Raw genomic sequence first — 55,116 nt, forward strand, 5'->3', positions numbered from 1 at the left:
GCCTATGATCTCTGTGTGCGTGCCCGGGTCCTTGGCCTGCAAACGGCGCTCACCGCGAAAGAGGCCATTTTGCTGCTAGACCGGGCAATCGCGCTCGACCCGGAATACGCGGAGGCGCACCGTTGGCTGGCACTCAACCTCTGGCTGGGCTGGGAGTTCTGGGACGAACCGATGGACCCCAACCGCGCAAGAGCGCTCGCCGAAGCACAGCTGGCGGTCGAACTCGACCCGAACGACGCCGGGAACAGATGGGTATTGGGCGTCATACTTGGACATGAGAGTCGCTGGGTGGAATCGGATGCCGAATTCGATGCTGCCCACGAGTTGGACCCCAACCACGCCGACGCTTGGGCAATGCAGGCCGAGTTGACGACGGAAAAGGGCCAACCTGCCGAAGCCATAGAGCAGGTCCGCAGGGCACTGCGACTCAACCCTCACCCGCCCGGTTGGTATTACTGGATGTTGGGCCAGGCCCAATATGCCCTGGGCGACTACGAATCCGCGATCCAAACGCTGCGCAGGCCCGAAACCTATCGCACGACTTCACGACGCCTGCTTGCAGCAAGCCTTGCGCAACTTGGCCGTTTGGAGGAAGCGCGCTGGGAGGCGAAAATGTTCATGATAAGCAATCCGCACTTCACTATCCGGCACTGGTCGGATTCGCAGCCATTCCCAGCCGAAGACGTGCGCCGGCATATCGTGGAAGGTTATCTCATGGCGGGGCTGCCAGAATGACTGTCATTGGTTATACCTTCGGCCTGCTGTCGACAGGCGTCCCAAGGCTGCCGCAGCAACGAATATTTTGGTCTTCTGACGGAACGAAATTCGCCATATCGTGCGTTTGTTTCGCCTCATGGTGTGCTTGAACATGGCCAGTGAAGACTTTCGGCACCGGATAGCGCGACGCGAGGACCTCGCCTCCATGATTGCGCTCATGGATGCAGCGATCTCCGAACTCCAGAAACCGTTTCTCGACGATGACCAGATCCGATCCAGCCGCGCAATCATGGGGCTGGACACGCAGCTTGTCGATGATGGCACCTATTTCGTCGTGGAGCACGACGGCGTCCTGGCAGGCTGCGGTGGCTGGAGCCGGCGCACGACCATGTATGGTGGTGATCAGTCACCGGGACGCAACGCGGCACTGCTTGATCCAGCCACGGACGCGGCGCGTATCAGAGCCATGTATACGCATCCGGACTTTGTCCGGCGAGGCGTCGGCCGCCTTATCCTTTCGCTGTGTGAACGTGCCGCTAAGGCTGAGGGCTTCCGCCGTGCCGATCTGGCAGCCACGATGGCAGGAGAGCCGCTCTATCGAGCCTGCGGCTACCAACCCGCCGAGGAATTCGTCGATGACCGTGGCGGCGCTCCGGTTCCGATCCTGATGATGAGCAAGACGCTCTGAGCTACGCTCAAAGGCCACTCGCTCGCGGCCGGCACTCGCTCCGGCCAGTATGGCAGGAGGAGGATGCTGGAGATTGAACCAGGCCATCTCGAACGAAACAGTACTTCGCCTGTACTTCCGCTCCATGGTCGAGTCGCGACCGACGTGGAGGTTTTCGCGAACGTCTCGAGATGGCGCACGTGGTCGGGTGGCGCGTTGAGTTTAACCGGATCAAACGACCATCCGCTTCGGGTCCGCATCAGGTCGTAGCGAGAACGACCGCAATGGTGAAGCGCCATGATTGTCAGCAAATGGCGCTCTGTGCTCATTCCCGCCGACTAATTCAAACGGCAAGTTCCGCCCATCTGGGCAATTGGCGGCAGCCAGTCTGATTGAGTTTTGACCCTAATCCTCAAACGCCGCCCTCAACGTTTCGAACGTCGCAAACACGCCCAATGCAGCGCCCTCGGGATTCTTGGTCGGTGGCAGAGCTTCAGCTATCCGGCGCACCGAGGTCGTCTCAGAACCGGCTGGAGCGTTCTTTCGGCTGAGGCGACTTCAAGCCGTGACAGGAGCATTCTGGATCAGCGGGAAGTCGCGCGGCGGTCTCCAGCGCGACCCGCGAGGCTGTCATGGAGAGACTGGGCAGCACGTCCTCCTGCAGCAATTTCTGGCGATTGCGATCCATATAGTCGTTGAAGCCCGCCGTCACGAACGCGCAAGGCACGAAACACGCGCCGATCTCGCGCGACAAGGTCGCCTCAGGAGCGATGGAATGGTTGAGTACATCCGCCCCCATGCCCCGATATGCCAAGGCTTCGGCAGGCGTTGTCAGCCGGGGCCCATAACAATGGGCAGCCACCAACTGCTGTTCGATGCCATAAACGCGGCATTCGGCTGGCCAATGACGGCGCGCCGTTTCGACCAGAACCGCCGCACATCTTGGACACACGATTTGCTTGCCCGAACAGTCAAAGCTCTGGCGGTCAGGAAGCAGTGAAAACGGGGTCTGCGTCAGTTCGATGATATCGGCGGTCACCACCATGTCGCCCGGCTGGATCGCCTTGTTGACGGCGCCTACAGTCGAGCAGGCGAGAACTTGCCGTACACCCGCCCGCATCAATACCCAAAACGCGCGGCGATGGCAGGAATGGTCGATACGGTCGCGGGGATTGCCGTGCGAATACATGCACAGAACGCGCTTCGCTCTCCCTTCGGCAGTAATCGACGCGTCGAACTCGAGCAGCTTCCAGTTGTCGGTGCGACCGAAAGGTGTTTCAAAACTCATGTCGCGCCGCAAGGTGCGCACACCATCGAATTCGACATCTTCCGGGAAGGCAAGCCCCCAGTTTGCCGACCCGGTGATGATGGCCAACCCTACCTGGGGGATGTCCGTCGAATGATCCGTCAGATCGTCGGCTGCATGGTAATTGGTGGGCATGTTTCCAGTCTCGGTCAGGATTTTTGGCGAAGGGTCACAATCAGGACCACGGCCACGACGATGACGGTCCACAATGTCGAGATCGCCGCAATGGTCGGATCGATCTGATCGCGCAGCGACAGGAACATAAGCTTCGGCATCGTGCTATTGCGACCACTTGCGATGAAGATCGAAATCACGGACTCGTCGAGCGAAGTCAGGAACGCCATCAATGTCGCTGACAGCAAGCTGATCCGAAGTTGCGGAACGATGATTCCGCCAATGGACCTGGCCCAGTTTGCACCGAGGCTGCGCGCCGCCTGAACCTGGTTCCAGTCAAAGCGGGCGAGAGCGGGTAGCAACACAATGCAGGCGACCGGAACGGCCAGCACCACATGTCCGACCAGCACACCGAATAGCGTTCCGATCAGATGTTGTGCGGCCAACACAAAGAAGAGACCGATTGCAAGCAGGATGCCTGGGGTGATCGAGGGGGTCAGCAGGACGCTCTGGATGGCCGCAGCGGTCTTTCCGCCCAGCCGATTCATTGAAATGCAGGCGAGCAGCGCGAAGGGCACCGCGATCAACGCCGTCAACGTCCCAAGGATCAAACTCGTTCTCAGCGCGGCCATCCACGTTGCCGAGCCGAAGAAGTTCTCGTACCAGCGCAACGAGTAGGCCTGCGGCGGAAACTCGAGGAGATTCGACGCCGAAAAGGAAAGCGGCACCACCACGAGCGTCGGCAGCATCAGAAATGCCATGACAAGAGCGGCAAAGCTCCAGAGCAAAATGCGGGCGAGCCTGTTTTGCGGATAGGCTTCAAGCATGGGAGGCTTCCACGGTGTTCTGGGCCACCAGACGGCGTGCCGCCAGCAACATCACACCGATCAGCGCCATAAGAACGAGGAGCAGAATGCCCAGGACGCTTGCCGACCCCCAGTCCTGAAAGGTCGATAGTGTACGCTCGATCCGGGTAGAGAGCGGATTTACCTTGCCGCCGCCAAGCACCGCCGGCGTGATGAAAAAACCTATGGCGTAGATGAGGACGATGATCGAACCCGAGAAGACGCCGCCCGCCGAAAGCGGCATAATGACTGTGCGGATGACCTGCCTGAGAGTGGCCCCCATGCTCGCAGCCGCGCGAATGAGATTTGGGTCGATATCGCGCATCGCAGCATAAACAGGCAGCAGAAAAAGTGGCAGCATGTAGTGCACCATGCCGATGAGCGTTCCCGTGAAGTTGTAGACCAGCGGCAATGGCTCCGCCGTCAGGCCTGAACCGGTCAAAGCCGCGTTGATCAGGCCGTCGCGCCGCAAGAGCACGAGCCAACCATAGGTACGCACCAGAATAGAGGTCCACAGCGGCAGCATGACGAACGCCATGAGCACGTTGGCCAGCCTTGGTCTGACGCTGGCCAGAGCCAGCGCCAGAGGGGTACCGAGAACAATGCAGGCCGCCAGCGTACCCAAGGACAGTTCGAGGGTCGTGACGAGCGCCGACCACGTCAGTCCGCTCGAAAGGGCCTTCTGGTAGTTGCCGACGGTGTACTCACCCCCGGTGGTCAGGAAGGATTGCCGGATGATCCAAAGGATTGGCAGTATCGCCGCCAGTCCAACGATGAACAGCGCCGGGAGCGAAAGTGAAAGAAAAAACCGCCGCTCGCGCCGCGCATCCGCCGCGAGCGCCGGGTCCCGGACGACGATCACGCCATCGCTCCCGGTATCGCGTGAACCTTCGCTGCCGGTGCATATGCGGTCATCCGCTGACCGGCGGCAAGCTCGGCGCAGCCGCCGGCCAGCGCTGCCGGAATGCAGACAAGAACCTCTTGCCCGCCGTCAAGCGCCAGCGTCAAAAGCCAGTTCTCGCCGCGGAACGCTTTGGCGCGCAGTATTCCTTCGAGAGCCACTCCGTCTCCCCCGACGAGCTTCGCATCAAGATGGAAGCTTTCGGCGCGGATCATCAGAGTTTCGCGTGATGGTTCGGCGCCGTCGATTCTGCGTGCTGAGCCCGGGGCCACAATGTTGGCCTCGCCCATGAACTCCGCGACGAAGCGGGTCGATGGACGATCATAAATCCGCTGCGGCGTATCTATCTGCTGGATGCGGCCAGAATTCATCACCGCAATCCGGTCAGACATAATCAGCGCTTCGCGCTGGTCGTGGGTTACATAGATCGTGGTGATCCGTAGATGATCATGCAGACGCCGGATCTCATACTGCATGGTCTCGCGCAGGTTCTTGTCGAGCGCCGACAGCGGCTCGTCCATCAACATCACGCGCGGTTCGAAGACGATAGCCCGCGCCAATGCCACCCGTTGACGTTGGCCGCCGGATAGTGCGGCAATATTGCGCTCCGCCAGACCATCCAGCTTCACGCGGGCCAAGGTATCAAGCGCCCGCTGACGCGCCTCCGCTCTCGGTACCTTGCGCAGCACCAGCGGATACGCGACGTTCGCCAGGACATTCATGTGGGGAAACAAGGCGTAATTCTGGAATACTATGCCGATGTCTCGTTTGTTGGGCGGCAGGCGGGTGATGTCTCGATCGCCCAAGAAAAGTTTACCGGAATCCGGCCGGACAAAACCGGCCAGAGCCATGAGTAACGTGGTCTTGCCCGATCCCGATGGTCCTAGCAGCGTGAGGAATTCGCCAGCCTGAATGTCGAGCGAAACATCATCCAGTGCGACGTAGGACCCATAAGCCTTGTGCACGCTTTCGATGGTGATCGCGAGCGACTTCATCATGTGCTCCAGCCTTGAAGCGCGTCGCGTTCGACCGGCTTCACGCGACGCGCTTTAGGTTCTTGTTTTCATGCATGTCGTTGTCGCGCTGCACATTTTTGCGCGACATGCGTCAGAGCTGAGAGTCAGCGAGCCATCATTTCATCGAAGGCTCTTTGGGCAGCCTCGCCATTCTTGACCCACCATTCTGAATTGGAAAACACCGAAGTGCCAGCATTTTCAGGCGCGGTCGCAAGGGTCTTCAGACGGTCCTCGGGAATAAGGCCACCCTCATATGCCGCAGGATTGACTGGGCCGTAGGCAATGAAATCGGTCAGCTTGGCAACCCGCGCGGGCTGCGTCATCGCTGCGATGAGCTTCATCGCGGCTTCCTTGTTCGGCGCTCCCTTCGGCACCCCAAGACAGTCCGTGCCGATGACCGAACCCTTGAACGTGTAGTCAGCCGCGCCGCCATCTGCTTTCACGGTTTGGGCGCGTCCGTTCCAGGTAATGACCAAATCCGCCTCACCGTCTTTCAGCAACTGCGCGGACTGGGCGCCCGAGGTCCACCACACGGCGACATCTGGTTTGATCGCTTCAAGCCGCTTGATGGCGCGCTCTAGCCCTTCCGGCGTGCTGAGCACGGAATAGACGTCCGCCGGTGCCACGCCATCAGAGAGGAGCGCGATCTCGATCGAGTCTTGCGCATTGGCGCGCAACGCGCGACGACCAGAAAATTTGGCAACATCCCAGAATCCCGCCCACGTCTTCGGCGGGTTCTCGCCATAGGTCTTGGTGTTCCACGACATGACGGTGCCATAGGAGTCAAACGGATAGCAGTAGTCGGACTTCGCACCCTCCGGCACGGATTTCGGATCGATGATCTTGTAGTCGAGTGGCTCCAGCAGCGATTGTGCGGCCGCCTGGGCACCTTCCGGTGAGCCCAGGTGAATGACGTCGGTCGTGACCGCACCCGAGGTGACCTGCATCTTCAAGGCGGCCAGGCCGTCGCTTAGGGTCTCCTCGCGGACATCATAGCCAAGCTCTTTTGCAGCAGGCCCCCACATGGCTTCCTTCATGGCATTACCATAATCCCCACCTGCGGTCGTGATGGTGACTGTTTGCGCATGAACGGGCAGGGCAGCCGAGATTGCGAATGCTGTTAAGGAAATGCGTAGCCAGGACATAGGTTCTCCTCCCCAACTTTATCAAACATCGCTCAAAAGAGCCATTATTTTGTAATCGTAACGTTACGATTGCATCCCAATGCGCTGGAGTCAAGCTGCTTCCTACGGGAGTTTCGATTGACCGGGATGTCGAATTCGGTAACGTTATGGCGGTCAGCAAATCAGCCGGCGCTTTCGCAAATGAAGTCGGGCGAACAATGGCCAATCTAAAGCAGATCGCCGCGGAACTTTCCCTCTCGGTGACCACGGTTTCCCGCGCTCTGAAAGATGGGCCGGAGGTGCAGCCCTCGACCATAGCCCGCGTCAAGGAGGCGGCTAAGCGGGTCGGCTATTTACCAAATCATCATGGTCGCGCGCTCAAAACCGGTCGAACGCAGACGCTGACGGCCGTACTCCCGATGGAAACACGAGACCATCTGTCCGATCTGTTGAAGCTTCCTTTAATCGAAGGCATGACGCTGGCGGCGCGGCAAGCCGGTTATAGTCTGTCCATCTATTCCACCACTCCCGACGACGATCCCGTTGAGAGTGTGCAGCGGCAGCTTCAGGCGCGCAGCGCAGACGGCCTGATCATCACGCGCCTGGTGTCGGCTGATCCGCGCGTCAAGCTGCTGCTGGATAAACGCATGCCGTTCGTTGCGTTTGGAAGAACGGACCTGGATATCGCGTATCCTTATGTCGATGTCGACAATGAACAGATTGCCTACGAGGCGACCCGGCGGCTCATGGATAAGGGCTGTCGACGCATTGCGCTGCAACTTCTCGTTCCGGAGGACCAGGGGAGTGCCATGCGTCTTTCCGGGTATGGAAGGGCAATGGCCGAGGCTGGTATTCCGATCGACCAATCGTTGATCGGTCATGGCATGTTCACCATGGAATCGAGCGCAGGCTGGTTCGATCGCTTGCTGGCGTCATCAGATCCGCCAACGGGCTTGGCGTGCGCCAACGAACTGGGCCTTCTGGGAGCGTTGCACGCTCTCGGCAAGCGGGGTCTTACACCAGGCCGCGACGTCCACATCGTCACCCGTGACAGCACGCGGCTGGCACGCTTCCTGCCGGCAAAGATCGGAGTTCATTCCGTGGATATGGCAGGTGTTGGACGCAAACTTATCGAAGTCCTGGAGAGCCGGATCATCAATCCGCTTGGGCCGGTGGAGACAGTCTTGGTGCAAGGCAGATTCGAGCCGGCCGAATAGTCCGGGCTGCCCTCAGGAGGCCACCTCGTCTTGAACCGGCCGGATCAGCGCCTTTGCGGCAGCTGCTCCCGCCGCTAGGATACGATCCGATAATTCCGTTCCTTCCACGGCGCGCGCGAGTTGAAGCGCGCCGATGAGCGTTGCAAACATGCCCAACGCAGCGCCCTCGGGATCGTTCGTCTGCGGCAGAGCTTCAGCTATCTGGCGCACCAGGGATTGAGCGCGCTCGGCATAGAGGGCTCGCGTTTCAGGCGGCTGCCGCGCGATTTCCGGCAACAACGCGGCCGAAGCGCAACCCTTTCCAGGATTGTCCCGGTGCTCGGCCGATAGATACGTCTCTATGGCCATTTCCGGACCGCCGGCAGCCAATGCTTCCTGCAATTGATGCGACTGCGCGTCCAAGGCCGCCGCCACGCTTTCACGGACGAGCTCCGCCTTCGACTGGAAGTGCGGATAGAAGGCGCCGTTCGTCAGCCCGGCGTCGCTCATGATGGTTGCCAGCCCGGACGCCGCGATGCCGTCAGATCGAAAACGTTCGGCGGCGACCTCCATGATCCGGCTGCGTGACGCGTCTTTTCGGCCCTTTTCGTAGCGCATGGCTGCTATTCCTCTTTGCTATTGCATTATTAGCGTAATGTGATATTATGATCATAATTCAATTTGTGGAAATAAGCTAGACCTCTCGAACCTGGAACATCAAAAATGAATGGGAATTCTGAAAAGACCGCGCTCGTGACTGGAGCCTCCTCGGGCATTGGCCGAGCCAGCGCCGAGGCACTGGCGCGGGCAGGGTTTACGGTCTTCGGGACAAGTCGCCGCAAGACCAGTAATGGTCCGGGCGGAGTGACCATGCTGGCATGCGACGTGACCGATGATGCGGCCGTCAATGCGCTCGTTGCCACCGTGCTCGCGCAGACCGGCCGGATCGACCTCCTGGTCAACAATGCCGGTGTCGGCCTGCTAGGCGGCGCCGAGGAATCCTCGGTCGCACAGGTACAAGCCCTGTTCGACGTCAATCTGTTCGGCGTCATGCGGATGATCAATGCGGTGTTGCCGTCGATGCGGCGGCGCGGCGACGGGCGCATCATCAATATCGGCTCGATTCTGGGACTGGTACCCGCGCCATACTCAGCTCATTACTCGGCGGTCAAGCACGCGCTCGAAGGCTATTCGGAATCGCTCGACCACGAGGTGCGCGCCTTCAACGTCCGCGTTTCCGTCGTCGAGCCGGCATTCGTCCGCACCGTCTTCGACCAGAACGGCATCGAGCCGGATTCGCTGTTGAAGGAATACGATCGGGCTCGAGCCGGGCTCAAGGCGCTGCTGGGCGATGTGATGCCCAAGGCCGATCGGCCGGAAGTGGTGGCGGATGTGGTTGTCAAGGCAGCGACCGATGCCCGTCCGCGGCGGCGCTATACCGCTGGCAAGGCAGCGCGCCAGGTCAGCCTGCTGCGCCGCTTTGCCCCCGCAGGGATTTTCGACAAGAGCCTGCGCAAGCAGTTCCGACTGCCGGTCTGAACAACGGCGAGCCAGAGGATTTCACGCACATGCGACTAGCAACCACAACACGTTTGGCCAGGCCCTACGAAACGGAGGCGCCAAGCATGATACATAGATTCAATCATCTACCCGGTTCACCGGCATTGTTCCAAGACGCGCCAACGCTCTCGGTCGATGTCGGCGGCATAGCTTTTGCGTACAGGGAACTCGGGCCCAGGACGGGCGTGCCGGTGATCCTGCTCAATCATCTGGCTGCTCAGCTGGACAATTTTGATCCGCGCATCGTCGATGGCCTCGCTGCGACCCGGCGGGTGATTGCCTTCGACAATCGCGGAATCGGTGCTTCGGGTGGCAAAACTCCGTCGACCATTTCCGGCACGGCGCGGGATGCGGTCGCCTTTGTCCGGGCGCTGGGGTTCGAAGAAGTCGATCTCTTCGGCTTTTCACTCGGCGGCTTCGTGGCGCAAGAGATTGTGCTGACCGAGCCCAAGCTTGTGCGCAAACTCATCCTGGCTGGCACGGGGCCTGCCGGTGGGCAAGGCATCGACAGGGTGACGCCGCTGACGATCGTGGACATGATCAAGGGCGCGCTGACTTTTCGGGATCCGAAGTACTATCTCTTCTTCACAAGAACGCCGAATGGACGCCGCGCCGCAAACGCATTTCTGCAACGGTTGAAAGAGCGCCGGAATAACCGGGACAAAGCGGTATCGCTGAGTGCGTTCGGCGCGCAACTCAAGGCGATCAAGGCCTACGGACTCCAGGCGCCACAAGACCTGAGCACCATCCGCATTCCCACTTTGGTTGCGAATGGCGACCAGGACAGGATGGTGCCGAGCAGCAATACCTACGATCTCGCCGGGCGTATCCCTGGGGCGCATCTGGTCATCTACCCGGATGCCGGGCATGGCGGGATATTTCAGAACTACGCCGATTTTGTCCCGAAGGCGCTGTCCTTCCTCGAGGCTGAGGCCTTGCCGCAGGGCGGCCATGCAGCTGAAAACGTTCGGCTTGTTTCGTCCCGAACAGCAACAGACATTCTTCGAAAGTAACTGCCATGAAGGCATTCGTTGTCGATAAGTATAATAAAAAGGGCACCCTGCGGCTGGCCGAAATGCCGGAGCCGGAGCTCCAGGACAGCGATGTCTTGGTCGAGGTCCATGCCGCAGGGGTGAACCTGCTCGATTCCAAAGTCAAAACCGGAGAATTCAAGCTCATCCTGCCCTACCGCCGGCCCTTCATCCTGGGCCACGACGTGGCTGGGAAGGTTATCCGCGTGGGATCGAAAGTCAGCAAGTTCAAGGCCGGCGACGAGGTCTATGCGCGACCGCGCGACGGCCGGATTGGGACATTCGCCGAATTCATTGCCGTGAATGAGGCCGACGTAGCCTTGAAGCCCGAGAATCTCAGTATGGAAGAGGCGGCGTCGATTCCCCTGGTCGGTCTCACCGCCTGGCAGACGCTCATCGAACGGGCAAACCTGAAGAAGGGACAGAAGGTCTTCATTCAGGCTGGTTCCGGCGGCGTCGGGACATTTGCTATTCAGTTGGCCAAGCACCTCGGCGCGACCGTTGCGACAACCGCGAGCGCGGCGAGTGCCGATCTGGTCAAAAGTCTCGGCGCCGATGTCGTCGTCGACTACAGGAAAGACGACTTCGAGAAAGTTCTGTCGGGCTACGATGTCGTCTTGAACAGCCAGGACGCCAAGACACTGGAAGAATCCCTGAGCGTGCTGAAACCGGGTGGCAAGCTCATCTCCATCTCCGGTCCACCGGATCCCGAATTTGCCAGGGAAAAGGGACTGAACTTGATGCTGAGGCTGGTGCTGCGCTTCCTGAGTCGTGGAATTCGGGCCAAAGCCAAGCGCCGTGGCGTGCAGTTTTCGTTCCTTTTCATGTGGGCGCAGGGCGATCAGCTGAGCAAAATCACCGCTCTCATCGAAGCCGGCGCGATCCGCCCGGTTGTGGATCGGGTCATTCCATTCGAAGCGACCAATGACGCCCTGGCCTATGTCGAAACAGGACGCGCCAAGGGCAAGGTCGTCATCAAGGTCAGATAGCAGGTGCCTCGAACGCAGCCTTGAGCGTCTCGAACGGCGCCAGGGCGCCGCGCACCTGCACGACGGCGGCGGCGACGCGATGAGCGCGCAGCACGGCTTCTGCCGGGGCATGGCCGGCAAGGCGGGCGGCGAGGTAGGCGCCGTTGAAGGAGTCGCCGGCGCCGGTGGTGTCGACCGGGGTGGCGACATGCACCGCCGGGACCGATTGCAAGGTTCCGTTTTGCGCGATCAGCGCCGGTTCCTCACCGTTCTTGACGACGACTTCGCCGGCCAGCTTTCGCAGCCGTTCGGCTGTTTCCTGCGGTGTCGTATCACCAAACAGCATCTGCTCGTCGGGAAAGGTGGGTAGCGCGATGTCGGCGACGGCGAGTGCCTCGAGGATCGCGGCCTGCGCGTCCTCGCTTTGGCGCCATAGCCGCGGCCGGTAATTGGGATCGAAGGCAATCAGCGAGCCGGCCGCGCGCGCCGTGGCCACGGCCGTCAGCAGTACCTTGCGTGCAGCCTCGTCGAGGATTGCCAAAGTGATTCCGGAAAAATAGACAAGCGCCTGGTTTTCAAGGCTTTTCTGCAAGGCGGCTGGGTCCGAAGCCAACTGCCTTGCGGCCGCATCGGCCCGCCAATAGGTGAAAGAACGTTCGGCCTCGGTCAGCGTGATCGCATAGAGGCCGGGGCGGGCGCCCGCTATCACCGGGCTGGCGCCGACGCCGATGCCGTTCTCGGCCAGGAACTTGATCTGGTCGCGTGAGAACGGGTCGTCGCCGAAGGCCGACACATAGGTCGCCGGCCGCTCGCCGCTCAAGGCATGCAGCGCCCATAAAGTGTTGAACGTGTCGCCGGCAAAGCCCATGCGCCAGTTCGGCCCGGCCTGGCCCGAAAGCTCGAGCATGCACTCGCCGATCGAGGCGATGCCGTTTCCTGCCATGAAGTTCTCCTCCATCCCTGCAATTGCGGTGCTGTAGCTTTTTGCTGCCGGCAGCGCCATGCTTGGCGACGACGGATTCTGCACTGGGCGCGATTTCCCACACGGGCGTGGGACGCGATCTGCCCAGCGAAACGTTATCCGCAGAACAGGAATGGGTTTGGCATCGTTATGGCGTTATCTTCTTGGAGGTCTCGGCCTGGCTGCCTTGCTCGCCGGCGTGCTGGCAATCGTCTATCTGACGGCGCCGCGTGCGCCGCAACCAAGCTCGGATGTAGGCCGTTCCAAGACGACGGCGAACAAGCTGTTCGTGGCGACTTTCGAGCCCGAGAAAGGCGTCATGCGGCAGGGCGAACTGGAATCCTGGCTGCTCACGCTCAAAACCGTCGAGGGTGCGCCGGTGGAAGGTGCTGCGATAACGATTTCCGGCGGCATGCCGCAGCACAAGCACGGTCTGCCGACCAGCCCGCAGGCGACCGATTACCTCGGCGCGGGGCGCTATCGCATCGACGGCGTGAAATTCACGATGAGCGGTTGGTGGCAATTGCATTTTGCCATTTCCGCTGCGGCCGGTTCGGACACTGTCGTCTTCAACGTGGTGCTGTGAGCCACTGATGAGCCGGTTTTCCAGTCTTCTCGCGTTGCTGATGGTGGCCGTACTTGCCGGCTGCGGCAGACCGGAGTTTTCCGATGCCGAAAAGCAGACCATCGCCTCGCTGGCCCTGTCCAAGCTGCCGCCGCTGAAGCCCGATACCACCAATCGCTTCGCCGATGTGCCGGCCGCCGCGGCACTCGGCTCGACGCTGTTTTTCGACACCGGGATGAGCGGCGACGGCACGGTATCGTGCTCGACCTGCCACAAGATCGACCGGCAGTTCCAGGACGACCTGCCGCAAGCGGTCGGCGTCGGCCGCACCAACCGTCGTACCATGCCGTTGGCCGGCGTCGCGCATGATCCCTGGTTCTTCTGGGACGGGCGGCGCGACAGCCTGTGGGCGCAAGCGCTGACACCGCTCGAAAATCCGCTGGAGCAGGCCGGCAACCGCGCCGCCTTCGCGCATTACATCAAGGCCCGCTTCGGCGAGCGCTACGAGCGCATCTTCGGTCCGCTGCCGGACCTTTCGGGCGTGCCGGCCAATGCCGGCCCGCTCGGCACCGATGCCGAGAAGGCGGCCTGGAACGCCATGCCCGCCAGCCAAGCCGAGGAGGTCAACCGCGTCTTTGCCAATATCGGCAAGGCGATCGCCGCCTTCGAGCGCTCGATCGCGCCGCCGCAGACACGCTTCGACCGCTTTGCCCTCGACCTGGCTGCGGGCGCCGAGCCGAAAGGCGACGCCGCCTTTTCGCCGGAGGAAATCCTCGGCCTGAAGCTGTTCATCGGCAAGGCCAATTGCGTGACCTGCCACAATGGCCCGCGTTTTACCGACGGCAGCTTCCACAACACCGGCGTGCCGCCGGTCGCGGGCCTGCCGCCGGATCGCGGCCGCGTCGAGGCGGTGGGGCAGGTCGAGGCCGATCCGTTCAACTGTTTCGGCGCCTTTCGCGACGGCGATGCCAGCGCCTGCCGCGAGTTGCGCTTCATGGTCAAGACCGGGCCGGAACTCGTCCGCGCCTACAAGACGCCGTCGCTGCGCGGTGCCGCCACCCGTCCGCCCTACATGCATGCCGGGCAGTTTTCCTCGCTGGACGAGTTGGTGGCGCATTATTCGAAGGCGCCGGCAAGTGTCGAGGGTGTGTCAGAGGTCCACCCGCTGCAGCTTTCGGACCACGAGCGCGCGGCGCTGGTGGCGTTTTTGAAGACACTGGCGGAGTGAAGGCGGCGGGGTAGCGATCCTTCGCGCCCCCCTCTGTCCTGCCGGACATCTCCCCCTCTAGTGGGGAGATTGGCAGCTTCGGCGCGCCGTTCACTCCTGCGACGTTTAGAGATTGGCGAAAGCGGCAGTGACAACCGATCTCCCCCCTGGAGGGGGAGATGTCCGGCAGGACAGAGGGGGGCGCTGTCCCGCCGGCGTTTCCTACCGATCCTTCACCGTCTCCATCGCGACAAACGTCGAGGTCTGGGCTACGTGCGGCAGGGCGGAGATGCGCTCGCCGAGCACGCGGCGGTAGGCGGCGATGTCGGTGGTGCGGACCTTCAGCAGATAGTCAAAGCTCGACGCCATCATGTGGCACTGCTCGATCTCCGGCACCGCCTGCACGGCGCGGTTGAAGGAGTCGAGCGCGGCCGAGCGGGTGTCAGACAGTTTCACCTGGACGAATGCGACATGGCCTTCGCCCATGCGCTCGCGGTCGATGATCGCCTGGTAGCCCCTGATGAAGCCGTCCTTCTCCAGCCGTTTGACTCGTGCCTGCACCGGCGTCTTCGACAGGCCGACTTTCGCCGCCAGTTCCGACATGGAAAGCCGGCCATTGCTGCCCAGAGCCGACAGGATGTTCCTGTCGATCCGGTCCAATTGGTCTTCTGTCACTGGATTCCTGGTCGAATTGGAGGTGATCAGTCCTAATGATAGATCGATCGATCTGTTCTGTCGACTTCTTTGGACCGACTGCAATCCCTACTTATGTTAGCTTGCGCCGTTCGGTCCGGTGACCGCCGGCCCGCTCCCTTATGCTCGCTCTACAGGACCGCCATGCCAGCGCTCGACACCATCCGCCAGCAAATCCGTGCCAATTATTTGCCCGACGAAGACCAGGCGGTGAAGCGGCTGGCCGAGGCGGCCGGGCTGTCCGCGCAAGACCGCAAAGCGATTTCGGCCCGTGCCGCCGATCTGGTGCGCGCGGTGCGCGGCTCGTCCGATCCGCGGCTGATGGAGGTGTTCCTGTCCGCCTACGGCCTCTCGACCAAGGAGGGCGTGGCGCTGATGTGCCTGGCCGAAGCGCTGTTGCGGGTGCCCGACACCGAGACGATGGACGACCTCATCGCCGACAAGATCGCGCCGCACGACTGGTCGGCGCATTCGGGCGGCTCGAGCTCGATCTTCATCAATGCGTCGACCTGGGCGCTGATGCTGACCGGCCGCGTGCTCGACGAAGGCGAGGGCGGCATCGAAGGCACGCTGCGCGCCATGGTGCGCCGGCTCGGCGAGCCGGTCATCCGCAAGGCGGTTGCGGCGGCGATGCGCGAGATGGGCGAGCAGTTCGTGCTCGGCCGCACCATTGCCGAGGCGGTCAGGCGCGGCCGGCCGATGACGCAGAAGGGCTATCTCTATTCCTTCGACATGCTAGGCGAAGCGGCCCGCACCGAGGCCGATGCGCTGCGCTACCTCAAGGCCTATGCCGACGCCATCTCTTCGCTCGATGCCGGCGCCAATGGCCCCGACATCCGCCAGAACCACGGCATTTCGGTCAAGCTTTCGGCGTTGCATCCGCGCTATGAAGCGACGCAGAAGGAGAAAATGCTGCCGGTCATGGCCGAGCGGCTGTTGTCGCTGGCGCTGGCGGCGCGCCATTCGCGCATGGGGCTCAACATCGACGCCGAGGAAGCCGACCGCCTCGATTTGTCGCTCGACGTGATCGAGCGGGTGCTGGCCGAACCGGAGCTTGCCGGCTGGAACGGTTTTGGCGTCGTCGTGCAGGCCTATGGCCCGCGCGCCGCCTTCGTCATCGACTGGCTCTACGAACTGGCGAGGAAATACGACCGCAACATCATGGTGCGGCTGGTCAAGGGCGCCTATTGGGACACCGAGATCAAGCGGGCGCAGACGCTCGGGCTCGACGGCTACCCAGTCTTTACCCGCAAGGCCAACACCGACGTGTCCTACCTGGCCTGCGCGAAGAAGCTGTTGTCGATGACCGACCGCATCTATCCGCAATTCGCCACCCACAACGCCCATACCGTCGCCGCCATTCTGTCGATGACGACGGAGCGCGATACATTCGAGTTCCAGCGGCTGCATGGCATGGGCGAGGCGCTGCATGAGACGGTGCGGCGGACCGAAGGCACGCGCTGCCGCATCTATGCGCCGGTCGGCGCGCATTCCGACCTGCTCGCCTATCTGGTCCGCCGGCTGCTGGAAAACGGCGCCAATTCCTCCTTCGTCCACCAGCTCACCGACGAGGAGGTCGAGCCCGAGGACATCGCCCGCGACCCGCTCGACACGGTGGAGAAACAAGGCCCCGCCGCCAATCCGGCGATCATGCCGCCGTCGGCGATCTTTGGCCCCGGCCGGCGCAATTCCAAGGGCTTCGATATCACCGACACGTCGACGCTGGCGGCGATCGACAAGGCCAGGGCCGAGTTCGCCGGGCCGGAGCGCTGGCACGCCAAGCCGGTCAGCCGCGCTGCCGGCTATGGCAAGCAGCGTCCGGTGGTCAATCCTGCGAAACCTTCGGAAGTGGTCGGCACGGTCAGCGAGGCCGGCGCCAAGCAGGTCGAGACCGCCGTGCGCATCGCGGTGGAGGCACAACCGGCATGGGCAAGACGCCCGGTCGCCGAGCGTGCCGCCATCCTCAACCGGGCGGCCGATCTCTATGAGGCGAACGCCGTCGAGTTCTTTGCGCTGGCCGCCCGCGAGGCCGGCAAGTCGCTCGCCGACGGCGTTGCCGAGGTGCGCGAGGCGGTCGATTTCCTGCGCTACTATGCGGCCGAGGCCGCCAATGCCGAGGCGGGCACCGAGGCGCGCGGCGCCATCGCCTGCATCTCGCCGTGGAATTTTCCGCTCGCCATCTTCACCGGGCAGATCGCGGCGGCACTCGTCACCGGCAATTCGGTGATCGCCAAGCCGGCCGAACAGACGCCGCTGATCGCCTTCCGCGCTGTCCAGCTGCTGCGCGAGGCCGGCGTGCCGGAAGACATCATCCAGCTTCTGCCCGGCGACGGCCCCTCGGTCGGCGGCCCGCTGACCGCCGATCCGCGCATTGCCGGCGTCTGCTTCACCGGCTCGACCGAGGTCGCCAAGCTGATCGAAAAGCAGCTCGCCGACACCGCCGCGCCTGACGCCATGCTGATTGCCGAGACCGGCGGCCTCAACGCCATGATCGTCGATTCCACCGCACTTCCCGAACAGGCGGTGCGCGACATCCTCGCCTCCGCCTTCCAGAGCGCCGGCCAGCGCTGCTCGGCATTGCGCATTCTCTACGTGCAGAAGGACGTCGAAAAGAAGATGCTTGAGATGCTGAAAGGCGCGATGGAAGCGCTCAGCCTCGGCGACCCGTGGCGGATATCGACCGATGTCGGCCCGGTCATCGATGACGAGGCGCAAGCGTCGATCTGTGACTATTGCACCAAAATGGGCCTGCAGGGCCGGCTGATCGCCAAGCTCGAAGCGCCGAAGGACGGCCGCTTCGTTGCGCCGCACGTCTTTCGGGTCAAGGGCATCGAGGAGTTGGAGCGCGAGGTGTTCGGGCCGGTGCTGCATGTCGCCACCTTCGATGCCGACGAGATCGATGCGGTGATCGCTGCGATCAACCGCAAAGGCTATGGCCTGACCTTTGGCCTGCACACCCGCATCGAAGGCCGCGCCCAGCATTTCGTCGATGGCATCCATGCCGGCAACATCTACGTCAACCGCAACCAGATCGGCGCCGTCGTCGGCGCGCAGCCGTTCGGCGGCGAGGGCTTTTCCGGCACCGGGCCGAAGGCCGGCGGCCCACATTATCTCCGGCGCTTCCGCAAGGGGCCGGAAGCCGGCACCCATCTTGCCGAAGGCCGCAAGGTGACGGCGACCGAGCTCGCCGACAATCTGCCGGACCCGGCCTTTGGCGGCTGGTCGACGCGGCCGGATCGCGTCGCCATCCTGAGGAAACATCTGCGCGGCAAGGGTGCCGCGGCTATCGGCACTGCCGCCGGCATCGATTTCGGCCAGGTCGACCTGCCCGGGCCGACCGGCGAGGCCAACACGCTGTCGCTGTCGCCGCGTGGACGCGTGCTGTGCCTCGGTCCCGACGCCGACACGCTGCTTGCCCAGGCCATCCAGGCGCTGGCCGCGGGCAATGCCGTGCTCGCCGTCGCGCCCGGCGCGCCGGCGGCACTTTCATCATTGACCGGCAAGGGCCTGCCGCTCGCGGCCATCGACGGCCGGCCGGACCCGGTCGAAGCGCGCTCGCTGCGCGTCGACGTGGTCGCCTTTTCCGGCACGCCCGAGGCGGCGCGCGTCGTGCGCAAGGTCATCGCCGACCGCGCCGGGCCGATCGTGCCGCTGGTCAGCGAAGTGTATTATCCCGCCGCCTACGCGCATGAGCGCGCCGTCTGCGTCGACACCACTGCGGCGGGCGGCAATGCCAGCCTGCTGGCCGCTGCGTAGGTTTCGCCAGGGTTCGCGTATCGCGGGGCAGGGGCGGCGCCGACTTTGGTATCCGCATGAGGACGATCGTTACCTGATACCGAGCGGCACTTCGAACTGCCAAGCCGAGCGACCGGCTCCTTCCGGAATGGGAGGAAACGGAGAAGCCCGGCGGACTGCGTCGAGCGCGGCTTTGTCCAGCGCGGCAACACCCGAACTGCCCGTCAGCCTGGCCGACCGGACGCTGCCGTTCGAGCCGACGGTAAAGGCAACGGTTGCTGTGCCGGTGGCGCGCGTGCGTGTCGAATTGAAGGCCCGCACCAGTTTTGACCTGATCTTGCCGGGATAGTTCGTGACGGCTGCATTGCCGATGCCTGATTTGCCGCCCCTGCTGGCGGTCAGGATCTTGCCGTCCTTCTTGCCGTCGGCCATGCCGCGCGCGACATCCGTTTCGTCACGGCCGCCGGAGCCGGTCTTTTTCTTCTTGGAATCGGCTTTCGCAAGTGCCTTGCTCGCCTTCCTGCGCAGGGCCGGCTTTTCAGGCTCGTTTGGTTCGACCTTCCTGGCCGGCTTGTTCTTTGCGGTTGCCTTCTTCGGCTGCCTGGGCTCCGGCCTGTCCGGCTTCGGTTCTTCCGCCGCGCCGACTGTCTCGGCTGTCTGAACCGTTTCGGCCGGCGCCGGGTCGGTTGGTGCCGGCGAACTCGTCTCGGCAGGCTCGGCCGTTTCGACCGCACTGACTGGCGGCGGCACGGCATTATCGTCGGCAGACACCAGTCTGTCGGTCGCAAGAACGTCGGGCGATGGGTCCTGGCGCGCCGGCTGCGCAGGTGCTGGTTCGGTGCGATCGGCAGGCGCAGCAGTTTCCGTGGCGGCCTCGTTGACCGGCTCAACCACTTCTTTGTCCGATGTCTCCGCCGCATCGGTGACCGGCTGGAGCGTCTCCTCTGCCGCGGCCGCCTGCGCCTCGACCGTTTCGACGGGCTTGGCGTCCAGCATGGTCACCATCGTCACGTTGGCCACTTCCGGATCGTCTCCGACATCGCCGGCCGCCTGCTGCGGGTCGGCGCCGAGCAGCATTTCGCCTTGCTGGTCGGCACCTTCGATCCTTGGCCGGTCGTCCGGCAGCGTGAGAAAGGCCAGCGCCACGGCTACGTGGAATGCGCAAGAGCAGGCGATCGCCACCGTCCAGTTGCGGCGCCGCTGCATCTGTCGCGTCTGCCGCAATGGCTCCGCAGGCACCGTCGGCAATTCGCCGTCGGCAGCGGCGATGTAAGTGTCTTCCGGCCTGTCGCGCGGCGAAACAAGCAGCGCCCCGCGCGGGATGGCGAAATCCGGATCGTCCGGTTCCGGCGGCAGGAAACCGGCCAATGGCCACGCGACGGGGTTTCGTGCGAATGCGGGTTCCGGTCCCAAAATTCAGACCCCGAAGGCGATGCCGGTCCTGGTCTGCGTCTTCAGCCCGCGCATGCAGGCATTCGGCTCGGCGCCGGCGCATTCCGTGGCGCTGTTGATCAACACGCGGCTGACCTTGCCGCAATCCGTGCCGGCAAGATCGAAACGCGTCACCTTGGTCTTGCCTGCCGGCAGATCCTTGAAGTCGAGCACGGTCAGCCGGTCGGCGACGCCGGCCTCGTTGAACAGCGCGATCTCGAACGCCGCCTTGGAAAGACCGGCGCCGAGATTGTTGGTGACGACGAAGGTCAGGCGGCAGCCCTTGTCGGAGGGCTGCGCGCCGTTCAGCTCGAGGATCAGCGCCGGTGCTTGCTGTTGTGTCCACGCCGGAGCCGCAACAAGCGACATTGCCAGCGCCGCGGCGAACAGACGAAGGGATGCCGTGATGCCTGTCATTGTCGTCAGCCTCCAAACCTCATCGTCGCCGCCAGCTTCAGGGTGACGCCGGGCTCGTAGACGACGCTCGTCGTCGATGCGTTCAGCGGGTTGGCGTATTTGACGTCGAACAGATTGTCGGCGCGGAAATCGACCTTGAAATTGTCGGTCGCCTGGTAGCTGGCGAAGGCATTGACCAGCGTGTAGTCGCTGGCCACCGGGTTGCCCTGCGGCTTGCCGTTGTATTGCACCTCGCCGCCGATGGTCAGCCTGTCCTCGAGGAAGCGAAAGCCGAGTTGCCCGGTGATCTGTGAGGAGGGGACGGTGACAAGGTCCGCCCGTTCGCCTTCATAGGAAATCGTGTGGCCGTCGGTGACCGACGCCGACAGCCCGGCAAAGCCCCAGGCGGCGTCATAGACGCCCTCCATCTCGAAGCCGTGGATCCTGGCCTTGGCGAAATTTTGATACTGGAAGCAGATCGGGATGCCCGGGCCGAATGGGCAGCCGCTGGTCGGGTCGAACGGCGACAACGTCACGCCGTCGATGTAATCGTCGACGTTGTTGTTGAAATAGGCCGCCTTCAGCCGCAGCGCGTCATCAGCCTCGATGACGCCATTGGTGCTGTAATTGACGCCAAACTCCACGGTCTTGCCGATTTCAGGCTTCAAATTCGGATTGGGGAGAAACGGGAAGCTGACGCCTGACGGATGATTGCCGCTGATCAGCGTCTCCGACAGCGACGGAGAACGGTAGCCCTCCGCATAGGTGCCGTAGAATTGCAGCCCGGAAAGGCCGGTGGTTTCGAAGGGCGAAACGCCCACTGTGATGCGTGGCGACAGCCGGTTGCCAGAGGTTTCGCCGACATCGCTGTCGAGCTTGTAGCTGTCATAACGCAGCCCGGCGATGACCTCGAGCCAGTCCCAGGTGAGCTTCTCCTGGACGTAGGCGCCGGAGACGTTCCTGTTGCCCGATGGCGTGTAGAAACTGTCGCCGCCCGCCGCGCCGCCTGTCTCGACATCGTCGCCGATCCAGTCGCCGCCATAGGTCAGCTCATGCGCGATTCCAACGGTCTCGAATCTCGACGTGTTCCAAATGTCGATGCCGGAGGTGCCGATGTCGAACGTCGATTTCGAACCCGCCGGCAAAACCACGGGCAGACCGGTGACCGGATCAAACCGGTTTTGCGCGACAAGGGTCGTCAGATCGAGCTTGGTCTTGTTGTAAGAGGCATTAATGTGGAGGTCGAGCCAGCTCTTGTCTTCGTCGGTGATGTTGTAGCGGGCCGTGAAGGTATTCGCCTTCAGGTCGGCGTCGTTCACCGGCGCGCTGCCGCTGGTCTCGGTCCATCCGTCGTTCGAGCCGATCCAGCCCAGCTTCAGCTCGCTGTTTTCGCTGGGGCGGATGGTCGTCTTGAGGAGGCCGCTCAAGACGTCGAAGCCGGTGCCCACTACAGTGTCGCCGCCGCCATGCTTGTAGTCGTCATAGTCGCGGTAGACGATATTGCCGAGCACGTCCCAGTTCTCGTTGATCCGATAGGCGCCGGTGGCGCTGGTGGTCCAGCCTTCGCCGTTGGTTTCGTAGCGCCCGGTCGCGGATGCCGCCCAGGTCTCGTCCGGCTTGAGGAAATCCTGCGCATCCTTGGTGTCGAAAAATACGACGCCGCCGATCGCCCCGGAGCCATAGGTGTTGGCGACCGGGCCGCGGATCACATCGACGGATTTGATCAATTCGGGATCGATGTAGAAGGTCGATTGCGTGCCATGATCCGAGCGCTGGAAATTCTGGCGGGCGCCGTCGACAATGACGGAGACGCGGCCGAAATCCTGCAGGCCGCGGATGTTGATGCTGGAACTGACACGCCTTGCGTCGGCCTGGACGGCGACACCCGGCACACCGAACAGCATTTCGTTGGGCGTCGTCGCCATGCGGCGCTCGAGCTGTTCCTCGTCGACATGGCTGGCTGAAGCAAGCGACTCGATCGCCGTCTCGCCGGTACGGCTGAGGATCAGGATCTTGTCGAGCAGTGTGGTAGGGGCCGGCTTTACGTTTTCGGGCTGTTGAGACGGGTCAGTCTGCTGCTGGTGGGCTGCCGGTTGGGCGGCCTGCTGGGCGCCGGCCGGTGTGGCGAGCAGCGGGATCGCCGCCGTGCCGGCCAGCAACGCGGCCATTTTGCTTGTCATAGAACAGTGTGTCAGGCCGCTGCCCGCCAGCCGTCCCCAATTCGCCAACCCCATGCTGCAGCTCCAAGAATCCATGTTCGATGCTGGCTGGCTTGGGGCTCGCTGGCATTTTTCACCGTGTCCGGCGTCTTAAATGTTGACTCATTTACTCCGGTATTGCACTGCTAGATAACATGATCATTCGAGTCAAGAATTGAATCGGCATTTCACGCAGGCGCCGAGCCAGATGCGCGGCCTAGGAAAGGGATCGAACCAATGAACACACACAATCCCAGCGACTTTCGCTATCGCGTCCGCCGTTCCGACGAAAATTCCGCCCGTTTCGACAGGGTCCAATCGGCCGTGAGAACGCTGTCCAGCAACACGCTGTTCCAGGGCGAGCACGAGATCGGCATCGAGCATCATGGTGCGCTGTACCGGCTGAAGATCACCCGGCAGGGCAAGCTCATCCTCAACAAGTAGGTGGCAGAAATGGACCAGCGCGTAAAACCCGCCCCGCACGAGATCCGGCGGGCACGGGCAGACAATCCGAAAATGCGCGAGCGCGACCAAGCCGCCCAGCTCGGGATTTCGGAGGCCGAACTGGTCGCCGCGCATTGCGGCGACGGGGTCGTGCGCGTCGAGCCGCGTGTCAACGACCTTTTGACTGGCCTCGAAGCTGTCGGTGAGGTGATGGCGCTGACCCGCAACGAAAGCGCGGTGCACGAGAAGATCGGCGTCTACGACAAGGTCGTCACCGGCAATCACAATGCCATGGTGCTCGGCGAGAATATCGACCTGCGTATTTTCCCAAAAGTCTGGGCGCACGGCTTTGCCGTGGAAAAGCGCGACGGCGCCGACATCCGCCGCAGCCTGCAGTTCTTCGATACCGCAGGCGAGGCGGTACACAAGGTGCATCTCAGGCCAGCCTCCAACCTTTACGCCTATCAGAAACTGGTGGCCGGGCTGGAATCGCCGAACCAGGAGCCGACGGTGGCGATTTCAGCGGGCACCACCGATGAGACCGAGACTGCGGACAACCCGGCGAGCATCGACGATCTGCGCGACCGCTGGAGCCAGCTGACCGACGTGCACCAGTTCTTCGGCATGCTGAAGACACTGAAGATCAGCCGCCGACAGGCGGTGCGCATGGTCGGCCAGGACTACGCCTGGCTGGTCGACAAGGATGCAGTGAACGCCATGTTCAACCACGCCGCTGCCGGCGCCATGCCGATCATGTGCTTTGTCGGCAATCGCGGCTGCATCCAGATCCATTCCGGCCCCGTCGCCTCGATCAAGCCGATGGGACCATGGCTCAACGTGCTCGACGAGACCTTCCATCTGCACCTGCGGACCGACCACATCGATGAGGTCTGGGCCGTGCGCAAGCCGACCAGGGACGGCCATGTCACGTCGCTCGAAGTCTATGGCGCCGACGGCAAGATGATCATCCAGTTCTTCGGTAAGCGGCATGAAGGCGAAGGCGAGCGCGAAGACTGGCGCTTTCTGGCCGAAAACCTGCCGCGTATCCCAAGCCCGACCGCAGCCTGAGGAAAGCGACGATGGTTGTTGTCTCCAGGCTGGCATCGGTCTCCAGGTCGGCGCTTGGTCCTGCGGCCGCCGTTTTCCTGGCGTTCGCCGCGCTGATGACGGCTCAAGCCGCCGAGGGCATCGCGACTTTCGCCGATCGCTCGAGGATCGTGGCCATCGGCGGCTCGATCACGGAGATCGTCTACGCGCTCGGTGAACAGGATCGCCTTGTCGCACGCGATTCGACCAGCCGATATCCGCAAGCGGCGGTGGAACTGCCGGATGTCGGCTACATGCGCCAGCTGTCGCCGGAGGGTGTGCTGTCGGTCAATCCGTCGGGCATATTGGCCCTGCACGGCAGCGGACCGAAGGAAGCCGTCGACGTCTTGAAGAAATCAAGCATCCCGTTCGTCGAGGTGCCCGAGCGCTATGATAATCAAGGCATTCTCGATAAGATCCACATCGTCGGCAAGGCGCTCGGCACCGAGGCCAAGGCCGATGCGCTGGCGGTCCAGATCGACGCCAAGCTGAAGGCAGCCGAAAAGCAGACCGCCTCGATCAAGGATCGCAAGCGCATCCTGTTCGTGCTGTCGATGCAGGGCGGCAAGCTGCTTGCCGCCGGCAGCGACACCGCCGCCGACGGCATCATCAAGCTTTCGGGCGGCATCAACGCCATCGACGGCATTGCCGGCTACAAGCAATTGTCGGACGAGGCCGTCATCACCGCCAGGCCCGACGTGATCCTGATGATGAACAATGCCGGACCGGCCACCGCGGATGACGAATTGTTTTCGAACCCTGCCGTGGCTTCGACGCCGGCGGGTGCCGCCCGCAAGCTGATCCGCATGGACGGCGGCTATCTGCTCGGCTTCGGCCCGCGCACGGCCGACGCCATCCACGACCTCGCCGTCTCGCTCTATGGCGGCCAGGTCACGGATTGAGCGCGATGGCCGATCATTCGATCGCCGGTGCGGCGGGCATCATGGCGACGGCAGCCGAGGGTGACCGTTCGCGGCGCGCCCGCCTCGTCATCGTGCTGCTCTGCGTCGGGCTGGCTATCGCCGCGCTGTTGTCTCTGACCTCCGGCGCATCCGATGCCTCGGCCATCGGCGTCATGCATGACTGGCTGTTCGGCGCGTTGCCCGGCGACGCGGCATTGAGCGCCCGCGACCATCTGATCATCCATGACATCCGTCTGCCGCGCGTCATTCTGGGCGTACTGGTCGGCGCATCGCTTGCCGTCTCCGGTGCCGTCATGCAGGGGCTGTTCCGCAATCCGCTGGCCGACCCCGGCCTGATCGGCGTTTCGGCCGGATCGAGCCTCGGTGCGGTCGCCGTCATCGTGCTTGGCTCGACCATGCTGGCGCCGCTGACTTCGGCGCTCGGCACGATGGCTTTGCCGCTGGCTGCATTCTGCGGCGGGCTGGCGACGACATTGCTGCTCTATCAGGTCGCGACACGGCAAGGCCGGACCTCGGTCGCCACCATGCTGCTCGCCGGCATCGCGCTGGCAGCACTCGCCATGGCGCTGACCGGCATCCTGATCTTCATGGCCGACGACCGGCAATTGCGCGACCTGACCTTTTGGCAGCTCGGCTCGCTGGGCGGCGCAACCTGGCAGAAGATCGGCTCCGTCGGGCCTGTCATCGTCCTGGCGCTGGCGGCAATGCCGTTCCTGGTGCGCGGCCTGAACGCGCTGGCGCTTGGCGAGGCCACGGCCGGCCATCTCGGCATCCCGGTGCAGCGGCTGAAATACACCGCGATTGTCGGCGTCTCGGCAGCGGTCGGCGCGTCGGTCGCCGTCAGCGGCGGCATCGGTTTCGTCGGCATCGTCGTGCCGCATCTGCTGCGTCTGCTGATCGGCCCCGATAACCGTTATTTGCTGCCGGCATCGGCCCTGCTCGGCGCCGCGCTGCTGCTGTTGGCCGACGCCGTCGCCCGCACCATCGTCGCGCCGGCCGAATTGCCGATCGGCATCGTCACCGCGGTCGCCGGTGCGCCGTTCTTCCTGTGGATCCTGCTGCGCAAGCGCGGCGTCATCGACTTGTGAGAGTTTGCCTATGATCAAAGCGCGCGATGTCTCGGTGGCGATCGGCGGCAAGCGCATCGTCGCCAACGTCGATTTCGAGGCGCGGCCGGGCGAAGTCGCGGCCATCGTCGGCCCCAACGGTTCGGGCAAGACGACCTTCCTCAGAGCACTGTCCGGCGATCTTGGCTATTCGGGAGAGGTCACCGTCAACGGCCGCAATCTATCGGCGATGAAGCCGATCGAAGCGGCGACGCTGCGCGCCGTGCTGCCGCAGGCGACGACGCTGTCCTTCCCGTTCACCGTGCGTGAGATCGTCAGGCTAGGCCTGGTCGGCGGGCGTTCCGGCGCGCTGCCCGGCGAGGACCAGCGCCTGCCCGAACGGGCGCTGGCTCGCGTCGACCTCGACGGTTTTGCCGGCCGTTTCTACCAGGAGCTGTCCGGCGGCGAACAGCAGCGCGTACAGCTTGCCCGCGTGCTCTGCCAGGTGTGGGCGCCGGTGCTCGACGGCAAGCCGCGCTATTTGTTCCTCGACGAGCCGGTGTCCAGCCTCGACATCAAGCACCAGCTGATCATCATGGACATCGCGCGTGATTTCGCCAGACGCGGAGGCGGCGTGTTCGCCATCCTGCACGACCTCAATTTGACGGCAATGTATGCCGACCGGATTTTCGTCATGCATCGCGGCAGGCTCGCCGCTACAGGTTCGCCGCAACAGGTGCTCAGCGACGAGCTGATCGAAAAGGTCTTCGATTGCCGGCTGAAGGTCGGCGTGTTGCCGGCGGCAAACATGCCGTTCGTATTGCCGCAGTCGGTCTGTTGATATTCAGGTGATGCCGGCCTGCAAATGGCGGTTTCCTGCGCTTCCGGCCTTCGCCGGCCGAAGCATTCATGAGAGGTGCGGCAGTTAAGGCTATGGCCGGCGCAGGCCGGTACTCACGTACCCAAACGTACGCTCCGTTCCGGTTCTCGGAACCCACCATTTTGGTCGCTTCGCGCCCGTCTTCGACTCCGGCTCGGCCTGACCTGAATCTCAACAGACCTCACCAACTGAGATGCGACCAGAAATCAGGCGGCCGGCGCCCTTTGCACCAGCATGTCGATGCCGAGCAGGTGCCGCACATTCGGGCGCGCCGCCACCAGATCGGCGATCGTGTAGCGCGACAGCACGGCGAAGAAGGCGTTGAGCGCTTCGCGCAATGCCGAATTCAGCGCGCAGCTGTCAACCAGCGGACATTCGGCGGCGTCGTTCTCGAAGCACTCGGCCATGGCAAAGCTTTCCTCCGTTACCCGTACGACATCGAACAGGCTGATTGATTCGGCCGCGCGGCCGAGCCTGACGCCGCCATTCCTGCCGCGCACCGTTTCGATCAGGCCGTTTTCGACCAGCGGCTGCAGGATCTTGAACAGGAAAAGTTCCGATACCGAATAGGCGGCGGCGATCTCGGGGATGCGGCTCAACCGCTCGGTGTTGGCGGCGCAATACATCAGAATGCGCATGGCGTAGTTGGTCTGACGGGTAAGCCGCATTGTGTCCTCACATAACAGTGGTTGGCGTCAATATGGCCTATAGTTTGGAACAATTCCAGACTGGCGCTGCATAATAGATGAATTCCGGCGTCAAGTTTGCGTGCACGATTGCGCGCACCGGAACCAGCGGCGCGCTTTCTGGGGCAGGCGACACTAGATAAGTTCGCATACACGATCAGGAGCGGCCCATCATGTCACGACCAGCCCCGGCATTTGCATCCGTCGCGTCCGTCCGGTTCGACGCCGATGCCAAGCTTTCGGCGCTCAGGCGCACCAAGTTCGTCGCCGCCGCAGCACTTGCGTTTTGCGTGCTGGTCTTTGCGGTGGCGAAATCGCTCGAGAGCCGGCATGCGTGGTTGGGCTTCGTCGCCGCTTTCGCCGAGGCGGCGACGATCGGCGGCCTGGCGGACTGGTATGCGGTGGTGGCACTGTTTCGGCGGCCACTTGGCCTGCCGATCCCGCATACGGCCATCATCCCGGAAAACCAGAATCGCATCGCCGACAATCTCGGCCGCTTCATCGAGGTGAATTTCCTGGCGCCGGAACCGGTGCGCGAAAAGCTCGCCGAGGTCGATTTTTCCGCGCTGGTCGCGGACTGGCTGGCCGACCCGAACCGCGCCGCCGATTTGTCGCGCTTCGTCGGCCGGCTGGTGCCGCAGACGCTGGCGGCGGTCGAGCAATCCGGACTGCGCGGCTTCGTCACCAGCCGTATGCTGGAGCAGATCGAAAAGGTGCCGCTGGCGCCGCTCGCCGCCGAGCTGCTGTCGGCGCTGACTGACGATCGCCGCCACCAGAAATTATTCGACGAGTTCACCAAGGTGGTCGGCCGCTTCCTGAGCGACGAGCAGGCGCTGGCGACGATGCGCGAGAAGATCCGCGAGGAACTGCCGTCGCTGTTCAACCTGTTTCGCGCCGACGCCTATCTGTTGAAGAAGATCATTGCGTCGGCCGACTCGCTGCTCGATGAGGTGCGGGCCGATCCGCACCATCCGATGCGAGCCGAATTCGACCTTTTCGTCGAAACCTTCGTCAAGCGGTTGAGGACATCCAAACAATATGCCAGGCGCGCCGAAAAGCTGAAGCGCGATTTCCTTGCCCGGCCAGAGCTCAGCGCGCTGGCCGGCGATATGTGGGACAGCCTGCGGCTGTTCATCGAACAGGACGCCAAGGCGCCGAATTCGATGATCCGCGACCATCTCGCCACCATGTTCGTCGAGGTCGGCCGCCATCTTGCCGACGACGCGCAGATCAGGGCCGACATGAACCAGGGGTTCATCGTGGCGCTGGCGTCCTTCGTCGAAAGCCAGAAGAGCGGCGTGTCGAAGTTCATCGCCGACCAGGTCAAGCGCTGGGACCTCGCGCAACTGACAAGGCTTATCGAAATGAACATCGGCAAGGACCTGCAATATATCCGCTTCAACGGCATGATCATCGGTGGCCTTGCCGGGCTCGTGCTCTACACTGCCGAACGGCTGTTTCTTGTCGGCTGACTCGTCCGAATGGACCGCTGAGCTTCGCTGCACTATCTTCCGTGCATTGGCGGGGTTCACGGCAACAGGGGGAGAGAACCAGCATGGCAAAACGACCGGAGTCCGAGTCCTTCATCGACATGTTCGGCAAATTCGGCCGCGACCTGAAGCTGCCGAATGTCGATGTCGAGGCGATCCTCGCCCACCACGCTAAGAACCTGGAAGCGCTGGAGAAGTCGGCACGGGCGAGCGCCGCTGGAGCCTCGGCGCTGTTGTCAAGGCAACGCGAGATGCTGCAGGACACGCTGCGCGGAATCACCGACATGGCACAAAGCTACAGAGCGCCCGGCAATCCGCAGGAAATGATGCAGAAGCAGGCGGCGTTCGCCAGGAAATCCTTCGAGACCGCGCTGAAGAATGCCGGCGAGATGGCCGAACTGGCGAGGGCGTCCGGCACCGAATCGATCGAAATCCTGCGCAGCCGCATCAAGGAGGCGATGGAGGAGATCCGCGCCGGCCACGACAAGAGGTAGCTCTTCCCCGGCAGCACACTTGCTGGCGGCGAAGACTGGCGGTTCGCGGGCCGAAGATTATGCGCTGGAATCGCATTGGCGAATTGACAGGGGCGGCCCGTCGTGGTCCGGAACAGGCAAGCGATCGGGAAAGCAGGAATGACGCAGATACGGCCGAGGACGCCGCCGACCTTCGAGCAACTTAGGGCGATGGCCGGGCAGGAGTTGGGCGTTTCGGACTGGACGCTGGTCGATCAGCACCGCATCGACCAGTTTGCCGAATGCACGGGCGATCATCAATGGATCCATGTCGATCCCGAGCGGGCGAAGCGGCAAAGCCCGTTCCGCACCACGATCGCGCATGGCTATCTGACCCTGTCGATCATCGGCGCGCTGGCGCTCGAGATGGGGATCGTACCCGAAAACACGCAGGCCGCGTTCAATTACGGTTTCGACAAAGTGCGCTTCGTGGCGCCGGTCAGGGTCGGCTCGCGTATCAGGCTGCGCACCACGCTGTTGTCGATGGAAGACAAAGGTCCGGGGCAATATCTAATGAAGGCCGCCAATACGGTCGAGATCGAAGGCGAGCAGAGGCCGGCGCTGACCGCCGAGACGCTCGTCATGCTTTACGCACGCCGCAAGCGGGCAGGGGCCTGAGAGCACAGCCTCAGGCCAGCAGGCTTCCGGCAGCGCGAATCAACGCGACATCGCCTGTTCAAGCGCCCTGAAAATCCGGTCATCTCCGGACTGCGCGACGTTGAAGCGCATGAAACGGCTGGCCGACCGGGACAGGCTGAACGCATTGCCGGGCGCAAGCACGACGTTGGCCGACAAAGCGTGACGGGCGACGTCCGCGGCATCTATTCCCTCCGGCAGCCTGCACCATAGAAACATGCCGGCCGGCTGATCTATCCACGGCACGATGCCGATTGCCCTGAGCCGGGTGCCGGTTTCTTCCATGGCGCGCGAGAGCCGCGCGCGCAGCAGATCGACGTGCTTGCGATAGAGGCCGTCCTTCAGCAGCGTCAGCACCAGTTCGGATGCAAGTCGCCCGCTGCCAAAGGATGTGGCGATCTTGAGATCGGTCAAACCTTCCATCCAGTCGCGAGGAGCGGCGATGAAGCCGCAGCGCACCGATGCCGACAGCGTCTTGGAAAAGCTTCCGATATGGATGACCCGGCTGAGGCCGTCGAAGGCCGTCAACCTGGGCGCCGGTGTGTGTTCGAAATCGGCGAAGATATCGTCCTCGATGATCGTCAGCCCCGACGGGTCGGCGAGCTTCAGCAGCCGATGGGCAACGACCGGCGACAATATCGCGCCGGTCGGATTGTGGAGCGCCGAATTGGTGATGTAGAGGCGCGGCCGATGCTCGTTCAGCGCTTGCGCGAACAGCTCGATGTCCGGACCCGAGCGCGTGTAGGGGACGCTGATCACCTTGGCCCGATGGGCGCGCAACAGGGCATGGAAGTTGAAGTAGCAGGGATCGTCGACCAACACCGTGTCACCCGGTTCGAGCAGGAACCGGCACAGCAGGTCGATCGCCTGAGTGCCCGATTCCGTCAGCATGATCTGGTCCGGGGAGGCTTCGATACCGTGCTCGGCCATGCGCCGCGCCAGCAGATGGCGTAGCGCCGGCAAGCCGAGCGGCGTGCCGTAGTCCGTTAGCGCGGCGTCGTCGGCGCGGGCCGTCGTCCGCAGTGCCCGGCGCAATCCAGCCTCGGGCATCCATGTTGCCGGCAGCCAGCCGCAACCCGGTTTCAGGACGCCGTCGCCGGCTTCCAGCGATTGGCGCGAGACCCACAGCGGGTCGACGGCACGGTCAAGCCTGGGGCCGATCTCGGCCAGCGACAACGGAGCCAACGGTCCGGCGGCATAGAAACCCGAGCCCGGCCGCGAGCGGATCATGCCTTCCGCCGCAAGACGCTCATAGGCTTCGACCACGGTGGATTTGGAAACCTGCATGGCCTTCGCAAACGCCCGGATCGAAGGCAGCCGCGTTCCCGGTGTCAGGCTGCGCGCGGCGATCCTGTGCCTGATCGTCGCCATGACGCTTTCGACAAGCGTCCGGCTGCCCTCATCTGTTGTCGTCTGCTCATCCATCCGTACTGCTCGCCCTACCATGACGGTTTTGTCAAACTGTACCTGATTGTCTCTGGCGGAGCCAGACGCCCGGCCCGATAGAGGGCGAAATCAGCGGGGCATCGATGGACAAGGCGGCGAGTAGTTGGGCGGCGAGTAGTTGGGCGGCGAGTGGTTGGGCGGCGAGTGGCTGGGTCAACGGGTTCATAGGCGTGCTGATCTTCAGCGGTTCGCTTCCGGCGACGCGCGTGGCGGTGATGGATTTCGATCCGGTGTTCGTAACGGTCGCCCGTGCGGCTTCGGCGGGCATCCTCGGCCTGGCGCTGCTGCTCGTTTTTCGTCAGAAGCGCCCGGAGCGGCGAGATCTGTTCCCGCTGGCGATCGTGGCGCTTGGCGTCGTGGTCGGCTTTCCCCTGCTGACGGCGCTGGCGCTCAAGCACATCACGTCGGCTCACTCCATCATTTTCGTCGGCCTGTTGCCGTTGGCGACCGCGATCTTCGGTGTGGTTCGAGGCGGCGATCGCCCGAAGCCGGCGTTCTGGCTGTTCTCGTGCCTCGGCAGCGCCCTTGTCGCCGGTTTCGCAGTCACGCAAGGCCTGTCGGTCTCGCCGCTCGGCGACATCTTGATGCTGGCCGCCATCATCGTGTGCGGATTGGGCTATGCCGAAGGAGCGGCGCTGTCGCGCAAACTCGGCGGTTGGCAGGTGATTTCGTGGGCGCTGGTGCTGTCGCTACCCCTCATGCTGGCGCTGACGTTCATCACCATGCCGCCGTCGCTCGAAAGTGCCGGCAGGGGCGCATGGATTGGTCTGGCCTATGTCTCGCTGTTCAGCATGCTGATCGGTTTCGTGTTCTGGTATCGCGGCCTGGCGCAAGGCGGCATCGCCGCGGTCGGGCAGTTGCAACTGCTGCAGCCCTTCTTCGGCCTGGGGCTGGCGGCAGCGCTGCTGCATGAGCAGGTCAGTCCCGCCATGATCGCCGTCACCGCCGCCGTCGTGCTTTGCGTCGTCGGTGCCAAGAGATATGCGAGATAGGTGCGCCGGCTGCCGGAGTTGCATGCGAACCGGGTGGAATCCTCAAGGATGCTTGGCAAGGATATCTGTTCGCCCGGCAGTGGCGCGGGCTGAAAATACCGCAAGGATCAGCGCCATCAGCACCAGGCCCGTCGCCACCTGGAAAGTGACCTGCATCCCTCGTGCCGCTGCCGCAGGTGCCAACACTGCCAAGCCAGTGCTTTCCCCAGCCGATGCGAAGGCAAAAACCGCACCCATCACCGACGCACCGGTAATCAGGCCGAGATTGCGCGACAGATTGAGCAGGCCGGAGACGACGCCGCGCTGGTCGGATGCGACGCCCGTCATCACGGCCGAATTGTTGGAGGTCTGAAACAGGCTGTAGCCGGTGCAGACGATGATGATTGGTACGACATAGCCGGCAATACCGAATTCCGCCCGCGACAGAGCAAAGGTGCCAATAGCGAGATCGAACAGGCCGACGATCATGATCCGGTTCGCCCCGAAACGATCGACCAGGCGTCCGGCCGGCAGCGCCGCCAATGCGGTAATCAGAGGGCCGGTCGACAGAACCAGCCCGACCATGGCTGCGTCTAGCCCAAGCGCGCGCGACAGATAGAATGGTGCGACCACCAGCGTCGCCATCATCACCGTGGCGACGATCAGGTTCATGGCGAGGCTTGCGTTCAACGCCTGGTCGCGGAACCTCGCAGGTTGAATCAAAGGGTTCTGGACCCTTGTCTGCGCAATGACAAACAGCAGGCCAGCCACGGTTGCGGCAATCAGCAAGCCGACATTGAGAGAACCAAAACTGCCACGCCCAAGGGTCATGGCGAGCGCATAGGCGGCTAGCGTCAGCGCGAGCAAAGCCGTGCCGATGCCGTCGAAACCGCGCCGACCTGGCGTCTTTTTTCCGGCCGGCAGGAAGCGCCAGGCAAGCGCAAAGGCCAGCACCCCCGACGGCAGATTGATGAGGAAGATCGCGCGCCAGCCGAGGCCGGCAATCAACAGTCCGCCAAGGGAGGGGCCAAGCGTGGTGCCGATCGCCGACATGGCGCCGAGCAGGCCCATGGCGCTGCCGGTTTTATCCCGGGGAACCGCGTCGGCGACAAAGGCCAGCGTCAGAGCCATCATGACGGCCGCGCCGAGCCCCTGTGCGGCCCGTGCGGCGATCAGCAGCCAGAGCGTCGGCGCGAGCCCGCAAAGCACCGATGCGAAGGTGAACAGGGCAATGCCGCCGAGCAATAGCGGTCGGCGGCCGACTATGTCGGCGAGCCGCCCGACGCTGACGATCAAGGTGGTGATAGCGAGCAGATAAGCCAGGACGACCCATTGCACGAGCTGGAACGATGCGTCGAACGCCTGCATCAGCGATGGCAGCCCGACGCTGGCGATGCTGGTGGCGAGCGACGACAGCAGCGTTGAAAGCGACAGGCTTGCCAATGCCCATCGGGTCGAGCGTGCGCTCACCGGGGCAATTTCGTCCCAGGTCTTTTCAGCGGTCGATGCCAAGGTGAACTCCTTTGCCGGCAGCCCCCAATCGGAGCTGTCGGACGCTATTCCCTCGCATGATGTGGCGGAAGGCGCAGTATTTGCATCTTATTCGTGCATGAAACGCCACATCGCGGCCGAGCTGTGCTACGGTCCTTCCATGTCGTCGCCAGATCTCAATCTGCTTGTCGCCCTTGATGTGCTGCTGACCGAGGGCAGTGTGGCGCGCGCGGCCGGGCGGCTGCGCCTCAGTCCCTCGGCGATGAGCCGGACGTTGGCGCGGTTGCGCCAGGCGACAGGCGACCCATTGTTGGTCCGGGCCGGCCGTGGCCTGGTTGCGACGCCGCGCGCGCTCGAATTGCAGCAACAGGTAGGCCGCGTCGTTCAGGATGCGGAAGCGCTGCTGCGCCCGGCCAAGCTCCTCGACCTCTCTGCTCTCGACAAGGTCTTCACGCTGCGCGCCAACGAAAGTTTCGTCGAGGAGTTCGCACCGCGTCTTCTGGCCCGTGTCGAAGCGGATGCACCTGGCGTGCGGCTGCGTTTTGCGCCGAAATCCGACAAGAACGACATGTCGTTGCGTGACGCGGCGGTTGATCTCGAAATCGGGGTTGCCAGTGAAACGAGCCCTGAAATGCGCATTCAGGCGCTGTTTCGCGACCGCTTCATCGGTGCGGTGCGAACGGGCCATAGACTGAGCAAAGGCCCGGTGACGCCGGAATGCTATGCTGCCGGCCGCCACATCAGCGTTTCGCGGCGTGGCCGCGAAAAGGGCCCGATCGACGAGGCCTTGAAATTGCTCGGTCTCGAGCGGACGATCGTGTGCATGGTTTCCAGCTTCTCGGCCACGCTCGCCATGGCGCGCGCCTCCGATCTGATCGCCAGCGTCCCCGAACGGCACACGCTGGGCGCGCGCACGGGCATGTACAGCTTCCCGTTGCCGGTCGATATCGAGGAGGTCACCATTTCGATGCTGTGGCATCCGCGGCTCGATGCCGATCCGGCACAACGCTGGCTGCGAGCCTGCGTGCGGGAGGTCTGCGCGTCGTTTCGCTGATCCAGACTCAGGGCGTGATCTAGAATCTGGTCACCACGCCGATGCCTATGCCTTCGAAGCCGCCCATCGCCATCAATGCGGCCGGCGCCTCTTCGAGGCTGATCTTCTTGCCGACCAGCAGTTCGGGTTTTAGCTTGCCGGTGCGGATCATCTCCATCATCGCCTGGTAGCGGAAGGCCTGCATGCCGTGGCTGCCGCGGATTTCGAGCTCGAATGCGATCACCTTGTCCATCGGTATCTGCGGCCTGGCATGGTCGCCGAGCATCAGGCCGACCTGCACGTGGCGGCCGCGGCGGCGCAGGTTTGCGATCGAGTTGAACGAGGTACTGGGGTGGCCGAGCGCGTCCATCGACATATGCGCGCCGCCATTGGTGATCTGCTTGACCGCCTTGACCACGTTCGGCGTCTTTGCCGCGTTGATCGTCGCCACCGCGCCGATCTTTTGGGCGAAGTCCAGCTTCTCGTCAGTCAGGTCGATGGCGACGACATTGGCGCCCATGGCGCTGGCGATCATGATCGCCGACAGGCCGACGCCGCCGCAGCCATGCACGGCCACCCATTCGCCGGGCGTCACCCGGCCCTGGTCGACGATGGCGCGGAACGAGGTGACGAACCGGCAGCCGAGGCTGGCGGCGGTGGCGAATTCCATCTCGTCGGGCAAGCGCACGAGATTGGTGTCGGCATGGTCGATGGCGACATATTCGGCGAACGAACCCCAGGCGCTGAAGCCGGGCTGGAACTGATGTTCGCACACCTGGTGGTTGCCCGACGTGCATTCGAAGCAGCGGCCGCAGCCGACGGCAAACGGCACGGTGACGTGCTCGCCGCCCTTCCAGCGGGTCACCTGGTTGCCTGCGGAGACCACGACGCCGGCCAGTTCGTGGCCCGGCACATGCGGCAGGCGGATGCCGTCGTCGTGGCCCATCCAGCCATGCCAGTCGCTGCGGCAGAGGCCGGTCGCCTCCACCTTGATGACGACGCCTTCCGGTGCCGGCTCCGGATCGGGAACGGTCTGGATCGTTGGCGTTTCGCCGAACTTTTCGAAGACGACGGCTTTCATCGGCTGTTCCTCATCACTTCATGCAATTTGCGGCCTACTCGGCATCGATCTGGTTCTCAGGTGCTGCCTTCTGGAACGCCGGCAGCGCCATGCAGGCGGCGCTTATGCGCGCGATGATCGGATAGGGCGTCATGTCGACGCCGAAACGGGCATTGCTGGTGACCTGTGCGACCAGGCAGATGTCGGCCAGCCCCGGCGTGTCGCCATGGCAGAATGTCTTGGTCTCGGGCGAGGAAGCCAGAATCTTTTCAAGCGGCTGGAAACCTTCGTTCACCCAGTGCCGGAACCAGTTGACGACATCCTGGTCGCCGGCGCCGAACAGTGTGCGCAGCGAGGTCAGCACGCGCAGATTGTTCACCGGATGGATGTCGCATGCGATCATCTGCGCCAGCATCCTGACGCGGGCGCGGCCAGGCGCATCCTTGGGCAGCAGCGGTGGCTCAGGCGTGGTCTCGTCGAGATATTCGATGATCGCCAGCGATTGCGTCAGCAGCGTGCCGTCGCCTAGGACCAGTGCCGGCACCAGCCCTTGCGGATTGACCGCGAGGTAGGCGGGTTCGAGATGCTCGCCGTGGCGCAAATGATGCGGCACGTAGTCGTAGGACAGGCCCTTCATCTCCAGCGCGATCCGCACCCGGTAAGAGGTCGAGGAGCGGTAGTAGTTATGGAGGACGATGTCGCTCATCGGTTCATGAACACGGTTGGCCGATGGTCAGTTCGATTTCGCCGATGCCGTCGACGCCGCCGGTGATCTTTTCGCCCGGCCCGATGGCGCCGACACCGGCGGGCGTGCCGGTGAAGATCAGGTCGCCGGGCCGGAGTTCTACCGCCTCGCTGCAAATCGAGATGATGTCGGGAACCGACCAGATCAGTTCGGCAAGGTCGCCGTCCTGCCTGATCTCGCCGTCGACCGCGAGCCAGATGCAGCCCTTGTCGGGATGACCGGATTTTTGCGCCGGAACCAGCGGGCCGCAGGGCGCTGAACGGTCGAAGGCTTTCGACCAGTCCCACGGCCTTGCCGCCTTTTTCGCCTCGTCCTGAAGGTCGCGGCGAGTCAGGTCGACGCCGACGCCGTAGCCCCAGACATGGTCCAGCGCCCGCTCGCGCGGTATGCGAAAGCCGGCTCTGCCGATCGCGACGACCAGCTCGATTTCGTGATGCAGGTTTTGGGTCAGCGGCGGGTAGGGGATCGTGGTGCCCGAACCGACTGCCGCGTCGACCACTGCGTCGCCTGGTTTGGTGAAGAAGAAGGGAGGGTCGCGCTCGTCATTGCCGAGCTCGCGGGCATGAGCGGCGTAGTTGCGGCCGACGCAGAAGATCCGGCGCACCGCAAAACGCTCCGGCGAGCCGGCCACGGCCACCGACGGGGTTGCGGGCAAGGGAAGGACGAAGCCGGTCATGCACTGTCTCTGTTCAGTGGATATGTCGCTGGCACATTCGACCGATTTGGCCGGTCGGGCAAGGCATTGCATCGCGCAAAGGCTAGGCCTGCCGCGTTGCGTCGCGGAAATCGCCGGTACATTTTGCTCTGCCGGCCAAGATGGCAATGTACTATTTGGGAACAAGCCGGCCACGGCGCGAAGCGCCTGCCGCCAACGCCTGAGACTGTCGACCGTTGGTTTCGGGGAACGGACATGACAGCCCCTTTCGGTCCGTCCCCCTACTTCGGGCGTGTCGTTATCTCGCACTTGCACAAAGCTCTGGTGCGCTGCAATATAGCTGGAGGAATGCGGCCTCCAGCCCACCTTTCGCAGGTTCAATGAAGGGACCGGCATGACGGACATCTCCGCGGCGCGTCTTGTCGTGTCCAGGCCTGTGGCCGATAGCTCGGCAAGAACCAGGCTTGCCTATCTCGACGGCTGGCGCGGCCTGTCGATCGCGCTGGTGCTGATCGGCCATTTCTTCCCCGTTCCCGGCATCAATCTCGGCGTCCTGGGCGTCGAATTCTTCTTCGTGCTCAGCGGCCGGCTGATGGCCGAGATCCTGTTTGTCGAATACTATCCGCTGAAGAAATTCTTCAAGCGCCGGTTCTCCCGCATCTACCCGGCACTGCTGATTTTTGTCGTCGCCGCGATGGTTGCCTTGTCCGGCACATTCATCGCCTTCAAGTCGAAGGCGGCGCTGACGGCGCTGACGTTCACCTACAACTATGCCGGAATTCTCGTCACCCGCGCCGGCGCGCTCGACCATATCTGGTCGCTCTGCGTCGAAGAGCACGCCTATATCATCCTGGCGCTGATCAGCGTCGTCGTCTCGGGGCGGTCCCGGGTCATCATGTTGCTCGGTGCATTGTCGGTGCTGGCCATGGCAAACGGCGCCATCTCCTACTGGGTGCTCGCAATAGGCTACGAGGGCACCTATTGGCGCACCGACGTGCACATCGCCTCGATCCTGCTGTCGGCGGTGATATGCCTGCTCAAGGCCGACGACAGGCTGCCGGCGCTGCTCAAGGGGCCGCATGTCGCCCTGGCGGCCTCAGTAGTGGCTGTGCTCCTTTTCATGGCTGCCGTGCCAACCCCCATCCACTATCTGGTCGCGGTGCCGCTGCTGGCGCTCGCCGTCAATTTGCTCGACTTCAGCAGCCGGTATCTGACCGGGTTTCTATCGTCCCTGCCGATGACGATGCTGGGGCTGTGGTCGTATTCGCTCTATCTTTGGCAGCAGCCCTTTTATCAATTCGTCGACATAAAAGGCAGTTCGCCGTGGTTGATGTTTGCGGCGGCGTTCGCTTGCGCGCTGTGCGGCTACTACATCATCGAAAAGCCGGCCCGCTCCTGGCTGAACCGCAATTGGTAGGGCGAACGGCGCCCGCCGTTTAGCCGGCGATCCGTCTTGCATAATACCGCACGGCTTTCCTGCCGCCGTGGATTACCGCGTCGCCCACTTCCGCAAAGCCGAGTGCGGCATGGAAGGCGTCCGAAGCCGGATTGGGTGGCTCGGCATTGACTTCGCAGGTGACGATCGCCTGGCCCGCGCGTGACGCCTGCTCGAACAGATCCTCATACAGCCGGCGGGCATGGCCGCGCCCGCGCGCTGCGGCGGCGACCACGACGCGATCGACATAGACGAACCGCGGGTAGCGCTGGCGAAACCACAGGAAGTTCGGGCTGTCGTAGCTCGCGTGCTGGTCGAAGGTCATGATGAAGGCCTGGAGCGCACCGATACGGCGCGCGTAAAACGCTTCGCCGAGCAGGAAGGACAGGCGCTCAGGTTCGAGCCATGATAATTCCGCAGCGTGCTCGTTGTTGAGCGCGAGGATGGCGGGCTCATCCTGCGGCGAAACCCGTTCGATCGGCAAACGCATTTCGATCATGTTTTTGTTCGATCTTCCAGGATCATGTCCGGGCAGCGGCGATGGTCGCCGCCACCAGCGCCTCGTCGGTCACGGTGTTGCGGTATTCGCGGTCGAGGTCGGTGCCGCCCATGCCGACTTTCGGGTTGCGGTAGCGCATGGCACTCGGCACGTCCTTGAGCGCGGCGAAGTGCATTTCGCTCAACCCGGTTTTCCTCCGCACTTTGCTGATGTTCTCGGGATCAAGTCCGCCGCAGCCGAGGATGATGATGCGGTCGCCGGCCTGCCTGACCAGATCGGCGAGCAGGTTGGCGCCCTCCAGCGCCATGTCGCGCTGGCCGCTGGTCAGCACGCGGCCGACCTTGCAGCGGATCAGCGATTCCAGCGCCTCTGTCGGATCGCGGGTCATGTCGAAAGCGCGGTGGCAGGTGACGTTCAAGCTCCCCGCCGCCTGCGCCAGTTCGCTCATGCGCTGCTCATCGATCGTGCCGTCGGCATTAAGGCAGCCGATAACGACACCGGCGACGCTAAGCTCGGCAAGCGCACGGACATCGGCGAGCATCGAACGATATTCGGCTTCGCTATAGAGAAAATCGCCGCCGCGCGGCCGCACGATGACGTGGAACGGGATCGTCGCCAGCTCGAGCGCCGTGCGCACCGTGCCGAAGCTCGGCGTGATGCCGCCCTCGATCAGGCTGGCACAGAGCTCGACACGGTCGGCGCCTGCGGCTTGCGCGGCCAGCAGGCCGTCTATGCCTTCGACGCAGATCTCGATCAGCGGCAGGCGAGGGCGTTCGGTCTCGGTCATGGGCGATCCGTCGATGATTTCAGCTGGCCAGCGGTAGCATCGGGCATGGTGCGATGAAAGCCGGAAGTGTTGGCTCAATGTGCTTGCGGGCGCGCCTGCCATTCGGCCGCTTGACACATTCATAACTTAAGCGTTATACGTAACTCATAGCTGGTGAGTTATTGGTTCTCATGGAGAGCGCGTTGTTGATAGCCCAGCCAAACCGCAAACAACGGGTCCGAAGTCATGACTGAAGCAACCACAATCGAAACCAAATCCATTGTCGTCGAGCGTCTGATCCCGCATGCGGCTGAAAAGATATGGCGCGCACTGACCGTGCCGCATCTAGTTGCCGAATGGCTGATGGAGAACGACTTTGCGCCTGAGCAAGGCCATCGCTTTACCTTTCGCGCGACGCCGGTGCCTGGCTGGTCCGGCGTGACGAACTGCGAGGTGCTGAAGATCGAGCCGCCACGCCTGCTAGCCTACAGCTGGGGCGACGGCACCGAATCCGACAGCGGTCTGAAGACCGTGGTGACATGGTCGTTGACGCCCGAAGGTACAGCAACGCGGGTGCGCATGGAGCATTCCGGGTTCCGGTCCGAGGACGAGCGCGGCTACATCGGCATGGGAAGCGGTTGGCCGCGCATTCTCGAGCGGCTTGAGCGGGTGACTGCCTCGCAAAGCTGAAGATCCCGGCGCTCGCCTTGCCGCAGCGCGGCGGCCGGCGAACTGACAGAACCAAGAAATATCGAGACCCCGGATGTTCGTCGTCCGGGCTTGAAAAAACACGCCCGAAGGAGACCACCATGCAAGCACGATTGAAAAACCCGGTGATGCTCATTCCCGGCGCCTTGCAGGCGTTGCTCGCGCTGGACAAGTCGACGGAGACGGCCGACCTGTCCTATGTGACGCGCAAGCTCGTCCATTTGCGCGCCAGCCAGATCAACGGATGCAGCCTCTGCGTCGATATGCATGCGCGCGAATTGAAGAAGGCCGGCGAAAAGGACGAGCGCGTCTTCACCGTGTCAGCCTGGCGCGAAACACCTTACTTCACCGACGCCGAACGCGCCGCACTGGCGCTGACCGAGGCGGCAACCCGGTTGGCCGACCGGCCGGATCCGGTGCCGGATGCAGTCTGGGACGAGGCCGCCCGGCACTATGACGAAAAGGCGCTTGCCGCCCTGGTCGTCCAGATTGCCCTGATCAACGCATTCAACCGGCTCAACGCAACCACCAGGCAGATGGTCGGCGCCTGGGGCTGAACGGGGCCGGGTTCTCGAAAAGCCACATCAGATCCGCAGCTTGTGCGAATTCGCGCGGACGAAGTCGATGAAGGCCCGCAGCTTCGGCGGTACCAGGCGGCGGCTCGGATAATAGAGGTGGAGCGGCTCGTAAGCTGGACAGAAAGGCTCCAGTACCTTGACCAGCGCGCCTGAGGCGAGAAGCGGCGCGGCGAGGCCCTCGACCGCGAAGGCGAGGCCAAGCCCTTGCGCGGCGGCGGTAATGCACAGCGGAAGCGTGTTCACGACCAGACATGCGTCCGGCGTGAATGCGACTTCGCGTCCCTCCACGATAAACTCCCAGGGTGAAATCGTGCGGGTGCGGGTGAGGGCGAATGCGATGCAGCGATGGGCGGCGAGGTCTGCCGGCCGTTTCGGTGTGCCGTTGCGCGCCAGATAATCGGGGCTGCCCACCACGACCATCTGCAGGGGCCCGCCCAGGCGCGCGCCGATCATATCTCTCTCGAGAAGTTCGCCGATGCGCAGGCCGGCGTCGAAGCCATCGGCGGCGATATCGACGAAGCTGTCGTCGAAAATCAGACTAAGCCGCACTTCGGGATAAGCATCCATGAACGGCCGCATCAGCGGCTCGATCAGCAGCGGAGCGGCGATCCACGGCAGGCTGAGCCGCAGCGTGCCGGCGGGACGATCGCGGCTGTCGCGCAGAGCCGCACCAGCCGCCCAGATATCTTCGGCTGCCGGACGCACATGGTCGAGGTAGTGGGCGCCAGCCTCGGTCAAGCCAACGCTGCGGGTCGTGCGGTTGAGCAGCCGCACCCCCAGACGCTGCTCGAGCCCCTTGACCGCCTCGCTCAACGAGGCCGGAGCGACGCCGAGCTCGGCGGCGGCGCGGGTGAAGCTCCTGGCCTCGGCGACTTTCACGAAGGCGACGATGCCGCTGAACTGGTCGAGGCGCATTGTAAGGATTTTCCAAATAGCCCTGTCGAACTCTACTGGTTTTTCCGGCGAACAAAAAGCCTCATGTTGGGCTCGACGAACGGGCTCGCTGTTGCGTGGCTCGAACAGGCAGGGAGAAAGGACCGATGACCAGGCTCGCTTCGCTCGCCGCCGGCGCTCTTCTGGCGGCGTCTGCCGCCCCGGCGCACGGCGGTCCGCTGGAAGACCGCAACATCCAGCTCGTCAAGGACTATTACGCAGCTTACGCGACCGGCAATCCCGAGGCCGTCCGGTCCTTCCTTGCGCCCGACATCGTGTGGCGCATTCCCGGCCATCATCCGCTCGCCGGCGACAAGCGCGGGCCGGACGAGGTGGTCGCCTTCTTCCGCGGCCTGGCCGATGGCAAATTCAAGGCCGGGCCGATCTTCTTCCAGGCGCAGGGCGACCTCGTCGTCGACGTCCATCGCGGCTGGTCGAATGTCGGCTCAGGTCCCGAGATCGACCAGCTCTACGCGCTGATGTTTCGCATCCAGGACGGCAAGATCGCCGAGGCACAGAATTTTTTGACCGACATGTACCAGTCGGACGCCTTCTACTGGGCGCATTACCCGCTGAAGCCGCTGCCCGGCCGACTGGCTGGCCAGCGCTGAGACGGCGGTCTTTCTCGCAACGCGCAGCGCTTCTCACTCCAAGCCAAAGGAGACTTGCGATGCTTAAAACCCTGACACTTGCCGTAGCAACCACCGCCGCGCTCGCCGCCTCCAATGCCGTCGCCGCACCGCGCGTCGAGCGCGTCACATTCTCCTCGCATGGTGAGCAGCTTGTCGGCGAGCTCTATTTGCCAGAGGATCTGGACGCGGCAAAACCTCGGCCGGCGCTGGTCGTGACCGGCGCCTGGATGACGGTGAAGGAACAGATGCCGGCCCGCTACGCCCGCGAGATGGCCGATCGCGGCTTCGTCGCCTTGACCTTCGATTTTCGCGGCTGGGGCGAAAGCGGCGGCATGCGCCGCCAGTACGAGGATCCTAACGCCAAGATCGCCGACATCGAAGCGGCGGTCGCCTATCTCGCGACCCGGCCCGAGACCGATCAGGACCGCATCGGCGGGCTCGGCATTTGCGCCAGCTCCGGCTATATGGTCACCGCCGCGGCAGGAAACGCCGCGATCAAGTCGGTCGCCCTCGTTGCGCCCTGGTTGCAGGATGCCGAAGTGGTCGAGCAGACCTATGGCGGCAACGACGGCGTCGCCAGGCTTGAAGCCGCCGGCGATGCGGCCGAGACCGAGTATCGCCGCACCGGCAAGCAAACGTTCTTGCCGGCCGCGAGCCTGACCGACGAGCGCGCGGTCATGTTCAAGGTGCCTTACTACACCGAGCCCGATCGCGGCATGCTCCCGGCCTGGCGCAACGAGGCCGATCCGGCGTTCTGGCGCGGCTGGTTGGGGTTCGATGCGATCCGGGCGGCTCCGCGCCTGAACCAGCCTTTTCTGATGGTGCACAGCGAGGCGGCTGCCATTCCGCAGGGTGCGCACAAGTTTTACGCGCGGCTGACCAGCTCCAGGCGGGAGCTGTGGCTCGACAACGTCACCCAGTTCGATTTCTACGACCGTGCCGCGCCGGTGAAGGCGGCGAGCGATGCCGTCGCCGCGCATTTCCGCGCAACGCTGGGCGGTGCGGGGGAGGCGGGACAATGAGCCTCGTCACCCGCCGGCATGTCCTGGTCTCGGTGGTTTCCGCTGCGATGATTTCCGCGGTCTCGACGCCCGCCTCGAGCGCATCGGGAGATGCGCTGACGGTCGACGACAGGATCGCTATCGCGGAAGCGATTGCCGGGATTGGCCTCTATGCCGATCTGCGTGAATGGGACCGGGTCAGATCCTATTTCGCGGCCCGTGTCACGACCGACTATACCAGCCTCTTCGGCGGCGAGGTCACGACCAGCGGCCGCGACGCGCTGATCGCCCAATGGCAAGGGCTGCTGCCGGGCTTCGACGCCACCCAGCACCTCATCACCAACATCACTGTCGAGGGCGCGGGCAATGACGCGGTCGCACGCAGCCATGTCCGCGCAGCCCACTGGATCGACGGGCGGTTCTGGACGGTCGGCGGCAGCTATCTCCACCGGCTGGTGCGGACGCCGGAAGGCTGGCGCGTCAAGGCAATCTCCATCCGCCGCTTGTACGAAGAGGGGGATCGCGCCGTGCTGGCCGCCGCTGCCAGCCGGGTAAAGGCGGAGGCCAAATGAGTGTTCGGGTTTGCGCATGCCCAATCGCGCGGCGAGGTTGCTCGGGGCATCGGCAACGTGAATATTGATCGAAATGTCGGGGCAGGCTTGGCGCATGCGGCATTAGTGCCGCCAACCGCGGAGACAGGACATGACCCTTTCATTGCAGGAGGTTTCCGATAGGCTTGAGATCGAACAGCTGCTTGTTCGCTATTGCTATGCGGTGGACGATCGCGACTGGGAAGCCTATCGCAAAATATTCACACCCGATGCCGTGCTTGACGACACTGTAACAGGTGGAATCAGGAGCGGTGTGGACGAGCATGTTGCTTACATGAAAGGCGCCCTTTCGAAGATATTGATCTCGCAGCACGCCATTTCGACAATCCTTCTGGATCTCCGAGGGGATGAGGCCAGCGCGCGCGTGCATTGTTCATGCCCGATGGTGGTCGACCTCGGCGAAGGCAAAAGGCAGGTCTTCTTCCAGGGGCTTTGGTATCGAGACCGCGTCGTACGCACGTCCGAGGGCTGGCGCATAAGTGAACTTGTCGAGGAAGGCTATTGGAATCACAATTTGCCGGAGGGATTCGCGTTCTGACGGCTGTTACGCGCCGTGCTGGATCCGCCCGGACGCCGTTTTCAGACGTGGCAGCTACTGGCGCAACACCGTGTTCTTGGTGCCCTCTTCGACCTGGTCTATGACCAGCAGCTTGACCGGATCGGCGCCGACATTGGTCGCCTGATGCCATTGCCCGATCATCTCGATGATGAAATCACCTGTTTGATAGGTGTTGCTCTTGCCGGTCTCGACGTTGGTGACCTGAAGCGTGCCGGCCTCGACATAGGCATAGCGCGGAAACGGATGCTTGTGGACCGGCAAGGTCGCGCCCGGCGCGATCTGATAGGCCGAGACCAGGACCTGGACGTTCTTCTGCGGCAGCGTGATCGGCTGGCCGGATGCAGTCTCGGTGCGAGAGGCAAGCGGGGTCACGACAACCGGCGTGCCGCTGGCGTCCAGCGCCTGGGCAGCCGTTGCGGATAGAACTGCCGCGAGCAGCAGCGTCGAAGCCAAGATTTTTCGCATGATTCCCCCCGAGCTGCGTCAGCATTGCGCAGCAAGCATTGGCGCGCAAGCTTGTCTGTTCAGGAGCGCCTTATCCCGCTCTTCTGAACATGCCTGGCGTCATGCCATGCATGGCCCGGAAGGTACGGGACAGATGGCTCTGGTCGGCGAAACCCGCCGCGATGGCGGCGTCGGCGAGGCCAAATCCCCGTTCGATCAGCGCACTCGCCCGGCGCAATCGCCGGTCACGGATATAGGCCGCCGGCGTCAGGCCAATTACCTTGTTGAAGTCGCGGATGACCTGGAACCGGGTCACGCCAGCCGCGCCGGCAAGCCGCTTGAGGTCGAGCTGCGAGCCAAGCTCGCTTTCGACAAGATCGCGGTAGAGGGAAAATCTTCGCTGCGATCCGGAGCTTTCGATCTCTTCGGCCTGTCCGCTCGAGTCGCCATGCCGAACGATCAGCCGTCGCAGCGCCACGAGCAGGGACGTCTCGGCCGTCATTGAGTCTGGGGACGTCGAGCCTTGGTGTGCTGACATCAATGCTGCGGCGAGACCACTGTCTTCGATAGTCGCGCGCGAAAACACCGGAGCGCCGTCGCGGCCGAGTTCGTCGGCAAGCGCGCTCATCAGCGGCACCGAAGGATAAAACGTCCGGTAGGCCCAGCCTTCATACGCCCCGCGTTCGCCGTCATGCCACTCCTCGGGATTGACGACGGCAATGGTGCCCGCCGGAGCGAGAACGCTTTGACGGCCGATGCGAATGCGCTCGCAGCCCGAGGTGATCAGGGCGATCACATAGGTCGGGTGCGTGTGCAGGTCGTAGCGGTGCTGGGTGAAGCGCGCCTCGAACAGGCCCAGGTCGGGGAAGCACGGATGGCGCCAGTATTTCCCGGTCTCTGCCGCTTCGTTTGTCCTTGCCATGGTCAATCCGGTTCAAGACGCCTCTCGCGGGGCCTTCTATGGCTGGCAAACCAAGCCGCTTTTTGTCGGCGGAAAGGAGCCATCATGCTGCACAATGACCGGATCGCCGCGCTGACACCAGAGGTCATAGGCTGGCGGCACCATATCCATGCCAATCCGGAGCTCGCATTCAATGAACACGAAACGGCGCGTTTCGTTGCAGAGAAACTGCGCTCCTTCGGCGTCGACGAGGTGCATGAAGGGATCGGCGGCACCGGCGTCGTCGGTGTCCTGCGCAGCGGCGGCGGCGCACGCGCTATCGGCCTTCGCGCCGAGCTCGACGCGCTTCCGGTGCTGGAGAAAACCGGCCTGTCCTATGCTTCGAGGCAAGAGGGCGTGATGCACGCCTGCGGCCATGACGGCCACACCGCGATTCTGCTCGGCGCCGCCAAATTGCTTAGCGAGTCGCGCACCTTCGACGGCACCGTCACTTTCATCTTTCAGCCGGCCGAGGAGAACGAGGGCGGCAGCATGCGCATGATCGGGGACGGCCTGTTCAAGCGCTTTCCGGTCGAGGCGGTCTATGCGGTCCACAACTGGCCGGGCGTCAGGCTGGGGACGATCGCCGCCCGCGCTGGTGCGCAAATGGCGGCCGTCGATAATTTCGAACTGACCTTCGAGGGTCTTGGCGCGCATGCCGCGATGCCGCAGCTCGGCGACGACCCGATCCTGGCCGCCAGCGCCTTCGTGCAAGCCGTCCAGCGCATCGTCAGCCGCTCGGTCGACCCGCAGAGCGCGCTTGTCGTCAGCATCACGCAGATCCATGGCGGCAATGTCGGCAACATCGTGCCGGGCAAGGTCTGGCTGCAAGGCACCTGCCGCTTCTTCGAGCACGGCCTTTCCGACCATTGCGAGAGGCTGATCGGCGAGATCGCACAAGGTATTGCCGCCGCGCATTCGCTCAAGGCCAGGCTCGACTACAGGAAGGGCTATCCGCCGCTGATCAATACGGCGGATGCGACGGCCTGCGCCGTCGTGGCCGCCGCCTCCGTCGTCGGCCGGGAGAATGTCTTGACCGAGTTCAGCCCCAGTCTCGGCTGCGAGGATTTCGCTTTCATGATCCGCGCCGCCGGCGGCTGTTATGCGTGGATCGGTGCCGGCGAGGTCGGCCCGGGCGAAGGCCTGCACGGCGACCGCTACGTTTTCAACGACGAGATCGTGCCGATGGTGATGCGCTATTACGTCAACCTCGTCGAGCAGACGCTTCCGCGGGCCGATCCTTCTACAGCAGTTTTTCCGGCGTGATCGGCAACTCCCGGATCCGCTTGCCTGTGGCGTCGAAGACGGCGTTGGCAACAGCAGCGGCAACGCCGGTGGCGCCGAGTTCGCCGATGCCTTTGCCGCCGATCGGGCTGGCATGCTCGTCCACCTCATCGACGAAGTGGATTATGATGTCGCCGGGAATGTCGGCGTTGACCGGAATGGCAACCCCGGAAAGGTTCTTCGACAGGAACCGGCCGAGCACCGGTTCGTGCCTGCTCTGCTCCATTGCCGCCATGCCCCAGCCCCAGATGATGCCGCCCGTCATCTGGCTGCGTGCGGTGCGGGGATTGACGATGCGGCCGGCGCTGTAGCTGCCGACGGCGCGACGAAGCCTGAGCAGGCCGATCCCCGGATCGACGCCGACCTCCATGAAAATCGCGCCGAAAGTGCGCATGGCGCGGCCTTTGCCATGCTGCGCCGGATCGAACGAGCCGGAGCCGGTGATCTCGCCGATGTCGGTATGGCTCATCACGTCGGCGATCGTCTGACCGCCGGCAGCGCCTTTGCGGCGAATCTTGCCGTCCTGCATCTCCACCTCGTCCGGCAGCAGATTGGCAAGACGGGCAAGCTGCGAACGGGCATCTTCGGCGGCTGCGAGCACCGCCGCGCCCACCCCCATGGTCGATGACGAGCCATAGGTCGGTCCCGCCTCCGGCAGCTGCGTATCGCCCATTTCCAACTCGATCTTCTCCATCGGCAGGCCCAGCACGTCGGCCGCGATCTGCGGAAAGATGGTGAGTGTTCCGGTCCCTATATCCTGGGTGCCGGTGCGGATGAGCACCGTGCCATCCCGGTGAAGCCTGACCTCGGCTGCAGGCGTCGGGTTGCGGAAACAGCCCATGCTGCAGGTCGCCATGCCGTAGCCGATCAGCCAATCGCCGTCGCGTTGCGGCTTGCGCGGGCGCTCGCGCCAGCCGAACAGGCGGGCGCCTTCCTCATAAGCCTCGCGCAGCTTCTTCGATGACCAGGGCTGGCCGGTGGCCGGATCCGTGTCCGCATGGTTGATCAGACGCAGGTCGAGCGGATCGACGCCCAGGCGGTGGGCGAGCTCGTCCATTGCGCTTTCAAGCGCCCAGGTGCCGGGACCCTCGACCGGCGCGCGCAGCGCCGTCGGCATGGCGACGTTTGCGCGCTCGACGCGCTGGCTGAGACGCATGGCCGGCGTGGCGTAGAGACCCTTGGAGGCTTCGGTGGCGAACTCGACAAAATCGTCGGTCACGGTGGTCAGGTTGACCACGTCCTGCTGCACGGCCGTCAGCTTGCCCGACCTGTCCGCCGCCAGCACGATCTTCTGTGCCATGCGCGGCTGATAACCGAGGCAGGAATAGGCATTGGCTCGGCTTAGCGCCAGCCTGACCGGGCGCTGCATGATGCGCGCGGCGGCGGCGGCCAGCACCTGATGCGGCCAGATCCAGCCCTTGCCGCCGAAGCCGCCGCCGGTATGGCGGGAAATCACGCGGACCTTCTCGGCCGGGACATTCATGCGGGCGGCAACCACCTGGCGGACACCGTAGACGTGCTGCGTGGCGTCGTGCAGCGTCAGCTCTCCGTCATTCCACTCAGCGAGCGTCGCCGAGGGCTCCATGGCGTTGTGATGGCGCGACGGCTGCAGGTAGACGGCTTCGACCATGGCGGCTGCGTCGCTAAGCCCGCGGTCGACGTCGCCCTTGGTAAACGTCGGCTCCAGGAACAGGAAGCCGCTCTCCCTCGGCACGACCGCAGCCTTGTCGATGGCGGTCCACTCCAGCGGTGCCGGCAATTCCGGCTCGGCGAACTCGTAGCGCAATGCGACGCGGCGGGCACCGGCCTCCGCTGCCTCCAGCGTCTCGCCCAGCACAATGGCAAGCGGCTGACCCTCGTGACGTATCTCGTCGCTCTGCATGGGCATGAAGCTCTGCGCCGCGGGCGGGCCTTCGGCCTGCTGCATCTGCGTATCGGGCTCGGCCCTCGGCGATGCGAACCGGCCGAATTTGGGCATGTCCTCATGCGTGAGCACACGCACGACGCCGTTCTCGGCGAGCGCGTCGTCGACCATGATCGACGTCACGCGGCCGGCCGGAACGGGCGCGGTCACGAGTACCGCATAGAGCAGGTCGGGGGCGAAATAGTCGGCCGCATAGCGGGCGCGGCCGGTGACCTTGACGCCGCCGTCAGGGCGGGCAACAGGCTGGCTGATCATCATGACGGCATCCTCGCTGCTCTTTCGATCGCCCGCAAAGCGGCGGTCTTGGCCAGTTCGATCTTATAGGCGTTCTGCGACAAGGGGCGCGCTTCGGCGAAGGATTGCTCGATAGCGGTGCTCAACGCCTCGCGATCACCGACATCGGCACTGGCGAGCTGCTCCTCGGCGGCGCTCAGCCGCCACGGCCGCAGCGCGACGGACCCCAGCGCCACGGCCGCCCGACGGATGGTTTGGCCGTCCATCTCCAGCACAGCGGCGGCAGAGACGATGGCGTATTCGTAGGATTCGCGCTCGCGCACCTTGAGGTAAGCCGATCGCGGCGCTGGTGCCGATAGCTCGATTGCCGTGATCAGTTCGCCTTGCTGCAACACATTGTCTGCCTCGGGCCGCGTGTCGGGAAGCACGTGGAATTCCGCTACCGGAATGCGCCGGCCGCCGCTGCGGTGCGCGGTGACGATGATCGCATCAAGTGCTGCCAGCGCCACCGCCGGGTCGGATGGCTGGGTGGCGACGCAATCCTCGGTCCAGCCGAATATCGCGTGATTGTCGTTGATGCCATGCAATGCCGAGCAGCCGGAGCCGAGCTGACGCTTGTTGCATGGCAACTGCTCTTCAGCACGGAAATAGGCACAGCGCGTCTTCTGCAGAAGATTGCCGCCTATCGTTGCTAGGTTTCTCAGCTGCGGCGATGCGGCGTTGAGGATCGCCTGGCTCAACACCGGATAGTCGCGCATGACCAGCGCATGCTGCGCGACATCGTTGAGATGCGTCAGCGCGCCGATCGTCAAGCCGCCGCCGGGCAGTGCCTCGATCTGATCCAGCCCGTCGAGGCGGGAGATGTCGATGATCCGCGTCGGCTCGGCAATGCCAAGGCGCAGCCAGTTGAGCAATTCGGTGCCGCCGGCGAGAAAGGCGCTGTCCGGCGCGGCACCCGCTGCGATCGTGTCGCCCAGGCTGTCGGCGCGCGCATAGACGAATGGGGTCATTGGCTCGCCCTCCCGGCCGCTGAGCGCACCGCCTCGACGATTTGCGGATAGGCCGAGCAGCGGCACAGATTACCGCTCATCCATTCGCGGATCTCGGCATCGGAGCCGGTATGTCCCTCCTCAATCAGCGCCGCCGCCGACATCACCTGGCCGGGCGTGCAGAATCCGCACTGGAAACCATCATGATCGATGAACGCCTGCTGCACGGGATGAAGCGCATCGCCGTTTGCCAGGCCTTCGATCGTCGTGACCTCGCGTCCCTCGCAGGACACGGCAAGTATCATGCAGGCATTCACACGCCGTCCGTCGAGGTGCACGGTGCAGGCGCCGCACTCGCCGAAATTGCATCCCTTTTTCGTTCCGGTCAGATGAAGCCGCTCGCGCAGCAGGTCGAGCAGCGTGACGCGGGGATCGAGATCGGAAAGGCTGTGGTCCTCTCCGTTCACCCGCAACCGCAATAGGTGCCGATCGTGGAAGTCCATTGGGGGTTACCTCGAAGCACATGCCGTACTCGTCGCAGGGACTCGTCCAGCAAGCAGCCACCCACCTGTCGAGGCGAAAATAGGGCGGTCGATTCCGGTGAAAAGGCGCTGCCGGTCAGGGAAGGCTAAAAAACGCGCATTTGAGATTTGCGGCGGAGCGGAAAGGCCCTGCATAACTGTGGTTCACGGCCGTCCCAACATGAGCCGAATGCAGACGGTCCCCCTTTAGGGACGATTACCATGAGCTGAAGTCACCTGGTGAGGTCTAAGACTATCTTTCCGGGAGCGTGGCCGGTGCGATTGCGCTCGATCGCGGATGCCAGATCGTCGAAGCCGACCACTTCTGCAATCGTGGACCGCAGCGAGCCGTCAGCGATCTCTTGAGCGATTGTGGCTAGGCGCGCGGTGTCAGGTTTGACTGACAACCAGATGCCATGACGGCCTGCCGGGGCGCGCGAAACCACATCAGTTGCAGCGATGCTGGCCAGGACGCCGCCAGGCGATAGGACCGACCAAGATTTGTCCAAGACCTGGCCCCCGACAAGATCGACGATAAGGTCAATGTCGCTCGCAAGAACCTCGAAGTTCTGTTTCTGGTAATCGATCACTTCGTCAGCGCCCAAGGCTTGGACATGGGCCACGCTCTTGGTTGAGGCTGTAGCATAGACGGTCGCTCCAGCCGTCTTGGCGAACTGGACAGCGAAGCTGCCCACCCCACCAGCCGCGCCGTGGATCAACACCCGCCGCCCCCGAAGGTCGAAATCGGCGACCTGAAGGACTTGCCATGCCGTCATCGCCGCCACCGGTACTGCCGCCGCGTCAATGTCTGACAGGACCGCAGGCGTCTTGACGAGTTTTTCGGCATTTATCAGCAAATGGTCAGCATAAGCGCCCAGGCCACCCAGCGCGGCCATGACCCGGTCTCCGACCCTCACGCCTTCGACGTTGGAGCCGGTCCGCAGCACAACCCCCGCCATTTCGATGCCAAGCGTCGCGGGCAAAGATAACTTGAACTTGTCGCGGACGTAGCCTTCACGGATTTTCCAGTCGATTCCGTTTACTCCGGCAGCCTTGACCTGGACGAGCACTTGGTCGGGACCAGGCTCGGGGGCGGATAGCCAATCGACTTTCAAGCTCTCTGTGCCGCCATATGCTTGAAGACGTAGGGCCCGGCCGGAGCCAAGCGATTCAGCCCGGCCGGGGGCGCTTTGGAAGTCATTGTGTTGGTTCATCAGGCTTCTCCTTCCTGTTGGACGATATAGTTTGAAGTCTCTCAAGAACTTCGAATTATGCAGTCCGCATCGGGTGAGAAATTGTTATTAGACTGCTGGAGCTTGGGAATTTACTTGCTTGCGCTTTACGCGCTCAAAGCAGGATAGTCGGTGTAGCCCAGGGCGGTGCCACCATAGAAAGTGGCTTGGACTGCCGCATTCAGCGTCGCATTGGTCTTCAATCGTTCCACAAAGTCCGGATTGGCCAGGACCATCTGGCCGTAGGACTCCTGATCGGCCAGCCCCGAAGCTACGTCGGCGCCGATCTGGTCACGCGGACGACTTGGCCGATTGAGGATCAGCGATTGGTGCCAGAGCTTGCGGATATCGGCCAGCAGCGCCTCGTCGCCCTGGTGCATGATGTGCACGTAAGCGAGCCCGAGCTTGTCGAGTTCGGCGACCAGATAGCGGTAGAGGTCCGGCCCTTCGGCGCCTTCGTCGATCCCCCATATCGTCGTCCCCGGTGACAGGCGGATCGCGGTGCGGTCCGCGCCAATCTCCTCGGTGATCGCCGTGGCGACTTCGATGGCGAAGCGCGCTCGGTTCTTGATCGACCCGCCATATTCGTCCGTGCGCGTGTTGGCGCTGGGCGCGAAGAACTGCTGGACCAGGTAGGCGTTCGCGCCGTGAATCTCGATGCCGTCGGCGCCGGCCTCGACCGCCGAGCGCGCGGCATGGCGGAAATCGGCGACCGTCTGGCGCACCTCTTCGGTCGTCAGCGCGCGCGGCGTGGGAATGTCCTGCATCCCCGTCATGGTAAACATACCCCTCCCCGGCGCTATCGCGGACGGCGCGACCCCCTGGCGGTGATGCAGCGTATTGTCGGGATGCGACATGCGCCCGGCATGCATGAGCTGGATGAAGATGTGGCCGCCCTTGTCGTGCACGGCAGAAGTGATCTTCCGCCAGCCGGCGACATGGGCGGGCGTGTAGATGCCGGGGGTGGTGAGATAGCCCTGGCCGTCATCCGAGGGCTGGGTGCCTTCGGTGACGATCAGGCCGACGCCGGCGCGCTGGGAATAATATTCGGTGGCCAGCTCGCCCGGCATACCGTCGAAGCCGGCGCGGCTGCGGGTCATCGGGGCCATGACGAGGCGGTTAGGCAGAGTGTAGCGGCCGACGCGGACAGGGGTGAATAAGGGACTCATTGGGATCTCCATTTGCTGGAGCGCTTGTCCACTATTCCAATGTCGGGATAAATCCGGCAAAAGTGAAATCAATATTCCAAATATGGAGCAATAGTATGGGCCACTTGAACGACATGGCGCTGTTCGTGGAGGTGGCGAGAGCGAGGAGCTTCCGGAAGGCGGCTGAGGCTCTGGGCATGCCCAACTCGACTCTGTCGCGACGTATCAGCGCGCTGGAGAAGGCGATCGGCCTGAGGCTTCTGCATCGAACGACGCGCAAGATCGAACTCACCGAGGCCGGCCAGCTCTATTACGAACGAAGCAAGCGCATCGTCGACGAGGCACGGCTCGCACACGAGCAGCTCGGCGCGATGCTGGAGCAGCCGAGCGGTGTCCTGCGGGTCTCGCTCCCGGTCGACTTCGCCACGCTTTACCTGACGCCGATCATCGTCGATTTCGCGCGGCACTATCCCGGCATCACCTTCGAGTTCGACCTGACCCCGCGCCGCGTCGATTTGGTGGCCGAGCCGTTCGATGTAGCGATCCGCATGGGCGAGCTGGAAGACTCCAGCCTGATCGCTCGCCTGATCGGGCGCCACGCGCGCCACCTCTATGCTACTCCGGGCTACATCGAAGCGTCCGACGAGCCGGCGACACCGGCGGATCTGGCGGAGCATGAATGCATCTGCATGCCGAAGATCTGGACCCTGCATCAGGGGACGAACAAGGTCGAAGTCGAGGTTGGAGGCCGCTTCACTGTCAACAGCGTCGGGATGATCCGCGCCCTGGCGGTCAACCACCAGGGCATCGCCCTGCTTGCCGAGAAGATCGTCGCCGAAGATTTGGCCTCGGGCAGGCTCCGGCGTGTCCTGCCCGAATGGCAGGGATCGGCGGTCAGCATTCACGCCGTCACCGAAACTCGCCTCATTCCAGCCAAGGCCCA

The 55,116-nt window shown here is 63.5% G+C and carries 55 protein-coding genes (2 of these 55 cut by a window edge); 28 read left to right on the forward strand and 27 right to left on the reverse strand.

Going from position 1 to position 55,116, the window contains the following annotated elements; all coding sequences use genetic code 11:
* Both NKJ23_RS08840 and NKJ23_RS08845 read left to right on the forward strand, forming a co-directional pair.
* Positions 1 to 735, forward strand: the final stretch of a protein-coding gene (locus NKJ23_RS08840) for an adenylate/guanylate cyclase domain-containing protein (protein WP_352680018.1). 1,002 nt of this gene lie to the left of the window's left edge; 735 of the gene's 1,737 nt are visible here — the last part of the coding sequence; its start codon lies beyond the left edge, outside the window; it ends in the stop codon at positions 733 to 735.
* A gap of 199 nt (positions 736 to 934) precedes the next feature.
* Entirely contained in the window at positions 935 to 1,405 is a 471-nt protein-coding gene (locus NKJ23_RS08845; protein ID WP_352680020.1) for a GNAT family N-acetyltransferase, read from the forward strand.
* 499 nt (positions 1,406 to 1,904) lie between these two features.
* Here the strand turns inward: NKJ23_RS08845 and NKJ23_RS08850 are convergent, their stop codons facing one another.
* The 5 genes from NKJ23_RS08850 to NKJ23_RS08870 form a co-directional block, all read right to left on the reverse strand.
* Positions 1,905 to 2,825: a phosphorylase family protein gene (locus NKJ23_RS08850; protein ID WP_352680022.1), complete on the reverse strand. Its 921-nt coding sequence runs from the start codon at positions 2,823 to 2,825 to the stop codon at positions 1,905 to 1,907.
* A gap of 14 nt (positions 2,826 to 2,839) precedes the next feature.
* Positions 2,840 to 3,631, reverse strand: a complete 792-nt coding sequence (locus tag NKJ23_RS08855; RefSeq protein WP_023676453.1) for an ABC transporter permease — start codon at positions 3,629 to 3,631, stop codon at positions 2,840 to 2,842.
* Positions 3,624 to 4,511: an ABC transporter permease gene (locus tag NKJ23_RS08860; protein ID WP_352680023.1), complete on the reverse strand. Its 888-nt coding sequence runs from the start codon at positions 4,509 to 4,511 to the stop codon at positions 3,624 to 3,626. The genes NKJ23_RS08855 and NKJ23_RS08860 overlap by 8 nt, the downstream gene beginning before the upstream one ends.
* A complete protein-coding gene (locus NKJ23_RS08865) occupies positions 4,508 to 5,545 on the reverse strand; it encodes an ABC transporter ATP-binding protein (protein WP_352680024.1) in 1,038 nt (345 codons plus the stop codon). Before NKJ23_RS08865 ends, NKJ23_RS08860 begins: the two co-directional genes overlap by 4 nt.
* 125 nt (positions 5,546 to 5,670) lie before the next feature.
* Positions 5,671 to 6,711 carry an ABC transporter substrate-binding protein gene (locus NKJ23_RS08870; RefSeq protein WP_352680026.1) on the reverse strand — a complete coding sequence of 347 codons (1,041 nt, stop codon included), beginning with the start codon at positions 6,709 to 6,711 and terminating at the stop codon, positions 5,671 to 5,673.
* 146 nt (positions 6,712 to 6,857) lie between these two features.
* Here NKJ23_RS08870 and NKJ23_RS08875 point away from each other — a divergent pair, with 146 nt between their 5' ends.
* A complete protein-coding gene (locus tag NKJ23_RS08875; RefSeq protein ID WP_352680028.1) occupies positions 6,858 to 7,907 on the forward strand; it encodes a LacI family DNA-binding transcriptional regulator in 1,050 nt (349 codons plus the stop codon).
* Between the two features lie 12 nt (positions 7,908 to 7,919).
* Here NKJ23_RS08875 and NKJ23_RS08880 read toward each other — a convergent pair whose 3' ends face one another.
* Positions 7,920 to 8,504, reverse strand: a complete 585-nt coding sequence (locus NKJ23_RS08880) for a TetR/AcrR family transcriptional regulator (protein WP_352680030.1) — start codon at positions 8,502 to 8,504, stop codon at positions 7,920 to 7,922.
* A gap of 105 nt (positions 8,505 to 8,609) precedes the next feature.
* On the opposite strand from NKJ23_RS08880, the gene NKJ23_RS08885 reads away from it, so the two are divergent.
* From NKJ23_RS08885 to NKJ23_RS08895, 3 genes are all read left to right on the forward strand, one after another.
* Positions 8,610 to 9,425 (forward strand): oxidoreductase, encoded by an 816-nt coding sequence (locus NKJ23_RS08885; RefSeq protein WP_352680032.1) that lies wholly within the window; start codon positions 8,610 to 8,612, stop codon positions 9,423 to 9,425.
* An 86-nt stretch (positions 9,426 to 9,511) separates the two neighbouring features.
* Positions 9,512 to 10,459: an alpha/beta fold hydrolase gene (locus NKJ23_RS08890; protein WP_352680150.1), complete on the forward strand. Its 948-nt coding sequence runs from the start codon at positions 9,512 to 9,514 to the stop codon at positions 10,457 to 10,459.
* 5 nt (positions 10,460 to 10,464) lie between these two features.
* Entirely contained in the window at positions 10,465 to 11,466 is a 1,002-nt protein-coding gene (locus tag NKJ23_RS08895) for an NADP-dependent oxidoreductase (RefSeq protein WP_352680034.1), read from the forward strand.
* On the opposite strand, the gene NKJ23_RS08900 is transcribed toward NKJ23_RS08895, so the two are convergent.
* A complete protein-coding gene (locus NKJ23_RS08900; protein ID WP_352680036.1) occupies positions 11,459 to 12,388 on the reverse strand; it encodes a sugar kinase in 930 nt (309 codons plus the stop codon). The genes NKJ23_RS08895 and NKJ23_RS08900 overlap by 8 nt on opposite strands.
* Before the next feature lie 157 nt (positions 12,389 to 12,545).
* Between NKJ23_RS08900 and NKJ23_RS08905 the strand changes: the two genes are divergently transcribed.
* Complete coding sequence (locus NKJ23_RS08905; RefSeq protein ID WP_352680151.1) at positions 12,546 to 12,992, forward strand: FixH family protein; 447 nt, start codon at positions 12,546 to 12,548, stop codon at positions 12,990 to 12,992.
* A 7-nt stretch (positions 12,993 to 12,999) separates the two neighbouring features.
* On the forward strand, positions 13,000 to 14,199 hold the full coding sequence (locus tag NKJ23_RS08910) for a cytochrome-c peroxidase (protein ID WP_352680038.1): 1,200 nt from the start codon (positions 13,000 to 13,002) through the stop codon (positions 14,197 to 14,199).
* A gap of 201 nt (positions 14,200 to 14,400) precedes the next feature.
* Here the strand turns inward: NKJ23_RS08910 and NKJ23_RS08915 are convergent, their stop codons facing one another.
* Positions 14,401 to 14,853, reverse strand: a complete 453-nt coding sequence (locus NKJ23_RS08915; RefSeq protein ID WP_352680040.1) for an Lrp/AsnC family transcriptional regulator — start codon at positions 14,851 to 14,853, stop codon at positions 14,401 to 14,403.
* 162 nt (positions 14,854 to 15,015) lie between these two features.
* Here NKJ23_RS08915 and putA point away from each other — a divergent pair, with 162 nt between their 5' ends.
* The gene (putA, locus tag NKJ23_RS08920) at positions 15,016 to 18,627 is read left to right on the forward strand and encodes a bifunctional proline dehydrogenase/L-glutamate gamma-semialdehyde dehydrogenase PutA (RefSeq protein ID WP_352680042.1); all 3,612 of its coding nucleotides are present in this window, start codon (positions 15,016 to 15,018) and stop codon (positions 18,625 to 18,627) included.
* Between the two features lie 69 nt (positions 18,628 to 18,696).
* Here putA and NKJ23_RS08925 read toward each other — a convergent pair whose 3' ends face one another.
* Genes NKJ23_RS08925 through NKJ23_RS08935 form a run of 3 tightly spaced genes read right to left on the reverse strand, consistent with a single transcriptional unit; the run spans position 18,697 to position 22,667 of the window.
* The gene (locus NKJ23_RS08925; protein WP_352680044.1) at positions 18,697 to 19,974 is read right to left on the reverse strand and encodes a TonB family protein; all 1,278 of its coding nucleotides are present in this window, start codon (positions 19,972 to 19,974) and stop codon (positions 18,697 to 18,699) included.
* A gap of 48 nt (positions 19,975 to 20,022) precedes the next feature.
* The gene (locus NKJ23_RS08930) at positions 20,023 to 20,454 is read right to left on the reverse strand and encodes a hypothetical protein (protein WP_352680045.1); all 432 of its coding nucleotides are present in this window, start codon (positions 20,452 to 20,454) and stop codon (positions 20,023 to 20,025) included.
* A gap of 5 nt (positions 20,455 to 20,459) precedes the next feature.
* Positions 20,460 to 22,667, reverse strand: a complete 2,208-nt coding sequence (locus tag NKJ23_RS08935; protein WP_502902513.1) for a TonB-dependent hemoglobin/transferrin/lactoferrin family receptor — start codon at positions 22,665 to 22,667, stop codon at positions 20,460 to 20,462.
* A 201-nt stretch (positions 22,668 to 22,868) separates the two neighbouring features.
* On the opposite strand from NKJ23_RS08935, the gene hemP reads away from it, so the two are divergent.
* Genes hemP through NKJ23_RS08960 form a run of 5 tightly spaced genes read left to right on the forward strand, consistent with a single transcriptional unit; the run spans position 22,869 to position 26,971 of the window.
* Entirely contained in the window at positions 22,869 to 23,075 is a 207-nt protein-coding gene (gene hemP / locus NKJ23_RS08940) for a hemin uptake protein HemP (RefSeq protein ID WP_352568899.1), read from the forward strand.
* Positions 23,076 to 23,084: 9 nt separating this feature from the next.
* Positions 23,085 to 24,143 (forward strand): hemin-degrading factor, encoded by a 1,059-nt coding sequence (locus tag NKJ23_RS08945; protein WP_352680049.1) that lies wholly within the window; start codon positions 23,085 to 23,087, stop codon positions 24,141 to 24,143.
* Between the two features lie 11 nt (positions 24,144 to 24,154).
* Positions 24,155 to 25,063: a heme/hemin ABC transporter substrate-binding protein gene (locus tag NKJ23_RS08950; protein WP_352680051.1), complete on the forward strand. Its 909-nt coding sequence runs from the start codon at positions 24,155 to 24,157 to the stop codon at positions 25,061 to 25,063.
* A 5-nt stretch (positions 25,064 to 25,068) separates the two neighbouring features.
* The gene (locus NKJ23_RS08955; protein WP_352680053.1) at positions 25,069 to 26,172 is read left to right on the forward strand and encodes a FecCD family ABC transporter permease; all 1,104 of its coding nucleotides are present in this window, start codon (positions 25,069 to 25,071) and stop codon (positions 26,170 to 26,172) included.
* Between the two features lie 10 nt (positions 26,173 to 26,182).
* Positions 26,183 to 26,971 carry a heme ABC transporter ATP-binding protein gene (locus NKJ23_RS08960; protein WP_352680055.1) on the forward strand — a complete coding sequence of 263 codons (789 nt, stop codon included), beginning with the start codon at positions 26,183 to 26,185 and terminating at the stop codon, positions 26,969 to 26,971.
* A gap of 245 nt (positions 26,972 to 27,216) precedes the next feature.
* Here NKJ23_RS08960 and rirA read toward each other — a convergent pair whose 3' ends face one another.
* Positions 27,217 to 27,678: an iron-responsive transcriptional regulator RirA gene (gene rirA / locus NKJ23_RS08965; RefSeq protein WP_023676431.1), complete on the reverse strand. Its 462-nt coding sequence runs from the start codon at positions 27,676 to 27,678 to the stop codon at positions 27,217 to 27,219.
* A 191-nt stretch (positions 27,679 to 27,869) separates the two neighbouring features.
* On the opposite strand from rirA, the gene NKJ23_RS08970 reads away from it, so the two are divergent.
* The 3 genes from NKJ23_RS08970 (at position 27,870) to NKJ23_RS08980 (ending at position 30,316) form a co-directional block, all read left to right on the forward strand.
* Positions 27,870 to 29,168 carry a DUF445 domain-containing protein gene (locus tag NKJ23_RS08970; RefSeq protein WP_352680056.1) on the forward strand — a complete coding sequence of 433 codons (1,299 nt, stop codon included), beginning with the start codon at positions 27,870 to 27,872 and terminating at the stop codon, positions 29,166 to 29,168.
* Positions 29,169 to 29,251: 83 nt separating this feature from the next.
* Complete coding sequence (locus NKJ23_RS08975; RefSeq protein WP_352680058.1) at positions 29,252 to 29,680, forward strand: phasin family protein; 429 nt, start codon at positions 29,252 to 29,254, stop codon at positions 29,678 to 29,680.
* Between the two features lie 138 nt (positions 29,681 to 29,818).
* Positions 29,819 to 30,316, forward strand: coding sequence for a MaoC family dehydratase (locus NKJ23_RS08980; protein WP_023676428.1), 498 nt, complete (start codon positions 29,819 to 29,821; stop codon positions 30,314 to 30,316).
* 39 nt (positions 30,317 to 30,355) lie between these two features.
* On the opposite strand, the gene NKJ23_RS08985 is transcribed toward NKJ23_RS08980, so the two are convergent.
* Entirely contained in the window at positions 30,356 to 31,759 is a 1,404-nt protein-coding gene (locus tag NKJ23_RS08985; protein ID WP_352680060.1) for an aminotransferase-like domain-containing protein, read from the reverse strand.
* A 104-nt stretch (positions 31,760 to 31,863) separates the two neighbouring features.
* On the opposite strand from NKJ23_RS08985, the gene NKJ23_RS08990 reads away from it, so the two are divergent.
* Complete coding sequence (locus NKJ23_RS08990) at positions 31,864 to 32,772, forward strand: DMT family transporter (RefSeq protein ID WP_023676426.1); 909 nt, start codon at positions 31,864 to 31,866, stop codon at positions 32,770 to 32,772.
* Between the two features lie 42 nt (positions 32,773 to 32,814).
* Here the strand turns inward: NKJ23_RS08990 and NKJ23_RS08995 are convergent, their stop codons facing one another.
* Positions 32,815 to 34,263: an MFS transporter gene (locus tag NKJ23_RS08995; protein ID WP_502902515.1), complete on the reverse strand. Its 1,449-nt coding sequence runs from the start codon at positions 34,261 to 34,263 to the stop codon at positions 32,815 to 32,817.
* A 139-nt stretch (positions 34,264 to 34,402) separates the two neighbouring features.
* On the opposite strand from NKJ23_RS08995, the gene NKJ23_RS09000 reads away from it, so the two are divergent.
* Positions 34,403 to 35,296 carry a LysR family transcriptional regulator gene (locus NKJ23_RS09000; RefSeq protein ID WP_352680153.1) on the forward strand — a complete coding sequence of 298 codons (894 nt, stop codon included), beginning with the start codon at positions 34,403 to 34,405 and terminating at the stop codon, positions 35,294 to 35,296.
* Positions 35,297 to 35,315: 19 nt separating this feature from the next.
* On the opposite strand, the gene NKJ23_RS09005 is transcribed toward NKJ23_RS09000, so the two are convergent.
* Genes NKJ23_RS09005 through NKJ23_RS09015 form a run of 3 tightly spaced genes read right to left on the reverse strand, consistent with a single transcriptional unit; the run spans position 35,316 to position 37,756 of the window.
* Positions 35,316 to 36,356 carry a zinc-dependent alcohol dehydrogenase family protein gene (locus tag NKJ23_RS09005; protein ID WP_352680062.1) on the reverse strand — a complete coding sequence of 347 codons (1,041 nt, stop codon included), beginning with the start codon at positions 36,354 to 36,356 and terminating at the stop codon, positions 35,316 to 35,318.
* Positions 36,357 to 36,390: 34 nt separating this feature from the next.
* Positions 36,391 to 37,041, reverse strand: a complete 651-nt coding sequence (maiA, locus tag NKJ23_RS09010) for a maleylacetoacetate isomerase (RefSeq protein ID WP_352680063.1) — start codon at positions 37,039 to 37,041, stop codon at positions 36,391 to 36,393.
* A 4-nt stretch (positions 37,042 to 37,045) separates the two neighbouring features.
* Entirely contained in the window at positions 37,046 to 37,756 is a 711-nt protein-coding gene (locus NKJ23_RS09015; RefSeq protein ID WP_352680064.1) for a fumarylacetoacetate hydrolase family protein, read from the reverse strand.
* Positions 37,757 to 38,129: 373 nt separating this feature from the next.
* Between NKJ23_RS09015 and NKJ23_RS09020 the strand changes: the two genes are divergently transcribed.
* The gene (locus NKJ23_RS09020; RefSeq protein ID WP_352680065.1) at positions 38,130 to 39,152 is read left to right on the forward strand and encodes an acyltransferase family protein; all 1,023 of its coding nucleotides are present in this window, start codon (positions 38,130 to 38,132) and stop codon (positions 39,150 to 39,152) included.
* A 19-nt stretch (positions 39,153 to 39,171) separates the two neighbouring features.
* On the opposite strand, the gene NKJ23_RS09025 is transcribed toward NKJ23_RS09020, so the two are convergent.
* Together NKJ23_RS09025 and NKJ23_RS09030 are read right to left on the reverse strand one after the other, a co-directional pair.
* Positions 39,172 to 39,660, reverse strand: coding sequence for a GNAT family N-acetyltransferase (locus NKJ23_RS09025; RefSeq protein ID WP_352680154.1), 489 nt, complete (start codon positions 39,658 to 39,660; stop codon positions 39,172 to 39,174).
* A gap of 31 nt (positions 39,661 to 39,691) precedes the next feature.
* Positions 39,692 to 40,456, reverse strand: coding sequence for a copper homeostasis protein CutC (locus tag NKJ23_RS09030; protein ID WP_352680067.1), 765 nt, complete (start codon positions 40,454 to 40,456; stop codon positions 39,692 to 39,694).
* Between the two features lie 225 nt (positions 40,457 to 40,681).
* Here NKJ23_RS09030 and NKJ23_RS09035 point away from each other — a divergent pair, with 225 nt between their 5' ends.
* Positions 40,682 to 41,125: an SRPBCC family protein gene (locus tag NKJ23_RS09035; protein ID WP_023676417.1), complete on the forward strand. Its 444-nt coding sequence runs from the start codon at positions 40,682 to 40,684 to the stop codon at positions 41,123 to 41,125.
* 119 nt (positions 41,126 to 41,244) lie between these two features.
* A complete protein-coding gene (locus NKJ23_RS09040; protein ID WP_292662971.1) occupies positions 41,245 to 41,700 on the forward strand; it encodes a carboxymuconolactone decarboxylase family protein in 456 nt (151 codons plus the stop codon).
* A 27-nt stretch (positions 41,701 to 41,727) separates the two neighbouring features.
* On the opposite strand, the gene NKJ23_RS09045 is transcribed toward NKJ23_RS09040, so the two are convergent.
* Entirely contained in the window at positions 41,728 to 42,636 is a 909-nt protein-coding gene (locus NKJ23_RS09045) for a LysR family transcriptional regulator (RefSeq protein ID WP_352680069.1), read from the reverse strand.
* 125 nt (positions 42,637 to 42,761) lie between these two features.
* Here NKJ23_RS09045 and NKJ23_RS09050 point away from each other — a divergent pair, with 125 nt between their 5' ends.
* The 4 genes from NKJ23_RS09050 (at position 42,762) to NKJ23_RS09065 (ending at position 45,436) form a co-directional block, all read left to right on the forward strand.
* Positions 42,762 to 43,265 carry a nuclear transport factor 2 family protein gene (locus NKJ23_RS09050; protein ID WP_352680070.1) on the forward strand — a complete coding sequence of 168 codons (504 nt, stop codon included), beginning with the start codon at positions 42,762 to 42,764 and terminating at the stop codon, positions 43,263 to 43,265.
* Positions 43,266 to 43,324: 59 nt separating this feature from the next.
* Positions 43,325 to 44,308 (forward strand): alpha/beta hydrolase, encoded by a 984-nt coding sequence (locus NKJ23_RS09055; protein WP_352500888.1) that lies wholly within the window; start codon positions 43,325 to 43,327, stop codon positions 44,306 to 44,308.
* Complete coding sequence (locus NKJ23_RS09060) at positions 44,305 to 44,859, forward strand: nuclear transport factor 2 family protein (protein WP_352500887.1); 555 nt, start codon at positions 44,305 to 44,307, stop codon at positions 44,857 to 44,859. Before NKJ23_RS09055 ends, NKJ23_RS09060 begins: the two co-directional genes overlap by 4 nt.
* A gap of 130 nt (positions 44,860 to 44,989) precedes the next feature.
* Positions 44,990 to 45,436 (forward strand): nuclear transport factor 2 family protein, encoded by a 447-nt coding sequence (locus tag NKJ23_RS09065; RefSeq protein WP_352454540.1) that lies wholly within the window; start codon positions 44,990 to 44,992, stop codon positions 45,434 to 45,436.
* Between the two features lie 54 nt (positions 45,437 to 45,490).
* Here NKJ23_RS09065 and NKJ23_RS09070 read toward each other — a convergent pair whose 3' ends face one another.
* Both NKJ23_RS09070 and NKJ23_RS09075 read right to left on the reverse strand, forming a co-directional pair.
* Complete coding sequence (locus NKJ23_RS09070) at positions 45,491 to 45,922, reverse strand: cupin domain-containing protein (RefSeq protein WP_352454539.1); 432 nt, start codon at positions 45,920 to 45,922, stop codon at positions 45,491 to 45,493.
* A 70-nt stretch (positions 45,923 to 45,992) separates the two neighbouring features.
* Complete coding sequence (locus NKJ23_RS09075; protein WP_352500886.1) at positions 45,993 to 46,823, reverse strand: AraC family transcriptional regulator; 831 nt, start codon at positions 46,821 to 46,823, stop codon at positions 45,993 to 45,995.
* An 84-nt stretch (positions 46,824 to 46,907) separates the two neighbouring features.
* Here NKJ23_RS09075 and NKJ23_RS09080 point away from each other — a divergent pair, with 84 nt between their 5' ends.
* Complete coding sequence (locus tag NKJ23_RS09080; RefSeq protein ID WP_352680073.1) at positions 46,908 to 48,107, forward strand: amidohydrolase; 1,200 nt, start codon at positions 46,908 to 46,910, stop codon at positions 48,105 to 48,107.
* Here NKJ23_RS09080 and NKJ23_RS09085 read toward each other — a convergent pair.
* The 5 genes from NKJ23_RS09085 to NKJ23_RS09105 form a co-directional block, all read right to left on the reverse strand.
* Positions 48,085 to 50,307, reverse strand: coding sequence for a xanthine dehydrogenase family protein molybdopterin-binding subunit (locus NKJ23_RS09085; RefSeq protein WP_352680075.1), 2,223 nt, complete (start codon positions 50,305 to 50,307; stop codon positions 48,085 to 48,087). The two genes, NKJ23_RS09080 and NKJ23_RS09085, sit on opposite strands and share 23 nt — an antisense overlap.
* The gene (locus tag NKJ23_RS09090; RefSeq protein ID WP_352680077.1) at positions 50,304 to 51,293 is read right to left on the reverse strand and encodes an FAD binding domain-containing protein; all 990 of its coding nucleotides are present in this window, start codon (positions 51,291 to 51,293) and stop codon (positions 50,304 to 50,306) included. Before NKJ23_RS09090 ends, NKJ23_RS09085 begins: the two co-directional genes overlap by 4 nt.
* Positions 51,290 to 51,775, reverse strand: coding sequence for a (2Fe-2S)-binding protein (locus tag NKJ23_RS09095; RefSeq protein ID WP_352680079.1), 486 nt, complete (start codon positions 51,773 to 51,775; stop codon positions 51,290 to 51,292). Before NKJ23_RS09095 ends, NKJ23_RS09090 begins: the two co-directional genes overlap by 4 nt.
* A 251-nt stretch (positions 51,776 to 52,026) precedes the next feature.
* On the reverse strand, positions 52,027 to 53,007 hold the full coding sequence (locus NKJ23_RS09100; RefSeq protein ID WP_352680081.1) for an NADP-dependent oxidoreductase: 981 nt from the start codon (positions 53,005 to 53,007) through the stop codon (positions 52,027 to 52,029).
* 125 nt (positions 53,008 to 53,132) lie between these two features.
* Positions 53,133 to 54,206 carry an alkene reductase gene (locus tag NKJ23_RS09105; protein WP_352680082.1) on the reverse strand — a complete coding sequence of 358 codons (1,074 nt, stop codon included), beginning with the start codon at positions 54,204 to 54,206 and terminating at the stop codon, positions 53,133 to 53,135.
* Positions 54,207 to 54,289: 83 nt separating this feature from the next.
* On the opposite strand from NKJ23_RS09105, the gene NKJ23_RS09110 reads away from it, so the two are divergent.
* On the forward strand, positions 54,290 to 55,116 hold the 5' portion of the coding sequence (locus NKJ23_RS09110; protein WP_352680084.1) for a LysR family transcriptional regulator. It continues 43 nt past the right edge of the window; 827 of the gene's 870 nt are visible here — the first part of the coding sequence; its start codon is at positions 54,290 to 54,292; the stop codon falls past the right edge of the window.

This window comes from Mesorhizobium sp. M0184, assembly GCF_040322215.1.
GTDB lineage: Bacteria > Pseudomonadota > Alphaproteobacteria > Rhizobiales > Rhizobiaceae > Mesorhizobium.

Coding starts and splice junctions, on each gene's coding strand:
- NKJ23_RS08845 (WP_352680020.1), top strand. CDS start 935: ATGGATGCAGCGATCTCCGAACTCCAGAAACCGTTTCTCGACGATGAC.
- NKJ23_RS08850 (WP_352680022.1), bottom strand. CDS start 2,825: ATGCCCACCAATTACCATGCAGCCGACGATCTGACGGATCATTCGACG.
- NKJ23_RS08855 (WP_023676453.1), bottom strand. CDS start 3,631: ATGCTTGAAGCCTATCCGCAAAACAGGCTCGCCCGCATTTTGCTCTGG.
- NKJ23_RS08865 (WP_352680024.1), bottom strand. CDS start 5,545: ATGAAGTCGCTCGCGATCACCATCGAAAGCGTGCACAAGGCTTATGGG.
- NKJ23_RS08870 (WP_352680026.1), bottom strand. CDS start 6,711: ATGTCCTGGCTACGCATTTCCTTAACAGCATTCGCAATCTCGGCTGCC.
- NKJ23_RS08875 (WP_352680028.1), top strand. CDS start 6,858: ATGGCGGTCAGCAAATCAGCCGGCGCTTTCGCAAATGAAGTCGGGCGA.
- NKJ23_RS08880 (WP_352680030.1), bottom strand. CDS start 8,504: ATGCGCTACGAAAAGGGCCGAAAAGACGCGTCACGCAGCCGGATCATG.
- NKJ23_RS08885 (WP_352680032.1), top strand. CDS start 8,610: ATGAATGGGAATTCTGAAAAGACCGCGCTCGTGACTGGAGCCTCCTCG.
- NKJ23_RS08890 (WP_352680150.1), top strand. CDS start 9,512: ATGATACATAGATTCAATCATCTACCCGGTTCACCGGCATTGTTCCAA.
- NKJ23_RS08895 (WP_352680034.1), top strand. CDS start 10,465: ATGAAGGCATTCGTTGTCGATAAGTATAATAAAAAGGGCACCCTGCGG.
- NKJ23_RS08900 (WP_352680036.1), bottom strand. CDS start 12,388: ATGGCAGGAAACGGCATCGCCTCGATCGGCGAGTGCATGCTCGAGCTT.
- NKJ23_RS08910 (WP_352680038.1), top strand. CDS start 13,000: ATGAGCCGGTTTTCCAGTCTTCTCGCGTTGCTGATGGTGGCCGTACTT.
- putA (WP_352680042.1), top strand. CDS start 15,016: ATGCCAGCGCTCGACACCATCCGCCAGCAAATCCGTGCCAATTATTTG.
- NKJ23_RS08930 (WP_352680045.1), bottom strand. CDS start 20,454: ATGACAGGCATCACGGCATCCCTTCGTCTGTTCGCCGCGGCGCTGGCA.
- NKJ23_RS08935 (WP_502902513.1), bottom strand. CDS start 22,667: ATGGGGTTGGCGAATTGGGGACGGCTGGCGGGCAGCGGCCTGACACAC.
- hemP (WP_352568899.1), top strand. CDS start 22,869: ATGAACACACACAATCCCAGCGACTTTCGCTATCGCGTCCGCCGTTCC.
- NKJ23_RS08945 (WP_352680049.1), top strand. CDS start 23,085: ATGGACCAGCGCGTAAAACCCGCCCCGCACGAGATCCGGCGGGCACGG.
- NKJ23_RS08950 (WP_352680051.1), top strand. CDS start 24,155: ATGGTTGTTGTCTCCAGGCTGGCATCGGTCTCCAGGTCGGCGCTTGGT.
- NKJ23_RS08955 (WP_352680053.1), top strand. CDS start 25,069: ATGGCCGATCATTCGATCGCCGGTGCGGCGGGCATCATGGCGACGGCA.
- NKJ23_RS08960 (WP_352680055.1), top strand. CDS start 26,183: ATGATCAAAGCGCGCGATGTCTCGGTGGCGATCGGCGGCAAGCGCATC.
- rirA (WP_023676431.1), bottom strand. CDS start 27,678: ATGCGGCTTACCCGTCAGACCAACTACGCCATGCGCATTCTGATGTAT.
- NKJ23_RS08970 (WP_352680056.1), top strand. CDS start 27,870: ATGTCACGACCAGCCCCGGCATTTGCATCCGTCGCGTCCGTCCGGTTC.
- NKJ23_RS08975 (WP_352680058.1), top strand. CDS start 29,252: ATGGCAAAACGACCGGAGTCCGAGTCCTTCATCGACATGTTCGGCAAA.
- NKJ23_RS08980 (WP_023676428.1), top strand. CDS start 29,819: ATGACGCAGATACGGCCGAGGACGCCGCCGACCTTCGAGCAACTTAGG.
- NKJ23_RS08985 (WP_352680060.1), bottom strand. CDS start 31,759: ATGGATGAGCAGACGACAACAGATGAGGGCAGCCGGACGCTTGTCGAA.
- NKJ23_RS08990 (WP_023676426.1), top strand. CDS start 31,864: ATGGACAAGGCGGCGAGTAGTTGGGCGGCGAGTAGTTGGGCGGCGAGT.
- NKJ23_RS09000 (WP_352680153.1), top strand. CDS start 34,403: ATGTCGTCGCCAGATCTCAATCTGCTTGTCGCCCTTGATGTGCTGCTG.
- NKJ23_RS09005 (WP_352680062.1), bottom strand. CDS start 36,356: ATGAAAGCCGTCGTCTTCGAAAAGTTCGGCGAAACGCCAACGATCCAG.
- maiA (WP_352680063.1), bottom strand. CDS start 37,041: ATGAGCGACATCGTCCTCCATAACTACTACCGCTCCTCGACCTCTTAC.
- NKJ23_RS09015 (WP_352680064.1), bottom strand. CDS start 37,756: ATGACCGGCTTCGTCCTTCCCTTGCCCGCAACCCCGTCGGTGGCCGTG.
- NKJ23_RS09020 (WP_352680065.1), top strand. CDS start 38,130: ATGACGGACATCTCCGCGGCGCGTCTTGTCGTGTCCAGGCCTGTGGCC.
- NKJ23_RS09025 (WP_352680154.1), bottom strand. CDS start 39,660: ATGCGTTTGCCGATCGAACGGGTTTCGCCGCAGGATGAGCCCGCCATC.
- NKJ23_RS09030 (WP_352680067.1), bottom strand. CDS start 40,456: ATGACCGAGACCGAACGCCCTCGCCTGCCGCTGATCGAGATCTGCGTC.
- NKJ23_RS09035 (WP_023676417.1), top strand. CDS start 40,682: ATGACTGAAGCAACCACAATCGAAACCAAATCCATTGTCGTCGAGCGT.
- NKJ23_RS09040 (WP_292662971.1), top strand. CDS start 41,245: ATGCAAGCACGATTGAAAAACCCGGTGATGCTCATTCCCGGCGCCTTG.
- NKJ23_RS09045 (WP_352680069.1), bottom strand. CDS start 42,636: ATGCGCCTCGACCAGTTCAGCGGCATCGTCGCCTTCGTGAAAGTCGCC.
- NKJ23_RS09050 (WP_352680070.1), top strand. CDS start 42,762: ATGACCAGGCTCGCTTCGCTCGCCGCCGGCGCTCTTCTGGCGGCGTCT.
- NKJ23_RS09055 (WP_352500888.1), top strand. CDS start 43,325: ATGCTTAAAACCCTGACACTTGCCGTAGCAACCACCGCCGCGCTCGCC.
- NKJ23_RS09060 (WP_352500887.1), top strand. CDS start 44,305: ATGAGCCTCGTCACCCGCCGGCATGTCCTGGTCTCGGTGGTTTCCGCT.
- NKJ23_RS09065 (WP_352454540.1), top strand. CDS start 44,990: ATGACCCTTTCATTGCAGGAGGTTTCCGATAGGCTTGAGATCGAACAG.
- NKJ23_RS09070 (WP_352454539.1), bottom strand. CDS start 45,922: ATGCGAAAAATCTTGGCTTCGACGCTGCTGCTCGCGGCAGTTCTATCC.
- NKJ23_RS09075 (WP_352500886.1), bottom strand. CDS start 46,823: ATGGCAAGGACAAACGAAGCGGCAGAGACCGGGAAATACTGGCGCCAT.
- NKJ23_RS09080 (WP_352680073.1), top strand. CDS start 46,908: ATGCTGCACAATGACCGGATCGCCGCGCTGACACCAGAGGTCATAGGC.
- NKJ23_RS09085 (WP_352680075.1), bottom strand. CDS start 50,307: ATGATGATCAGCCAGCCTGTTGCCCGCCCTGACGGCGGCGTCAAGGTC.
- NKJ23_RS09090 (WP_352680077.1), bottom strand. CDS start 51,293: ATGACCCCATTCGTCTATGCGCGCGCCGACAGCCTGGGCGACACGATC.
- NKJ23_RS09095 (WP_352680079.1), bottom strand. CDS start 51,775: ATGGACTTCCACGATCGGCACCTATTGCGGTTGCGGGTGAACGGAGAG.
- NKJ23_RS09100 (WP_352680081.1), bottom strand. CDS start 53,007: ATGAACCAACACAATGACTTCCAAAGCGCCCCCGGCCGGGCTGAATCG.
- NKJ23_RS09105 (WP_352680082.1), bottom strand. CDS start 54,206: ATGGAGATCCCAATGAGTCCCTTATTCACCCCTGTCCGCGTCGGCCGC.